Here is a 57,671-nt window from a genome sequence, read left to right as displayed (position 1 = left end):
CAGGTGTTCGTGAGACATTGGCTCTTCACCCAGAGTACTTCGACCCACGTCAGTACTGCGGTAAGGCTCGTGAGTACATGGTTGACCTCTATAGCCACAAGATCAAGGATGTTCTTCATTCTGACAACAAGTTGGCTAACCTCGACTAATCTTCGGGCTTTTACAACAAAAGATATGAGCGGGAATCCGAAAGGGTTCCCGCTTTTTTGTTCTTACTATCTGTTAGACTATTGGACGGTTTTTGTGCAATTGGTAAGTAATAGTAGCGCATTGTGTGCGACAACATTGTTTCTTTTAAACTTTTTAATTAAAAAACTTGGAATCTATTTGTTTTTTTCCTATATTTGCATTTTACAGTGCATCTGACGATGAATTAGGAGAAGCTGTTAGTCAGGCTACTATTTCTAAAGATAAGTCAGATTTCTCTTTGCTCAGCTACACAATGACTGCGGGCTCTGCGGTAAGCGAGGTTTCCAACAGCAATGCTGAGAACAACGAGAAGTTGGTTTGCAAGATTCTTCCTGCTGGACAGTTAATGCTGACACACAAGAATGTAATCTCCGACGAAGGCACAAATGTAAAGTTTGCAACTCAGTTGGTTGGCAATAAGTTAATCATTACCGAAACAGGTGATTACGGAAAGTCTGGTCAGTATGGTTATTATACACTCGTTGCCAAGGTTGGAATAGTTAAGGATGGTGACTACGTGATTGTAGTAAAGCGACATGATCACGTACGTGAGGAGTTCTCTTTGAAGTATGACTCTTCTCGCGCAAATAAAGATAATTAATGCAAATACATATAGTAAGTATTTGATAACACAGAAATATAGTAGTAAATGATAACACTAGTTTATAATACAAATAAGTGTCGCTTCTAACGACCAGTCTAGTTTGCTTTTTATTTTTGCTGCACCGTTTCGATGAGTTGTTCTGGAGTGCAGTCTTTTAATATCACCTTATTCCCTTTATCCAGCAGGTAGATAGTTGGCATAGCCTTGAGCCCGTAAATGGCGCTGATGCGATTATCTGCAACAATTCTTATTACCTGTATGTCGGCCGGGATTTCCTGCTTCTTGAGCCATGCAGACACCTTGTGACAGTTCTCGCATTCCGGGTCATGGAAATATAGGATAATCTTCTTCTCTTTATACTCACTCAGTTTACAGGTTTTACCGTCTTCTTGTGTAAAACTGATGTCTATGGCAGTAGTGCCAGGCAGATTCTTTATGGCTTGCTTCAGCTTGAAGTTGAGTCTTTCCTTTTCTGTTTCGTCAAAGTATGGTGATTTCGTCATGTCTTCCAGGAAGAGACTGTAGATTCTGTCATTGCGCATGGGTGATTCCGGATTTTCATAATAATGCTCAATGAGAGTCTCGAATTTTTCCTTGGATGGTTTCTGTATGAAAGCTTTAGCCGTAAAGGCAGCGATGCCCTTCTGGGCAATCTGCTGGTTAAAGCGTGAAAGAATATCAATGAAGTTGACAAAGCCCTGCTCTGCCATTTCCTTATTGCTGAGTTCCAGTGTATCTGCAAAGTTAAAGTTATCCCAATAATGCTCGCTGAGATAAGCAGCACGCAGTTCTACGCTGCGCAAGGTGTCTGGCAGTGTAGGATAAGGAAAACTGTTTTGTGCCTTGGCAGGAGTCAAGGCGCAGGCTATTACTAGATAGCTCAGGAGGATAAATCTTTTGATCATCTTTTCTTTTGCTTTTATTGCTTTCAATCGGTTGCAAAATTACAAAAAATAAATGAATGTGGCAAGGAAAAAGTAATAAAAAAAGTCCCGGAACCATAGAGGGTGAGATCACCTAGGCAACTACAGTTTCAACGACCAGTCTAGTTTATGTCTCCGCAAAATATTTGTTATAGTAAATGACACTAGTGTCCCGTTAAAACGAGACGATTATTAAATAAGTTGTTAATACTCAAAAGTTTACGGACTTTTTATAGTGTACTCGGTTTGATTTTGTATCTTTGCACGCATATTTAAAATACGTGTGCGATGAACAAAGGCAAAACTATATTTTCTCAGATTATGTCACTTATACCAGAACGTGATTTCAAAACTTGTGTAGACCGTTATAAGGGAAACTACAGAGCAAGAAACTTCTCTTGTAAAGCCCAATTTCCAGTAATGAGCTATGCTCAATTAACAGGTCGTGATAGTCTTCGAGATATAGAAAACTGCCTTACGGCACTCTCCAGCAAACTTTACCATTGTGGTATTAGTTATGCTGTATACCATATCTGAATTATATAGGGAAAGATGGAACGTGGAACTTTACTTTAAATGGATTAAGCAACACCTTCGTGCGACTTGCTGAATAAATCAGAGTCGAACATCACCAGTCAGCGTAGCCATATCCGTGAGAAATTGAATATGGATAGAAAGGACGATTTGCGTCAGGTCCTGGAAGCGAGAATCTCCCAGATAAGGGAGACCTCTCCTAAATCTTAGTCTTCCATTCTCAGGAATGCCTTTGGCAGATATTGTATGATATCGCTGGCAATGAGACTTTCCTTGCCCAGGTCTTTTGCGGCAAGGTCGCCTGCCAGACCGTGTAGATGCATTCCCAATCGGCAGGCATCTGCCTGCTTGTATCCTCGTGCCAGGAGGGCTGTGATGATACCTGTAAGTACATCACCGCTTCCGGCTGTTGCCATGCCACTGTTGCCGGTAGAGCAGAATTCTACTTTTCCGTCCGGATGGCAGAGGGCTGAATAGTGTCCTTTTAATATAATGTACGCCTGAAGTCGTTCAGCCAGTTCGCAGGCTTTTGAGAGTCGTTCGCTGCAATTACTGCTGGCATTGCCTGCCAGGCGGTCCAGTTCTTTTGGATGGGGTGTGAGGATGATGTCCTTTGGAAGTTGCTGCATCCAGGCACGGTGGCTGGAGAGAATGTTCAATGCATCAGCATCTACGACCACCGGACAGCTGGCACGGCGCAGTTGGGCTATCAGGGCGATGGCGGTAGTCTCGTTGGTTCCCAGTCCAGGACCGATGCCCATGGCATGGAAGTTCTCTGTTTCCACCGGCTCGCTGAAGATGGTTTCTTCAGAATCCATCTGAAGTACCGCTTCCGGTACGCTTATCTGCATAATCTCGTAGTTGCGTTTGGGCGTATGTGTAGTCACTTTGCCCACACCGCTTCTCAAGCATGCCTTGGTAGCAAGGACCGATGCACCGCACATGCCATAGCTTCCGGCAATGATGAGTGCATTGCCCATGTTGCCCTTATGCGCAAAATCATTACGGGGATGCATCAGCAGTCTGATGTCCTTTTCCTCAAGGATGCTGTATCTGCAATCTGTATTCTTGATATATTCTGTAGAAAGTCGGATGTCAAGTACTTTCAGATGCCCCAGGTATTGCTGGTTGTCTGCCATCAGCATGCAGAGCTTTTTCTGCTGAAGGGTAAGAGTCTGGTCTGCCCGGATAATGTTGGAGTGGATGTTGTAGGAATTATCTTCGGTCATCAGTCCCGAAGGAATGTCGATACTTACCACCTTGGCAGCACTCTGGTTGATGTATTTTACCATAGCAGCAAAACCTCCAGCCAGCGGTTTGTTCAGTCCGCTGCCAAAGAGACCGTCAATCACAAGCGTACCTGCTTCGAGCTGTGGAGGATCGAAGTTGAGAACGACTTCCGTGAATTTCACTCTTTTTGCTTCCTGGAGCCTTTTCTTGTTGGCTGCACAGTCTGCTGAGAGTTTATTGTGTACGTTGAACAGATATACATTCACCTGATATCCATCCTCGCTGAGCAATCTGGCAACAGCAAGGGCATCGCCACCATTGTTGCCGGGACCGGCAAAGACAACCACGGGTGTACGGTTGGTCCATTCTTCCTCGATGGCACGAGTCAAAGCTTTGGCAGCGCGTTCCATGAGGTTGAGCGATGAGATGGGTTCATGCTCAATGGTGTATTTGTCTAGCTCATGTATCTGAGCACTTGTAAATATCTTCATATCTTACTGTATGTTATGTCCGATTATCTGATTAAATTAATGCAAAAGTACTAAAAAAAGTCGATGAATGGATGAAGTTTCATGTTTTTTTCGTAATTTTGCAGAAAATATTATATCATCAAGACTATGGGCATAGTAAAAATCAAGGATAAGACCTTCAAGACCTCCATTCCAGAGGCTGAGATTCTGAAGAAGGTACAGGTCGTTGCCGACCGTATCAACAAGGATTACGAAGGTAGGAAGCCAGTGTTCCTGGCTGTGTTGAATGGTTCGTTTATCTTCGCTGCCGATCTGATGCGAATGATTACGGTACCGAGCGAGATTTCGTTTGTGAAGTATGCTTCCTACGAGGGCACCAGCTCTACCGGTAGCATGAAGACCCTGATGGGCATCAACCAGAACCTGGAAGGCCGTGATGTCATCATTGTAGAAGACATTGTTGATTCCGGTTTTACCATGGCTCACATGATTGAGGATTTGAAGAAGAAGAATCCTGCCAGCATCGAGATTTGTTCGCTCCTCGTGAAGCCAGGCAACCTGAAGGTTGATCTGGACATTAACTATGCCGTGATGGAAATTCCTAACGATTTCATCGTAGGATATGGATTAGATTATGACCAAGAAGGCAGAAACCTCCGCGATATCTACACGATTGTAGAAGAATAGGGGGTGAAGCATGTGGGAGAAGATTAGTGATTATTGCTTGGATGTCTCCAAGTACTTCTTGACTGCTGTATTTGTTACTTCGATGATGCAGGATCTCAATGATGTTCGTTGGATGTTGTATGTTGTCAGCGGATTAATAGCAATCATATTGTTTATAGCAGGTATTTATATTAGGAAGAATAAAAAAGATAACGATAAAAAGAAGAAATAATGGCAAATTTAAGTTTGATGGCATTTAATTGCCTTTTAGATATTCCTTTTTTGGGTACATACATTATTTTGGCTATGGTAGGAATCCCTGCTATAGTATTCTTGTTATTTGTTATGACTCCCAAAGGAAAGCAATGGTTTAACAGTATAAATTAAGTTTTTGACCCAAAGTATAACAATAAAAATAGGAGGACATAAAATGGATGCATTATTTTTTTTAGGTGTTGTAACAGTTCTCTTTGGAATTGTTTTTGCTGTTCTTTTGTCTCCAAAGGGACAGAAGTGGGTTAATAAATATAGTTAAGTTTCTGACACAACATAAAACAATTTATATATATTAAGGTAAAAATGAAAAATATCGTAATTTTCGGTGCTCCAGGTGCAGGTAAAGGTACACAGAGCGACAAGATGATTGAGAAGTATGGTCTCGGTCACATTTCTACAGGTGACGTACTTCGTAACGAAATCAAGAACGGTACAGAACTTGGTAAGACAGCTAAGGGTTATATCGACAATGGTCAGTTGATTCCAGACGAGTTGATGATTGACATCCTCGCAAGTGTATACGATAGCTTCGGTAAGGATCACGCTGGCGTTATCTTCGATGGTTTCCCACGTACCACTCCACAGGCTGAGGCTCTGAAGAAGATGCTCTCTGAGCGTGGTCATAAGATTGCTGCCATGATTGAGTTGGCAGTTCCTGAGGATGAGCTGATGGCTCGCCTGATTAACCGCGGTAAGGAAAGCGGCCGTTCTGATGATAATGAGGAGACTATCAAGAAGCGTCTCAATGTTTATCATACACAGACTGCTCCGCTCATCGACTGGTATGAGAAGGAAGGCATTCATCACCACATCGAGGGTCTCGGTACAGTAGATGAGATCTTTGCACGCGTTTGCAATGTAATCGACAACTTGTAATCAAGATAAAATAATCTTCCCAGCAAGGCTGCGGGGAAGATTTATTCGTTAAATAAAAGAAGAATCTTTTGTTCAATAAAAGAAGATTTATTCATTCAATTAAAAAGGAAAAATAAATGGCTGAATCCAATTTCGTAGATTATGTAAAGATCAACTGCCGCTCTGGTAAGGGTGGTAAAGGCTCCATGCACCTGCGCCACGTGAAGTACCAACCTAATGGTGGACCTGATGGTGGCGATGGCGGACGTGGAGGAAGCATCTATCTTCGCGGCAACCACAACTACTGGACTTTGCTGCATCTGAAGTATCAGCGCCACTTCTTCGCCGAGCATGGTGGCAATGGAGGACGTGACAAGTGTCATGGTACCGATGGCAAGGACATCTATATTGATGTGCCTTGTGGTACCGTGGTGTATAATGCCGAGACCGGCAAGTTTGTATGCGATGTGGCATACGATGGTCAGGAAGTGCTGCTTCTCAAGGGTGGTCGCGGTGGATTGGGTAATTTTCAGTTCCGTTCTGCCACTAATCAGGCGCCTCGTTATGCACAGCCTGGAGAACCTATGCAGGAGATGACCATCATCATGGAGTTGAAGCTCCTTGCCGATGTGGGTCTGGTAGGTTTCCCTAATGCTGGCAAGTCTACCTTGCTGAGTGCTGTTTCCAGTGCTCGTCCTAAGATTGCCAACTATCCGTTTACTACGCTCGAACCGTCACTGGGTATCGTGGATTATCGCGATCACCAGAGTTTTGTCATGGCCGACATTCCTGGCATCATCGAGGGTGCGAGCGAAGGAAAGGGCTTAGGTTTGCGATTCCTGCGCCATATCGAGCGCAACTCCCTGCTGCTCTTTATGGTGCCGGGCGATACAGATGATATCAAGAAGGAATATGAGGTATTGCTGGGCGAGTTGAAGAATTTCAATCCCGAGATGCTCGATAAGCACCGTGTGCTTGCCATCACCAAGTGTGATCTCCTGGATGATGAGCTCATCGAGATGCTGAAGGATACTCTTCCTACTGACCTTCCTGTGGTCTTCATTTCTTCTGTTACCGGACAGGGTATTCAGGATTTGAAGGATGTACTCTGGAAGGAACTGAACTCAGAGAGCAATAAGCTGCAGGAGATTACTGCCGAGGATACTCTCGTGCATCGTGATAAGGACATGTCCCGCTTCCAGCAGGAACTTGAAGCTGAGGGTGAGGACATCGTTGAATATATTGATGAGGATGAAATCGAGGATGTTGATGACCTCGATGATTTCGAATATGAGTAGATTTAATTGAAGAGTGAAGAACGAAGAGTGAAGAAACAACGTTCGGCGACCGCAGGGAAAGCCAATTCATTTGTTTCGTGAGCGTAAGCCTAATTTAACACTTAACATTAGATGATAAAGGAATATAATATAGCCGCTGGCGTCAAGGCTTTCTCTACTACCCGTAAGGATGGAGTAAGCCAGGGCAACTATGGCGAATTTAATATCAATGAGTTTTGCGGTGACAATGCAGAACATGTGGCTGAAAACCGCAAGCGTCTTGCCACAGAGTTGGGTATTGATACAGCCCATCTCATCATGCCGCATCAGGTACATGGAGTAGAGGTGCGTAATATCGCAGATGAGTTTTTTACCATGCCAGAGAATATCCGTAAGATGGTACTTGAAGGCGTAGATGCTATAATGACCGATCAGGCTGGTGTATGCATTGGCGTTTCTACTGCCGATTGCATCCCGGTGCTTCTTTATGATGAGGAGCATCATGCAGCCGCCGCCATCCATGCCGGATGGAGAGGGACCTTGGCTCGCATCGTTCACAAGACTCTTCAGGAGATGGCTTTTGCCTATAAGACAGATCCCAAGAAGCTGAAGGCGGTGATAGGTCCTGGTATTTCTCTCGACAGTTTTGAGGTGGGAGATGAGGTATATGAGGCTTTTGAGCAGGCTGCCTTTCCGATGGAAGAGATTGCAGAGCAGCGCCCTAATGCTGCCTTCTCTGCAGATCCTGCTGAGCGTGATCGCCTGGCTGCCGAAGGTAATATCGTTCAGCCCCTGAAGTGGCATATCAATCTTCCGCTCTGCAACAAGCAGATTCTTCTGCACTGTGGTGTAGCCGAGGAAAACATTCAGGATTGTGGCATCTGTACCTTCCAGCATAGCGACGAGTATTTCTCTGCTCGCAAGTTGGGCACAGAGAGCGGCAGAATCTATACGGCCATCCTCCTGGAGAAATAAATAAGATTTTTCATGATAACATCCATTTCTATCTTTTCTATGAACGAAGAGGGAGAAGTGGATGTTTTTCAATTTACAGTTAATAGTTTACAGTTAATAGTTTATAATTTATAGTTTATAGTTAATTTAGAGATTTAGAACGATAGAGATAATGAGTAGATTAAGACAGAGATTGGGGCTTGTAGCCGTCTCGGGCATGCTGATGCTATCCCTGAGCAGTTTCATGCCCGCCAAAAATGAGTTTACTGCCGCCGAGCAACAGCAGGTGAGCATCGCAACGCCAGGCCTCTTTGCCCAGAGTCAAGCCTTCAATGTTGACTTTGAGATATTCCGTGCCAAGGAATATTCCTTCCCGCTTCCTGTGGGCAAGGCTAGCCTTACCAATGGCAATAGCGTGATGCGCATCGAAACCTCGAAGGGCGACGCCGTCAAGGCGATGTTTGATGGTTATGTGCGACTCTCGCGCAAAACCGAGTCGATGGGTAATGTCATCGTCATCCGTCACGACAATGGTCTGGAAACCGTATATGCCAACAATGCCGAGAACCTGATGAAGGTGGGACAGCATGTGGATGCCGGACAAACCATCGCCATCGTGGGTACCAAGGAGGGTGAGACCTACTGCGAATTCTCCATCATGGTGAATGGTGCACGCATCAACCCGGAAACCATCATCGAACTGAAGAGTCATAAGCTCCGCCGACAGACCGTGCAGTTCCGCAAGATAGGCAGCCGCATCAACATCACGGTGATAGGCGGCAAGGATTCCTCCGTTTCTAGAAACGATAAGAGTGATAGAAATGATAAGGGGGCAAATAAGAAGTCGGGCAGCCGGTCTGGCGATCATGCCATGACTCTCGACCCTGACGAGGTGAACGATCCGTTTACCATCACTAACACCTTCCTTCTCGATTTGGAGAAGATAGAGGAGAAGGCATGGTCATATCCATTGCCTGATGCCCGTGTCATCAGTCCATACGGAGGTGTCCGCCGTCACTCGGGTGTGGATTTGAAGACCAAGCCTAACGACGAGATTTATGCCGCCTTCGATGGCGAGGTGGTTGCCTCGGGACCTTACTACGGCTATGGCAACTGCATCCGCATCAAGCATGCCTACGGCTTGGAAACGCTCTATAGCCATCAGAGTAAGAACATGGTGAAGAAGGGTGATAAGGTGAAGGCAGGCCAGGTAATCGGTCTTACGGGCCGTACCGGAAGGGCCACCACAGAGCATCTCCATTTCGAGGTGTCTTTCGGCGGCAAGCGCCTGGATCCAGCCATCATCTTCGACCACAGTAACCATAAGCTGAAAGCCGCTACCTTGCATCTTACCAAGGGAAAAGGCGTGAAAAGCGTAAAGAACTGATAAAGACCAAATCAAGGATTGATTTGAAACAGAACAGATAAAAAACTTCGCCCGTGTACTGTTGAAATCTCAACAGCGCACGGGCGAAGTTTTTTATCTGTATGCAGAGAGATAGAGATTATTTCTTCTTCTGCGATTTACGGTTGGCTCTCTGTTGGCGATACTTTGCCTTCTGACGGGCAGAGCCGCTTCCGTGAGCACCCGTAATATACTTCTTTTTCTTGGCTTTGGTCTTCACCTTGTCGTCGTCGTCCTTCTTGGGACCGCCTCCGCCTTTGAAGACCATACCACCCATGATAATATCGTCAATATCACTCATATACTTTGAACTTTGAACTTTGAACTTTATGATAAGTAAAGCCGTTGAATTCTTCACTCTTCACTTAAATTAGTGATGGAAGAGGCGAACGTGAGTGAACGCCATGGCAATGCCGTACTTGTCGCAAGTATCGATAACATTATCGTCACGGATGCTACCGCCTGCTTCTGCTATGTATTCCACACCACTCTTGTGAGCACGTTCGATGTTGTCGCCGAATGGGAAGAAAGCATCGCTACCAACGCTTACACCCTTGTTCTGTGCAATCCAAGCCTTCTTCTCCTCGCGGGTCAATGGCTCAGGCTTCTCTGTGAAGAACTGCTCCCAAACGCCATCCTGCAATACGTCTTCCCACTCATCAGAGATGTAGACATTGATGGTGTTGTCACGGTCTGCACGGCGAATCTTCTCCTTGAAAGGCAGGTTCATCACCTTAGGACACTGGCGCAACCACCACTCGTCTGCCTTGGAACCTGCAAGGCGGGTACAGTGGATACGGCTCTGCTGACCGGCACCGATACCGATAGCCTGACCATCCTTTACGTAGCATACAGAGTTACTCTGAGTATACTTCAGGGTGATGAGCGAGATAATCAGATCGCGCTTAGCCTCAGGAGTGAAAGTCTTGTTCTTGGTAGGAACATCCTCGAAGAGAGCTGGATCATCGAGCTTCACCTCGTTGCGTCCCTGTTCGAAGGTAACACCGAATACCTGCTTGCGCTCGATAGGAGCTGGCACGTAGTCAGGATCAATCTGGATGACGCAGTAGGTACCCTTGCGCTTCTCCTTCAACACCTTGATAGCCTCAGGAGTATAGCCAGGAGCAATAACGCCGTCACTTACCTCACGCTTGATGAGGAGGGCAGTAGCCTCATCGCATACATCGCTCAGGGCAACAAAGTCACCGTAAGAGCACATGCGGTCTGCACCACGAGCACGAACATAAGCGCAAGCCAAAGGAGAAAGTTCGAAATCTACGTCATCGCAGAAGTAAATCTTCTTCAATGTGTCGCTCAGTGGCAAGCCGATGGCAGCACCGGCAGGAGAAACGTGTTTGAAACTAGCGGCAGCAGGCATTCCTGTAGCAGCCTTCAGTTCCTTGACCAATTGCCAAGAATTGAAAGCATCCAGGAAGTTGATGTAGCCTGGTCGGCCGTTGATAACTTCGATAGGCAGTTCCCTTCCGTCATCCATATAGATGCGAGAAGGCTTCTGATTCGGATTGCATCCGTACTTAAGTGCTAATTCTTTCATCTTGTAAGAAATATAATTGAATTCTGCTGCAAAATTACAACTTTTTTGTGGTAAAAACAAAAATAATCAGGAAAACATTACCTTGTTTCGATTTTATTATGTACTTTTGCTCTCTGTTAGAATAAATGAAATTTGAGAAATAGAGAAATTGAGAATTTGGGAAAGGAAAATCACAATGAAGAATGATTTGAAAATTCTCGCCGTAGCTTTAGAGAAGAAGCTCGGCAAGGCACACGTACAGCACGATGAGAAGCATAGTAAGACAAAAGTGCTACACAAGGTGTGGGATATTTTAAAGGGTAAGGAAAAGCCTTCGGCGCAGACACTCAACCGCTTGGCATTACTTGCCGGCTTCCAAAGTTGGGCGGATTTCCAGGGAGCATTGCATGGAACCGATGATGGGTTGACGAACTATAGCACCGGGGAATAAGCAAAACACTTCACTCAGGTTGAAGGGTATTTTTCTTGATGTAAAATTGATATGGAAATATAGAAAGGGCATCCTATCGGAAGATGGGATGCCCTTTTCAAATTCTAATTTTAATAGGTAACTAAGAAAATTACTCAGCGCTCTTAGCGATGGTCTTCTTCTCAGCGATACGAGCCTTCTTACCTGTGAGCTTACGCAAGTAATACAACTTAGCGCGACGTACCTTACCGTGCTTGTTCACCTCGATAGAATCGATAGCTGGTGACTCGATAGGGAAGATACGCTCTACACCTACTGTACCAGACATCTTACGAACTGTGAAACGCTTCTTGTCACCATGACCAGAGATCTTGATAACTACACCACGATAGAGCTGGATACGCTCCTTAGTACCCTCGACGATTTTGTAAGCGACAGTGATAGTGTCACCTGCCTTGAACTCAGGGAACTTCTTGCCGGTTGCAAATGCTTCTTCAGCAACTTTAATCAAATCCATTTTTTGTATAAAATTAAAAATTGTTTGTCGTTCCAACGCAACATGGACGGGTAACACTTCTACCCAGACAACAGCGGTTACGCCGAAAAGCGGGTGCAAAGTTACGACTTTTTCTCTTATCTCGCAAATTTTCAGATACTTTCTTTCGATTTCCTCGCAGTTTTTTTGTTTTCTTTACTACTGTCATTGAATTTTTTCGCAAATTTCGCAGATTTCGCAGATTTATTTTGTAACTTTGCACTCTAAAAGTATTTATTGTATTAAGTATGAAGGAAAAAAATAGTATCAAGATTTTGCTTGCTTCTGCAACCATGCTGCTGATGGCGTTTCCAGCTTTTGCACAGAAATTCAAGGTGGCAAAGGTAGAGAGAACCCGTATATTGGTAGATAAAAAATGGGATGCTCAGCCTGATGCTGAGGCTGCAGGGGTTCTTGCCCCTTATAAGAGCAAGGTGGATAGCATCATGGGCCCTGTGGTGGGTAGCATCGCTCATGATATGACCCGTCATCGCCCTGAGAGCGAGCTCAGCAACCTGCTTTGCGACATCCTGGTTTGGGGCGGTAAGCAGTTTGATGAGCAGCCGGTATTCTCTGTCTATAATATGGGTGGCATCCGGAGCAATCTTGCCAAGGGCAAGATTACTGTGGGTGATGTGAACGACATGGCTCCTTTCGAGAACAAGATCTGTTTCCTCACTCTGACCGGAGACAAGGTGCTCGAACTCTTCCAGCAGATAGCGCATCGTGGCGGTGAAGGCTTGAGCAGCGCTGTGAGAATGGTGATAACTAAGGAAGGTAAGCTGATGAACGTTACCATAAATGGTGAACCTGTTGACCCACAGAAGAGTTATCGTATTGCTACGCTTGATTACCTGGCTGAGGGTAACGACCAACTCGTGGCTTTCAAGAGCGGTACTGACGTATTGGCTCCCATGCAGCGTGAGAACAACGTGAGATATATCATCATGAATTACTTCCGTGAGATGATGGCGCAGGGCAAAGAGGTGGAATCAAAGATTGAAGGCCGCTGCGTGGTGGTGAATGAATAATTGATAATGAATAATTTATAATTGAAAATTCTGATGAAACATACATTATTATATATCGGTCTGGTTTTGGCTTCTTTCGCGATGCAGCCAGCTACTGTACAGGCTAAGGCTAAGAAGGAGGCGAAGGTTGTCAGGCAGCTTGTGGTGCTCCATACCAATGATACCCACTCCTGCGTGATGCCTATCAATCCCAACCTGGCAGATACAGCGACAGCCAATCGTGGCGGTTTCCTCCGTCGTGTGGCTATGATTAAGGAAGAGCGTAAGCAGAATCCTGATCTCCTGCTCTTTGATAGTGGTGACTTCTCACAGGGATCACCTTATTATTCTCTCTTCAAGGGCGATGTAGAGGTTGGCTTGATGAACGAGATGAAGTATGATGCTGCTACCATCGGTAATCATGAGTTCGATTTCGGTATCGACAATATGGTTCGTCTCTTCAAGATGGCGAAGTTCCCAATAGTATGCTCAAATTATGATTTTACGGGTACAGAGCTTGCCGATATCGTCAAGCCATATGCAATCATCAACCGCAAGGGTTTGAAGATTGGCGTCTTCGGTCTTGGTCCGGAACTGGCGGGATTGGTAGCCGAGAAGAACTACGGTTGCATCAAGTATCTCGACCCAATAGAAAAAGCAAGGGAGATGACGGAGATTCTGAAGAACAAGGAGAAGTGTGATGTCATTATCTGCATCTCTCATCTGGGATGGAAGATTGATGGCATTGACGATTCTGAAGTAGCACCAGCTACCCGCAACATCGACCTGATATTGGGTGGTCATAGCCACACCTACTTTAAGCAGCTGGAATACCTGAACAATCTCGATGGCAAACCTGTTCCGGTAGATCAGAATGGCAAGAATGCCATCTGGGTAGGTAAAATGACATTGGATATTGTAAAGAATAAATAAAACTTATACAAAGGAAAAATACAAAAGACTCCTCGAAAAGCTCGGGGAGTCTTTTTGTATTTTTATGATTTATAATGATATCTGTTATTCCTTGTTGGAAGAGGCATAGAGTCCGATGCAGGCACCGATGAAGCCACCGCTCTTTTGGGTGCTCAGGTTGCTGGCATCCACGCCTTTGGCGAGCAGCTGCCAGTCGCCGCCTTCCTCTGCATAATAGAAATCGTAGTATCTATCATGACCTTCAACCTTCAGCTTCAGCTTGCCAGCCTTGATAGGAGCAGAAGCAATGAGGGCATTGTTCTTCTCGGCACGGGTCAGGGTAATCATCAGCTTGCCCTTCTTCATGGTCTTGCCCAGTACGAAGTTGTAATCTTCTTTCTGGATAAGTGACAAACCTGCAATTTCCTTGTCATTGCGAGGAGTAAAGTTGATTTCTGTCTCGGCAGTGAAGGTTCCGTGCTGCTGACGAGCCCAGATGGCTGACATCGGTTCACGCTTGTAGACATTGCCCGGCAGGAGATTGAACTTCAATTTGCCGTTTTCTACCTTGTAACAGTCAACGAAGTCGCGGAGGAACATCCAGCGTGGGTTCAAATCCTTCAGACCTACGCCGTTGTCGGCTGTATCGAAGTTATCCACATAGCTGAAGTTGCCAGAGAACTCATTCTTCTCTGCTGGCTTCAAGCCTGCCTTTTCGCCTACTGTAGAAATTGGGGTGTTCTTGGCGAGAATCTCTGGCCATCCGTTTTTCCATGTTACTGGCAGGAGATAGGTGTCGCGACCTGTGTTGTACATATCTTCCTCGTAAGGACGGCAAGCCAGGAATACAGCCCACCAGTTACCTTTGCCATCTTCTACGATGTCGGCATGACCGGCACTTGATACTGGGTCCTTGCGGTTAGGGTCCAGACCGGTGCGCTGGGTGAGGATAGGGTTGTTAGGGCATTCCTCCCATGGACCCATCGGATTCTTGGCACGCAGGATTACCTCGCTGTGCCATCCGCCTGTACCGCCTTCTGCACACATCAGATAATAGAACTTGCCCTTCTTGAAGAGGTGAGGACCCTCAATCCAGATAGGACGAGCCTCTACATGGGTTCCGCCACGGAGAATCTCCTTGAAGTCTCCCTTGATGCTGTCGCCCTTCACGTCGAATTCGAAGCAGCGGATAGCACGCTGACCCTCATAGTCGGCACCACCAGCTACCGGACCGTTATGCACGATATATCCCTTTCCGTTGTCATCAAAGAAGAAGCTAGGGTCGATGCCGTCAATCTTCTTCAGATAGATAGGCTCGCTCCACCCCTTGGATGGGTCCTTGGATTTGACGAAGAAGTTTCCGGCTCCCACGTTGGTGGTGATCATATAGAACGTCTTGTTCTTCTTGTTATAGCTGATGGCTGGTGCGAAGATACCGGCTGATACTTGCTGACCCTTCAGGGGCACCTGCGATTGGCGGGTGAGCACATGGCCGGCAGGAGTCCAGTTTACCAGGTCCTTGCTGGTTGAGAGAGGCACACCTGGGAAGAAGGTGAAGGATGAGTTCACCAGATAGTAGGTGTCGCCCACGCGGCAGAGGGATGGGTCTGGATAGAATCCTGCCAATACTGGGTTGTAGTACTGATGCGTCTTGTCTATCTCTACATTGAAACGGGCATCATTGCCGGCATACTTGAAGTAGTCGAACTCTGCTGTCTGTGCCTGCGCTCCTGCTGCAAGCATCATCGAAAGCGATAAGATTGCTAATTTCTTCATTATAATAGTTGATTTTAAAGATTATACAAAAAATGCAGCGGAAAACCAGGGAGAGAATCCATACTGGTTTTTCCGCTGCAAAGTTACGGTTTTATTTGCAATCTTTCATTGTGAAATGTAACCAAGAGTTTTTCCTACGTTTCATATGGTCTTGTTTTTGTTACATATTCTTTTTTCTATTGTTTATCATCTTTATTCCTTCATGGCATTCTGCATGTATTCTCTAGGAGAACAGCCGTAGAGGTTCTTGAACATGGTGCTGAAACTTGCGGAATTGGTGAAACCGCAAGCGTACATCACGCCGGTGATGCTCTGCTTGCCATCCTTCAGCAACTTGGCTGCCTGCTGCAGACGGATGTTGCGGATGAAGCTGTGTGGCGTCTGATTGGTCAGCTCCTTCATCTTGCGGTGCAGGTGCACGCGACTGATGCCCACCTTTTGTGCAATCAAGTCCACACTCAGGTCGGAATCGTTGATGTTTTCGTTGATTACCTCCATCACCCTTTGCATCAGGGAATTGTCTGGTGTCTGCATTTCTATCTGCTCTACCTGGTGGTTCTGGCTTTCATTGCCCGTGAACTTGTTGCGCAAAGTGCGGCGCACGGTGAGCAGGTTGATGATGTTGCGGCGCAGGATGTCCATATTGAATGGCTTCAGTATGTAGGCATCGGCACCGGTCTGTAATCCTTCCAGCTGATCTTCTTCACGGCTCTTTGCCGTGAGCAGGATGATAGGCACATCATTGGTGTTGATGTTTGATTTCAGCTTGGCGCAGAGGGTGGTTCCGTCCATTTCCGGCATCATGATGTCGCTGATAATGAGGTCTGGCTTATTCTTCAGAATCTCGTTGAGTGCCACCTTTCCGTTAGGGTAGGTGCGTATCTTGAAGTCGCTGGCGAGCTGGGCCTTCAGGTAATCCTGGATATCCTCCTCGTCTTCCACAATCACGATTTCAGCCTTGTTTCCCCTAGCTGAGGCTGGCAGATTGCCCTCCATATCCGTTGTGCCGGCTGCGCTTTCGGCTTTTTCGGCATTTTCCGTTTCCTTCACCTCCTGTTCCAGCTGTTTCACCTCGGCAAGTTCCAGGTTCTGCTCTTCCTTCACCTCTTCTTCGTCGATGAGTTCTTCGGGTTTCAGATGGTCCTTGCCCAGCGGAATGCGGATGATGAACTCGCTGCCGTGCTCAAACTTGCTCCCCTTCTCGCCCTCGTTGTTGCGGGCTGAGATGGTGCCGTAGTGCAGTTCCACGAGCGAGCGGGTGAGGTCGAGACCGATGCCCGTACCGATGTTGCGGTCGCTAGGGGCGGCAGGAGTCTGGTAGAAGCGCTGGAAGATGGTTTCCAGCTTATCTTTTGGAATACCGATGCCGCTGTCCTTGACGCTGATGTAGGCATGGTAGTCGGTGTGGGTGAGCGAGAGCAGGATGTGGCCTGCCGTAGGGGTGAACTTGAAGGCGTTCGAAAGGATGTTGATAATCACCTTGTCGAAGTTGTTTCGGTCTATCCATACGGGCAGTTCTTCGCTGTCGTGCTGGTATTCGAAGTCGATGTTCTTGGCCAGAGCCTGCTGCCTGAAGAGTTCGTATTCCTCGTTGATGAACGCCACCATGTTGGTCTGGCACATGCGCATCACCATCTGTCCCTTGTCTATCTTTCTCAGGTCCATCATCTGGTTGATGAGGTGGAGGATACGTTCAGAGTTCTTTCGGATTATCTCGTAGATGCCCTGTCGGTGAGGCTCCTTGTCTTCCTTGATGAGCGAGAGCAGCGGCGTGATGATGAGCGTGAGCGGCGTGCGGATTTCATGACTGATGTTCATGAAGAACTTGATCTTCGCCTCGCCCATCTCTTCGGCGTGGATGTGCTGCTGCAGGATGAGCAGGTCTTCCATCTGGTGCTTGCGGTGGCGCAGGTAGAGCATGATGGCTGCTATGAGGAGCAGCAGATAGAAGAGCTTTGCCCAGATGCTGGCATACCAGGCTGGGTGAACGATGATGGTGAACTCCTTCACCGGTGTTTCGTAGCCGTTGCAGATGGCCTTGATGCGGTATTTGTAGCTGCCGGGAGCCATGTGCGAGAAGGCAAGTTCGTTCTGTCCGGCTGGCACGGTGCGCCAGGCATCGCCGTTGATGCTGTAGGCGTATCTTATCTGCTCCACATTATTATAGGTGAAGGTAGAGAGCTGCAGGGAGAAGGTGTTGTCATCGTGCGAGAGATTGAACTCCCGTGCCACTGTTACCCAGCTGTCCGTGATGGTATAGCTGCCCGACTCCATGCCTGGTGTCACTGTCTTGTTGTTGACCACGAAGCCCGAGATAACCACCTTTGCCTGCCATGGATGCTGCTTTACCCGGTCGGCCTGGAACCAGTTGATTCCGCCAGAGCCACCCACCAGAATCACCTTCTTATCCTGGGTGGTGCATATGGAAGCATCGCTGAACTCGTTGCTCTGCAGTCCGCTTTCGTTATAAAACCTGATGATGCTGCCATCCTTGGGGTTCAGCCTGTTGAGTCCGCTGTTGGTACCCAGCCATATTTTGCCCTTGTTGTCTTCTGTGATACTCGCCACACCGTTGTCGGTGAGTCCTTGGGCTGTGGAATAATGTTTAGGCTCTATTCCCTTTCTGAAGTCGAAGCAGAAGGCTCCATCCTCGGTGCCATACCATACGTGGTCTTTGCTATCTACAAACACGCAGTGCGAAAAACGGTTCTTGTTCAGGCAGTTGATGCCCTTGAAGGTGGAAACCCAGCTGTTTCGCTTGCGGTCGAGGCACGCCAGTCCCACAGAGGTGGCTATATACACGTGGTTGCCATCCTTTGATAAGGCCATCTTGACGAGGTAATCGTTGGGCAGGCTGTTGACCTTGAGGTTGTTATCTGCACCATATTTAGCCTTGTAGTTCCTTCGGCTTCCGTCTTTCTGCAGGCAGAAGAGACCTTCGCCCATGGTGGCTATCCAGATGTTGCCCTGTGGGTCTTGCTTGATATCGAAGATGCCCACCGACTTGCTGATGCCCAAATCAACAGGGTGGAAGCTTCCGGCTGCATCCATATAGCCCAGACCGTCGTTATAGGTTCCCACCCAGGTTCTGCCCTGCTGGTCCTTACAGAGGGTGAGCACGGTGCTTTGGTTTAGGAAATGCCCCTCTACGCTGCAGGTTGCTATATTAAATAGGTATAGGCCATCCTTGTCAGTACCCACCCACACCTGGTTGCCCTGGTTGATGCTGAGGCTGGTAACGCAGTTTTCTCCAATCACGTTGCGGTTGCCTAGGCGGAAGCCCATGTAGTTGAAGTCGTTCTTTATGTTGCTCTGCATGAACACGCCTTTCTGCAGCATGCTCACCCAGATGTTGCCCTGATTGTCTTCTATGATGCTGGTTATCTTGCTCTTGGCCAGGTTCACCAGTCGGCTGAAGAGAGGGTTATCCTGCAGGAATCCGGTCTGAGGGTCATATACATAGATGCCCAGTCCGTCGCTGCCGATATAGAGCTTGTTGTTGCGGCTGATATAGATGTTGTCGATGGGCAGGTTTCCGATGCTGCTGATTCGGGTAAAGACGTTGCTTCCTGCCCTGAGCAGATGTACGCCCTGGTTCTTGCTGGCGAGATAGATGTTGCCCAGGGCGTCCTGCTGGATATCCTGTGCGTTCACGCCTTCGGTACCGACAAAGTGGGAGGTGACTCTACCATTTGTTTCTTTGCGATACAGTCTTCCGTCTTCGGTGACAATCCAGAGTCTGCCCAATTTATCTTCCAATAATTTGTTGATGTATTTCAGTTTTTCCACATCACCCTTCATTGCATGGCATACCTGAGCATCCGACTTTTTGAGCAGGATGCCATATCCGGATGTTCCAACGGCAAGATCCTTGTTTCGGAGTCTATAAACCAGGGTTACGTATGTGGTGAGTTCTTTGCCTTTCGAGTCGAACATAGGGATTTTTCGGAATCCACTTCCCGTAAAAGCCAGCAAAGAGTTGTTGGTTCCTAATATAATATATCCCTTGTCATCCTGGGTGATACTATTGATGTAGTTGCTGTTCAGCCCTTGACTATTGGGCAAATCTTTCTTCATGATAGAGATATGGTAACCATCGTAAGCATTCAGTCCGTTACGGGTAGCAATCCAGATAAAACCACTCTTGTCTTGGAACACTTGTGTGGCAAGATTGCTTGATAGTTGATTGTCTGTATTGAACAGTTTACCGCTCTGCCCCAATGACGGGAGGATAGAGAAAACTGATAGAATGAGTATCAGAAGGATACTTTTCACGACTAAGTGGCATTGTGTATTCATTGCTAGTTTAATCATTATTGGTTTATCAAGCGAGCTTATTGCTAGCTTTTTCTGAGTGCAAAAATAGTGTTTTTTTTTGGATTATTCAAGTAAAAACAAGGATTTTTTTACTTTGAGTGAAGAAAATGTTACATGTCGTAAAGTATTTGTTACATCCTGCAAGCGATTAGAAAAGAAATCGTTACTTGTAATAAAGTACATATTATATAATAGCAGTATCTTTGCAACTGAAAAAAAGTTTGTTTTTTTTAATAGGTTAGGTTTAATAGTTAGGTTTATTAATAGTTAGGTTTACTAACGTTTAGATTTAATTTGGTTTATAACATTCAAGATATCATGTTGCTATAGGCTCATGATTAATTGGTTTTCAAAGAATGGTGCGTAGTGATTACGCGCCATTCTATTTTACAAAATATGATAGAATCTAAAAACAACAACTAGATATGAAAAAGAAAATAATACTTGGCTTGGCGATGACCATGGTGTCATTGCTTGGCAATGCGGCTGACAATCTTCCTGCCCTGCATGTAGAAGGAAAGAACCTTGTCGATGCCACAGGTAAGACGGTTGTCTTGCATGGCGTAATGGATACGCCAAACCGATACTTCAACGGTTGGAGATGGCAGCAGTGGAAGGCTGACTATTCTGAAGCCGACATCCAGCCTTGCTTGGAATATTTCTCTAAGCAGTTTGCTGCTATTACCGACAAGGAGCAGGGAGCTTACTGCACCGTGTTCCGTCTGCACATGGATCCTTGCTGGACCAACGATCCATCGAAGAAGGCAGAGAATGAGGCTGACATCTCGGCGTTCAGCATGGCGCGTTATCGCCTATATCTCCAGAAACTTTATATTCCATTGATAAAGGATGCCATCGCTCATGGGCTTTACGTCATCGTTCGTCCACCGGGCGTCTGCCCGGGCGACATCAGCGTTGACGACAAATATAATCGCTATCTGAAGGCTATATGGAAAGCTTTTGCTGCTGATGAGTATATCCAGCAGAACTCTGGATTGATCTCCATCGAACTTGCCAACGAGCCGGTGAGGGTTCATCTGAGTGATGGATCTAATTCGGATAAAGCATTGCATGATTACTTCCAGCCGGTGGTGGATGTGATTCGCGAGCAGGGGTTCAAGGGAATTATCTGGGTTCCGGGTGCAGGTTATCAGAGCCAATATCAGAACTACGCCAAGTATCCTATCACCGACAGTGAGGATAATTTCTCGTATGCCGTACATGTATATTCCGGCTGGTATGGCAACATGACCGACAAGAACTGCAATCACGATACCTTTATCCGCAACTTCAAGAGTCAGGTGCCGATGGTAGAGACGAAGCCTATCATGGTAACGGAGATAGACTGGAGTCCGGAAGATCCTGACAAGGCGAACGAAGGTCACTACAACGAATGGGGCCAGTGGACTCAGCCTAACCTGGGCAGCTGGGCAACGGCATCCACCTCGAAATGGGGATTGGCATGGAAGGCTGTTCACGACCATTTCGGCAATATCGGCATGACCCTTACCCATCCGCAGGAGTACTATGACATCGATGAGTATCTGAAGACCGGCAAGGTGATTCCGGGTTTCCAGAATGCCAAGAAGCACAATCTCTTTGAAGAGTGCTGCGGCTATGCCTGTATGAACTGGTACAAGGAATGGTACATGAAACAAACAGACACGGGAATTGAGCAAAAAGTGAACGATGCTGAGGTTGTCGCCACCTATTATTATAATATAGCTGGTGAAAAAGTGAATAAACCTCAAAAAGGTGTCTATGTAATAAAACAAGTGTTAAAAGCTGGTAAGATTCGTTCTTTTAAAGTTTGTTATTAACGGCAAAGTATCTGTTACAAGAGACAAAGTGCATCTGAAATGAAACAAGTATCTTTGCACCCGTGAATAGACAATCATATAAAATGTGAATGCATAAACTATAAAACATAAATCAAAAATGAATAGAACATGATTGAACAAGTGTTAACAATGAAACGGACAGCAGCCTTATGCTTGGTGGGAGCTTTCTGCAGCCTGAATGCTCAGGCACAGAATATCCAGGTCAAGGGTAATCTTGTTGACGGTACAGGTGAGCCTCTGATAGGTGCCACTGTAAAAGTGAAAGGTAATGCCAGCGTCGGTGCGGTCACCGACTTTGATGGTAACTTCAGTATCAGTGTTCCTTCAGAGAATTCTACCCTGGTATTTACATACGTGGGTATGAAGGCCAAGGAAGTAAAGGTAGGTACGAAGAGAGAGTTCAAACTTACTCTTGAAGACGACAATGCCATCGGCGAAGTTGTAGTTGTTGGTTATGGTCAGCAGAAGAAGGCTTCTGTCGTAGGTTCCATCACCCAGACTACTGGTGAGGTTTTGGAGCGTGCAGCTGGTGTTAGCGACGTTGGTTCAGCCTTGACAGGTAACCTCCCAGGAGTTGTTACAATCCAAGGCAATGGTATGCCTGGTGAGGAGGAACCTCAGATTATCATCCGTGGTTCTAGCTCATGGAACAATTCCGACCCTCTCGTTCTCGTTGACGGTATTGAACGTCCTCTGAGCAGCGTGGACATCTCTTCTGTGGAGAGCATCTCTGTACTGAAGGATGCTTCTGCTACTGCAGTCTATGGTGTGAAGGGAGCCAATGGTGTCATCTTGGTTACCACCAAGCGTGGTCAGGAAGGCAAGGCTAAGATTGACGTTGGTTTCAATGCTACGTTGAAAGCTCCTTCTAAGTTGCCTAATAAGTACGACTCTTATGATGCGTTGATGCTTCGCAACCAAGTGGTAGAGCGTGAACTGGGCATTTATCCTGAAGGTGTTTCATATCTTCGTCCTCAGTCTTTTATAGACAACTATCGAAACCAGACTACGGAGGAGCAGCGTGAACGTTATCCCAATGTGGATTGGCAGGATGCACTTTTCAAAAAGTCTGCTGTGTCCTATAATGCCAACGTGAACGTGAGTGGTGGTACAAAATTCGTTAAGTACTTCGCTTCTGCTGATTTCGTGCATGAGGGTGACCTCTTCCGTGAGTATGACAATGGTCGTAATTACAACTCTGGCTATGGATACAATCGTATCAATGTTCGTAGTAACTTGGACTTTGCCATCACAAGTAGCACTACTTTGAAGGTAAATGTGGCTGGTAGCAATGGCGTAAGAAAAGCTCCTTGGAGTAACATGAGCAATAGTGAGTGGCAGATTGGTCAGCAGTGGGCTGGTGCTTATAGCATCGCCCCAGATGTGTTCTTGCCACAATATTCTGACGGCACATGGGGATTCTATCCAGCTGCTTCCAATGTAAGTAACTCTGCACAGAATCTTGCTATTGGTGGTACAGCACAGGCTACAACCACTCGTATCAATACAGACTTTACCCTTGAGCAGAAATTGGATTTCATAACCAAAGGCTTAAATTTCCGTGGTACTATCTCTTGGGATAATGTTTTTGTTGAGACAGGACGAGGTATCAATGACTTGTATAATGATGCCCAGACTAAGTATATTGATCCTGAAACAGGTCAGGTTACTTATGGCAAAGAACTTGAGGGACAGAATAAGTTTGATTGGCAGCAAGGTGTGAACTGGACAACGGAAGGTGGTTCTGTAGATAATAACCAGACTGTTCGCAACCTCTACTATCAGTTGCAGCTCAACTGGGCTCGCAAGTTTGGACAGCATGATGTATCAGCCATGGGCTTGTTCTCACGTCAGGAGAATGCACGTGGTAGTGTGATGCCAACTTACCGTGAGGACTGGGCATTCCGTGCAACCTATAGCTATGCAGGTCGTTATAACATCGAGTATAATGGTGCCTATAACGGATCAGAAAAGTTCAGCAAGGACAATCGTTTTGCCTTCTTCAATTCAGGTGCTATCGGATGGACTATCACTGAGGAAAACTTCATGAAGTATCTTCGTGACAAGCACATCATCGATATGTTGAAGTTCCGTGCTTCCTATGGTGAGATTGGTGATGACAACATAGGTGACCCATTTGATTCTTCTCGCCGCTGGTTGTATATGAGTCAGTGGGCGTATGGCGGCAAGACTACTATGGATCTTGACCATACAGAGAGCATCTACACATGGTATCGACAGAACACTCTTGGAAATGATAATGTGAAATGGGAAACAGTTAAGAAAACCAACTTCGGTATTGATTATGGTTTCTTGGGAGGCTTGATTACTGGTTCTTTGGATTTCTTCTGTGATCGTCGTAATGACATCTTGATTTTCGGCTCCAACCGTTCTGTTCCTTCTTATTTCGGAACGACAGCACCTACTATTAATAAAGGTAAGGTTCGTACCAGTGGTTACGAGTGGGAATTGAAACTTAATAAGGTGTTTGCTAATGGCTTGCGACTCTGGGGTAATTTCAATATGACCCATGCCAAGAATAAGGTAATTTTGAAGGATGATGCCATCCTTACTCCAAATTATCAAAAGGAGGCAGGATTTGCCATGAATCAGTATCGCTCTTATATAGATAGGGGCTTTATCAATAATATTGATGATTTGATAGGTTCTCCGGCGCACGACTCCAATGACAATCACCGTTTGGTTGGTGACTATTACATTGTTGATTTCAATGGTGATGGTGTAGTTGATAGCAAGGACTCGGCTCCTGTAGGTTATAGTAGTAGTCCGCAGAACACCTATAATGCTACTATTGGTTTCGAATGGAAGGGTTTCTCTGCTTTCGCTCAGTTCTATGGAGTAACTAATGTGACCCGTGACGTAGGATTGGGAAGCTTTGGTAATAAGCTTGATAATGTTTATGATATTGGTACTTGGTGGAATAAGAATCAAACCAATGCAGAATGTGTCCTCCCTCGTTGGGGTGCCACTGCTTCAAGTTACTTCGATGGTACACAGTATATGTATGATGGCTCTTACATTCGTTTGAAGAATGTCGAGATTGCTTATACCTGGACCAAGGGTTGGATTAAGGCATTAGGCGTAAACTACCTCAAGATTTACTTGAATGGTAATAACCTCTGGCTCTGGACTCGTATGCCTGATGACCGTGAGGCAAACCTCGGTGGTGGTGGCTGGTTGGGAGCATACCCTACGGTTCGCCGCTTCAACTTAGGTGTTAAATTCTCATTGTAATTATAAAAAAAATATTCAGATGAAAAATAAGATAAAGACATTATTGTTGACGGGATGCGTCTCGCTGGCTCTCGGTACTTCGCTGAGTTCTTGTCAAGACTACTTGGACAAGGAGCCAGACTCAACAGTTTCTGCAGACGATGCCTTTGCCAATTTCCGTAATTTCCAAGGTTTCGTTGAGGAAATATACAACTGTATCCCTGATAAAGAGAAATGTAACTATTGTCCTTCATGGAACTGGGGTGATGATGAAATCTTCAATCCTGAGGCTGATAATAGAATGACCCATCAGGTTGATTTAGGTAACTTCCGTGCATGGGAAACTACTGGTAACTGGCTAAAGCGTGATGGTTCTTCTACTTCCACAGATAAGTTCGCACACGGTATTTGGAACCATGCGTGGTATTGCATCAGAAAATGTAATCTCGGTTTACAGAATATCGACAAGTTTGTGACTGGAAGTGCTGAAGAGAAAAAACTGATAGAGGGTCAGCTCTATTTCTTCCGTGCATGGTGGCATGAGGAAATGATGGAGTATTTTGGTGGTATGCCTTATGTGGATACTTATCTCGATGCCAATGCTGAGCTGAATTTGCCACGCCTTTCTTATCGGGAATGCGCTGATAAAGCGGCAGCAGATTTCCGCAAGGCTGCCGATTTGTTGCCTATTAATTGGGATAAGACTTCTGCAGGTGCTGCCACACAAGGTAAGAATGATCTTCGCATCAATAAGATCATGGCTCTTGGTTATCTTGGTAAAACCTATCTTTGGGCTGCTAGTCCTTTGATGAAGAATGGTGCGCAGACTGGTGCCAGCAAGAATGGCAAGACTTATGATTATGATCAAGAATATGCTAAGAAGGCAGCTGAGGTTTTTGGTGAACTGCTCTCTCTTGTGGAAGCTGGTCAGACACAATATGCATTGGCAGAGTTTAAGTACTCAGACATCTATAATCATGAGAAATCTGCTGATGCCAATAGCTGTTTTTCTGATATATTCTATACCAAGAAGCAGAACTGGAAAATGCCTGGAACGGTTGAAGCTATCTTCCGTGGTCCATCTGCTGATTTCAATGGCTCTAACTGGAACACCTCTAAGGTCTTTGGCCCTAAGGTACAGAAAGTCGTTGCTCATGATAATGTCATTCACCAACCTACGGCCAACCTTGTAGAGGCTTATGGAATGGCTAACGGAGAACCAATCTATTTGGTTGAGAATGGTCAGTATGTACTTAATCCAAAGTCTGGTTTCGACCCTGCCCATCCTTTCAAAAATCGTGATCCCCGTTTCTACCACGATATCGTCTTTGATGGTTTTAAGTATTTGAACGGATCACCTGGTCAGTATGCAGATTTACAGTATTGCCAATTATATACGGGTGGTAATATGCGCCCAGTAGCAAATGCAAGCCGTACGGGTTATTTCATTCAGAAGTTGGTGCCTCATACTTGTAATGAAGTGGATAAAGATTACGACTGGGGTGCAGCTTTCCACTGCTATTTGCCATATATGCGTCTTGCAGACATATACTTGATGTATGCAGAGGCTTGTGCTGCATTCGGTGGTGCTTCTGGAAAGTCTTCAAACTTTGGTAAGACCGCAGAAGATGCAATTAATACTCTTCGCGACCGTTGTGGTGCTGGTCATGTTGCTGCAGAATTTGTTGCAGACAACCATAAGTTCATGGACGAGGTTCGTCGTGAGCGTGAGGTAGAACTTTCTTTCGAAGGATTCCGTTTTTGTGACTTGCAGCGTTGGTTGCTTCTGACAGAGGCACCATATAATCAAAAATTCTCACAGGAGTTTGATCGTGTGGAAAGTGCTGACTTCTTTAAGAATCATGATCCTAAGGACGCTCAGGTTGCCAATTATCGCAGAGAGTTGATATTGACTCGTAATTTCGGTACCAAGCACTATTGGTTCCCATTGCCAATCAAGGAGACTCAGCTCTATCCAGAGTTTAGACAAAATCCAGGCTGGTAAGGTTTAAAATTATAAATTAGTAATACTAAATGAATAATGATAGTATGAATTCAATATTCAAATCATATAATTATAAGCTTTTTGTAGCAAGTCTTGTGGCTTTGGCTCCTCTTGGTGCCAATGCCAAGACTGCACAGACAAGCGAATCCGACACAGCCAGTGCCGACAAGGAGATGGTTCAGGTGGCTTACCGAAAGGTAGCCAAGGATGACCTCTTGGGCGGTGTGTCTGTAGTCGATGTAGAGAACTTGATGAAGAAGAACTACCATACTTATAGCCTCGACAATATGCAAGGTTATGTAGGTGGTTGGAATGGCAATTCTCTCTGGGGTATGGATGCCGACAACGCTGGTTATCTCGTCTTGGTAGATGGTGTGCCTCGTGAAGCTAACAACGTTCAACCAAGTGAGATTGCACAGATATCTTTCCTCAAGGGTGCGCAGGCTGTGGTGCTCTATGGTAGCAAGGCTGCCAAGGGAGCTGTAGTCATAACCACCAAGCGTGGTCATAATGATGGCTTGAAGGTCGAGGTGCAGGCTAATGCAGGTTTGAATGTAGCAATGTCTTATCCAGAGTATCTTTGCAGTGCAGAGTATATGACTCTCTATAACGAGGCTCGTCGTAATGATGGTCTGTCTGAACTTTATTCTACTGAGGACATCTATAATCATGGAGCAGGTTTGAACCCTTATCGTTATCCTAATCTCGATTTCTATTCTTCTGATTATCTCAGAAAGATGAACAGCCGTTATGAGGCTACTGCAGAAATCAGCGGTGGTGGTAAGCGAGCTCATTTCTATAGCAATATCAACTATTATCGCCAGGGCGATTATATCAAGTTTGGTGAGGCAAAGAATAATAATACCCAGCGCTTCAGCGTTCGTGGTAATGTGGATATAGACATTACTGATGATATTAAGGCTTGGGTCAACTCCAGTGCAACCTTCTATGATTCTCATTCTGCAAAGGGTAATTACTGGGATGCTGCTGCTACTTGGCGTCCTAATTTTCCACAGAATGCAGCTCCTCTTATCTCTACAGATATGATAGCCCCTAATGCTAAGGCTGCTTGGGACTTGATGAGCGTTGCGAAGTTGGTTGATGGCAAATACTTCCTTGCTGGTACTCAGGCAAACTCCTCTAATGTTTTTGCTGATATCTATTCTGCAGGAAGTAGTAAATTTACTAGTCGTCAATTCCAGTTTGATACGGGTGTCAATATCAACTTGCACAAGGTGTTGAAGGGCTTGTCTTTCGAGACTCATTTCGCAGTTGACTATGCCACCTCTTATAATACTTCTTTCGATAATAGCTATGCTGTTTATATCCCAACATGGGCTAACATCGATGGCAAGGATATGATTGTCGCATTGAAGAAGGAAGGTGAGGATAAAAAGTCTGGCAACCAGAACATCAGTGGAAGTACAGATAACCAGACCATGTTTTTCTCTGGTCAGTTAAACTACAACAATACTTTCAACAAGGTTCACAATCTGTCGGCAATGTTGATAGCTTCTGGCTTCCAGCAGTCGAAGTCTGGACAGTATCATAAGAACTCTAGTGCCAATCTTGCATTCGATGCTTCTTACAATTATGCCCAGAAGTATTACGCAGATTTTGGATTAGCTGCCATCCACTCTGCCCAGTTGGCTCCAGGTCATCGTGAGGCTCTCTCACCATCACTTTCTTTGGGTTGGAGACTCAAGAATGAGTCTTTCTTGAAGAATTCCAAGGTGGTAGATGACATGATGATTAGTGTATCAGGTAGTATTATCAATGAGGATATTGATATAGCAAATGGTGACAATCGCTACTATCTCTATCAGAGTATTTGGACTTCTGATTACGGCTATGGATGGTATGATGGATCTGGCGATAAATACACCTATTCAAAAAGAGGTGAGAACAAAGACCTTGATTTTATCAAGCGCAAAGAGTTGTCTCTGAATTTCAAGACATCCTTGTGGCAGAAATTGGTGACATTGGATGCAAGTTTCTTCATCAATTCGATGGAGGGTTATATCATCTCTTCGCCAACATTCTATCCATCTCATTTGAATACTGGTTATCCAGCGGCTTCGTTTATGCCTGTACTTAATTACAACAATAATCGAAGAGTTGGATTTGATTTCGCTGCCAACTTCAATAAGAAGGTAGGTGATGTGGATCTCTCACTTGGTGTGACAGGTACTTACTATACAACCAAGGCTACCAAACGAGATGAGAACAACGTAGAGCAGTATCAGAACAGACAAGGAAAGGCACTTGATGGCATTTGGGGCTACAAGAGCGCAGGTCTCTTCCAAAGCGAGGAGGAAGTCAAAAATTCTCCAGACCAAAGCTATTTTGGTGGAACAGTTAAACCTGGTGACATCAAGTATGTGGATGTAAATGGTGATAATAAAATTGACCAATACGACCAAGTCTTCTTGGGTAAGGGTGGTTGGTACGGTGCACCATTCACGCTTGGTGTCAATCTTACAGCTAAGTGGAAGAACTTTACCTTCTTCGCTCTTGGTACCGGTAACTTCGGTGCTTGGGGAGTCAAGAATAATTCTTATTGGTGGGTAAAGGGCGATAGCAAATATTCTGCTGTAGTTCGTAACCGATGGACAGAGGAAACCAAAGAGACTGCAACCTATCCTCGTTTGACATCTCTTGATGGTAACAACAACTTCCAGACATCAGACTTCTGGATGTACAAGACAGATGCATTCCGCTTGGCTAAGGTCCAGATAACTTACGACTTGCCTAGTACTTTGTTCCAAAAGACATGGCTTAAGGGGTTGTCGGCATACGTAAGCGGAGCTAACTTGCTTACCATTTCAGGAGAGCGCGAAGTTTTAGAGATGAACGTTGGGTCTGCGCCTCAGACACGCTATTATAATATAGGTGTGAAGGCAACATTCTAATCATTTTAAAATGTAGAAAGAAATGAAAGTAAAAAATATATTTATATTAGCAGCAATGTCGCTTACCTTGGCTTCTTGCTCAGATCTCTTCGAGCCTGCAGAGGAAAACAACCGTGGCTTGGATGAGATTTACAATGAGCCAACATACGCTCAGGGACTATTGGGATATGGTTATGCGATGCTTCCTTACAATACCAAGAGTGTTACTGATGTTGCTACAGATGACGCTGTAAGCAATGACTTGACAAATGGCTTTCTCAAGATGGCTACAGGTTCTTGGACTGCTAATAACGATCCTATGTCTAAATGGACAAATGGTCGTGCTTGTATCCAATATCTCAATATCTTCCTTCAGGAGGTAGATAAGGTAAACTGGGCAAAGGACGAGAATGCCCGTAAGATGTATTGTGATAGCCGTAAAGGTGAAGCTTATGCTTTGAGAGCTCTCAACTTGTATTATCTTTTGATGAATCATGGTGGATGGACAGCCGATGGCAAATTGCTTGGCGTTCCTAATTTGACAGAACCAGAGACTTCTACTGATGATTTCAACAAGCCACGTAATACATTCCAAGAGTGCTTGGATCAAATCTATAGCGATTTGGACGAGGCTGCCAAGCTTCTCCCTCTTGATTACAATGATTTGACAGATGATAACGATGTTCCTGCCAAGTATAAGGAAATCGGAGTAAAGACCGCAGGAGACTACAACCGTGTGTTTGGTACCATTATGCGTGGTCGTATCAGCGGTCGTATCGCTGAGGCTATTCGCTCACAGGTATCTTTGCTTGCAGCTAGTCCTGCTTTCTCAGAAGGTACAAACGTGGATTATGCTAAGGCTGCTGACGATGCAGCTACCGTTCTTGACCGTATCAATGGTGTGAATGGTTTGTCTGCTACAGGTAATAATTGGTTTATGCAAACCAGGGAAATCGATGCGCTTGGCTCAGGTGCTTGTCCTGCTGAAATTCTTTGGCGTGGCAGTCGTACCAATGGTTCTGATGACTGGGATCTTGGTCTGAACCAAGAGTCTGATAATTTCCCTCCGTCTCTTTATGGTAAGGGTAGAATCAACCCAACTCAGAATCTGGTCGATGCATTCCCTGCTGTAAATGGTTATCCTATCACCGATGCTCGTTCTGAGTATGATAAGTTGAATCCTTACAGCAATCGAGATCCTCGTCTTGACCTTTATATCATTCATGATGGTAGTACTTATAAGGGAAAGACCATTCATACAGACATTACGACGGCTAATAACAATGATGGTTTGAATAAGATTTCCAATTCTACTCGTACAGGCTATTACATGAAAAAGCTGTTGCGTGAGGATTGTAATCCTGACCCTAATGCAAAGAATGCTCAGTATCATTATCCTGTGTATATTCGCTATACTGAGATATTCCTTGATTACGCTGAGGCTGCCAACGAGGCTTGGGGACCACAGGGTAAGGGATCTCATAACTACTCAGCTTACGATGTAATCAAGGCAATCCGTGAGCGTGCCGGAGTTGGCGAGTTTGGCGAGGATCCATACTTGGATGAGTGCGCTGGTAGCAAAGAGAAAATGCGTGAGTTGATTCGCAACGAGCGTCGTTTGGAACTTTGTTTTGAAAATAAGCGCTTTAGTGACCTTCGCCGTTGGAAAGCTCCTCTAAATGAGGCTGTGCGTGGTGTTGAAATCACTTCAGAGGCTGGTGTCCCATCATACAAAGACATGAAGGTTGAGGATCGCAGCTATAAAGATTACATGTATTACGGTCCTATACCACAGAGCGAAATGTTGAAGTGGAGCAACTTGCAGCAGAATAAGGGCTGGGAAGTAAAAAATAACGACTAATATTTAAAATGATGAAAACAATGAAGATAAGCAAATATTTGTCCATGGCTGCATTGGGAATCTTGGCTTTAGGCTTTAACTCTTGTGAGAATGGCGACCAAGAATTTCCTGATTATGAGGGCGGTACTACTGTATATTATCCTTATCAGTATATCGAACGTTCTGTAGTTTTAGGCAATGATGAGAATCGAGATAATACGGATGATAACAATCATGTATTGTATATCGTATCTACAATGGGTGGAGCATATAATGGAAAAAACATCACATTGAATGTAGATGTTGATAATTCATTGTGTGACAATCTGTATTTTGAGGATGGAGTCACTCCTGTAAAGCCAATGCCTAGCAATTATTATACAATTCCTACCAAGACGGTTGCGTATAATGGGAAATTGCAGGGACGTCTTCAGGTTAAGTTGGAGGATGCTTTTTTTGCTGACCCTGATTGTGCAAAGAATACATATGTAATCCCAGTTCGCATCAAGGAAATGGTGGGAGCCGATTCTATTCTTTCGGGTTCTCCTGCCGTTGCAGGTTCAACTCCTGTTCGTACTGATGCTTCAGCTTGGTCTGTTGTTCCTAAGGATTATATCCTTTATTGCGTTAGGTTTATGAATCCATGGGATGGCTATTATTTCCGTAGAGGAACTGACAAGATTACAGAGAATGGACAAACTAAAGAGGTAAAGCGTGAAGGTGCAACTCTTGAAAAGGATGAAGTGAGTCGAATTACAACCAAGAGTTTGAAGGAATGTAATTTCGAAGTCTCTGTAAATAAAGCTGACGGCTCTAAGGTCACTTGCAACTTGAAACTTACGTTCGATGATAATGGTAATTGTACCGTTACTTCTGATACAGAGGGTATGACTGCTTCTGGTTCAGGAAAGTTTGTTGAAAAGGGAGCTAAGTTGGCTTGGGGTAACAAGGATCGTGACATCCTGACTCTCAATTACAAGGTTGATTTCGGTTCTGGTATTGCATTGGAAACATCCGATCAGTTCGTTGCCGAGACTCGTGGTAACACCAATGGTGTTGTTCAATTCAGTCCTCAGTATATCAAGAAGTAATATTCTTGATAGATAAGTGTCATTCTAATAATTTGATTATTATGAAATTGAAAAATATTAATTTAGGTTTAGGCTTGATGGCTCTCTTGGCTTTGTCTTCTTGTGCTGATGACAAGTTCTCGGAGTACAGAACTGATATGACCAAGAATTTGAAGGATTATCAGTATCTGAATAACTACGAGCCTTTGAAGAAATACATGGAAGATATGAAAGCTGCCGGCAAGTGCAATCCCGACTTTAAGTTGGGCATTGCGCTCGAAGCAGCCGAATTCAACAAGCAGGGACTTGTATATTGCCTTGCTGGTAGCAATTTCAATGAAATGACTGCTGGTAATGCCATGAAAATGGCTTCTTGTGTGAAAAATGATGGCAGTATGGATTTTTCGTTAGTCAAGGAGTTCGTCAAGAATGCGCAAGATGCAGATATGACGATTTATGGTCATACGCTGGCTTGGCATGCTCAGGCAGCCAATAAGTACCTCAAAAATCTTATCAAGGATAAGGAGTTGCCACCTGACCCAAATGGTGGAAACAAGTACTTGGAGATTGCTTGTGGCGAAGCTGGTGTCAATAAATGGGATAAACAGATTAGTTATGTGTTGCCTAAGGCATTGGTTAAGGGACAAAGTTACGTGATGTCCGTTAAGGTAAAGGCTTCGGATGGTGGAACTTTTGCTGCTTGGCCTATTTGGGAAGCAAGTGATAATAAAAACCAATGGGGTGGTAGTAATGATGTTCAGTATATGGCTGATTATGACATCACTAACGATTATTCTACTTTGACTTGGGAGTTTACTGCCAATTTCCCTATTGATAAGCTTCAGTTTGTGTTCGGTAACGTAGGAGGAACCATTTCTTGCGATGACTTTAAGTTGACGAAAGCTGGTTCTGATGAGAATCTTATTGAAAATGGAGACTTTGCAAAAGAGTCGGCTCATGGTTGGACACCGACTGGCTGTACCATCAAGGTGGCTTCTGCAGCCGCATCTGTCGAGGTAGAACAACTAGTTAATGAGCAAACCTATACTGATGGACCTTTCCCATTCTATGCTATGGGATGCGAACCACCTGTTGTGAATGGTGCTATCCATTTTGTTCCAACAGGAGCTTGGTCTCAGTTCTTTGTTATGCCAGGTAGCAACAATACGCTATCTGAGGGTAATTATGTGGTTTATCTTGACTTGTCTGCTTCAAAGGATGCTAGTGGAGTAGAATTGACTATGCAGAATGGTTGGGGTGCCAGTGATCAGGCTATTACTGTAAAAGTACCTGTTTCTGCTGGTCGTCATAACGTAAAACTTCAGATGCCTAATATTGCTGGAGGTAATTATGATATTATCTTGAAACCACAGACTGCAGATGCTACTTTGGATGTACATTCTGTTCAGGTTTGTCAGGTCAAGAATCTCAACTCCATTCCTCTCACCGATGAAGAGAAGAAAAATGTTCTTACCACTGCCATGGGAACTTGGATTGATGGTATGATGGAGGCTACTGATGGTTATGTCACATCTTGGGATGTTGTGAACGAGGCCCTTTCTGGTGCCGATAAAGATGGTGATGGCAAGTACGACTTGCAGTCTGCTAAACGAGGCAACGTTTCAGCTGACGATGCAAAGAACAATTTCTACTGGCAGGATTATCTTGGCGACCTCGACTATGTTCGCTTAGCCGTGGCTGATGCTCGCAAGAGTTTCGCCGACCATAATGGTGACCCTGAGAAATTGAAACTCTTCATCAATGATTATAACCTGGAGAGTGATTGGGACGACAATGGCAAGTTGAGGAGTTTGATTCAGTGGATCAAGGATTGGGAGGCTGATGGTGTTACCAAGATTGATGGTATCGCATCTCAGATGCATATCTCTTGCTATGCTGATCCTAAGACTCAGGAAAATAAGAAAAATCATATCGTCAAGATGTTGGAGTTGATGAAGGAAAGTGGCAAGCTTTGCAAGATTTCTGAACTTGATATGGGTTACGTCGATGCCGCTGGCAATTCTGTAACTTATGATCAGATGACCGAGGAACAACACAAGGAAATGCGTGACCTCTACACCTTCGTTCTCCAGAAGTACTTCGAGATTATTCCTGCTGCTCAGCAGTATGGCATCACTCAGTGGTGTGCTACAGATTCTCCTAAGGATTCAGGTTGGCGCAAGGGTGAGCCTACTGGTCTCTGGGATCTCAACTATCTTCGCAAGCATACCTATGCAGGTTTTGCTGCTGGTCTTGGCGCTCCTGAATATTGGAACGACGCCAAGTAATTACTCTAAAAGACATTAGTTTTAGGTTTTATCATACAAAGATTAACCCAAAAAAGATGTTAGTCGTTAAGGTTGGCTGTGTTGTGATGACACGGTCAACCTTTTTTATATAGTATAAAATGTTGCTTTATTAGGAAATAGATTATTTTATATCCCTTTTCCCTTTTTTCATAAACTATTTGTAACACCACATAAAGTTATAACTGACTTTTTATACTATCTTTGCCAACAGATTAGAGTAACCTCTCAATCTTATAACTGAATTTATTAACTTAATAACAAATTGTGCTTATGAAAAAAGTTATTTACTTTGCTGGCAGCATATCGCCATTGTGGATGATATCGCCAAGACTATCATGACTAACATAACATTCATAGGTATTATGGGTGCTATTCTTTCTAGTGACAAATACTCACATAAATATAAATTTAGTGTAAAACATAAGTTCTATATTAATGTAGGACGATAACAGTTTACGTATGAAAAAGAAAAATATCCAGACCTCCATTTTATCAATGGTCATTGCTGCATGTATGATATCTCATCAGCAAAATGCGCAGGCCGGAGAAAATCAGTCCCTGCAAAATGATTCCGTACCTTATGTAACCATGCCGGACGTATCCCCAAAACTCACCACAGGAGATGGAAATCCCCTGCTGGATTTTATGTTTACAGCGGATCCAACTGCAGTAGAATATAATGGCAGAATTTATGTGTATGCAACAAACGATCAGCAACAATATGATTCAATAGGCGGTTACGGAAAAAACTCCTACGAATACATCAAATCTCTGGTGATGATGTCTTCCGATGACATGACAAACTGGACCTATCACGGAATTATTAAAACAGACAGCATCGCCCCATGGATACAAACATCATGGGCACCGTCGATCGCAAAACGTGAGGAAGCGGACGGCAAGACTCACTTCTACCTCTATTTCTCCAATAGCGGGGGTGGAACCGCAGTGCTGACATCCACATCCCCCATAGGACCGTGGTCAAGCCCGCTGAATCATAGTTTGGTAGACACAAACACTCCCGGCATAGCAGGAGAATGTAAAGCTGCTTTCGATCCGGGTGTAGTCATCGATGACAAAGGAAAAGGTTGGTTGACAGTAGGCGGAGGATGTGCTCGCATTATGCGTTTGGGAAAAGACATGATTAGTGTGGATGGCCCGATAAAGCCCATTCGGGCTCCCCATCATTTCGAAGCTAACGAATTAAACTACATCAACGGCACATACGTTTATACTTATAACATAGATTGGCAAGATTTTAGCGACTGGCCTCTCCCGACAGAGAAACCAACCACCTGTTGCATGAGTTACATGATTAGCAAAACTCCGCTGGTAACCAAAAGTTGGAAATACCAGCACAACTATATGAAAAACCCTGGAGATTATGGATTTGACTACAGCAACAATCATACACATCTACACAAATTCCGCGGGAAATGGTATGTATTCTATCACACAATGAGTTTGCAACATAGTTTCAATACAACAGCTGGTTTTCGTAATGTTTGTGTCGATGAAATACAAGTTGACGAGAATACTGTGAATATCCACATGGGTAATCAGACTCTGAAAGGCGTAAAACAGATACAGCCTATGAATCCGTTCATCATCCAGCAGGCCGAAACCACAGCTGCCACACAAGGCGTCAAGTTCACAAATGGAAAAAGCATCGGGGACATGTATGCCGTTACCGTTCCCAACAAGACTGGCATCATTGCTGTCAGAGGTGTGGAATTCAACAAAGTACCTTCCAGCCTGGAAATTAAGGCATCCGGAAACGGAATCATAGAAGTTCGCCGGGATAGGCCGGACGGAGAAGTCATAGCTTCAATCAAAGTTGGTACCCCGCAAATGAAACTCATAGAATCCCAACTTCAAAAGAATATGACAGGCACAATGGACCTCTGTTTTGTCCTGAAAGGAAACAATATCACATTCGACGAATGGAAGTTCAAATGATACCTTCCTGATGACAAGGAGGGTGCATTGCCCATTATGATGCACTCTCCTTAACTTCCTGTACGTATCCCGCGCTGAGGAGACTTTGCATGGAAGCTGTGCTATCGTTGGATTCTCTTGTTTGTTTTTGCAACACTAAGATAAGTGAATTCTTCGACATGGCAAAATCCTGGGCCGCTCGGCTCTGCCGCTTGACTTGTTCAAGAACTTTTTGCTGCTCAGGTGTTTAAAAAGTTTAATTTATAATAGTGTTGCGTAATTAAGGACTATGGGACATATTATTAAACTACAATGGAAAATCGCTGGAATGCTGGGCATCTTGCTTCTATGTTCAATGCAAACTGCAGCGAAAAAAGTTGCGGATTCCTCCCTGAAACCACGTATTGTCGTACTTACGGATATTGCACCGACAGACCTTGAACCCGATGATATGGAATCAATGGTCCGCCTGCTGGTCCATGCTGACCTTTATGAAATAGAGGGACTGGTTGCGACAGGAGGATGGAACAGCTGCGGGAGATCTTATCCGGACGAATGGATGGAAAACATGCAGAAAGTAATTAATGCCTACGAGGAGGATCTACCGAATCTAATGAAACGAGCCGGACAAAAGGGTTTCCTGCCAGTAGAAAAGGAAGCTGGCAAACAAACGTTGGGTTATTGGCCAAGTGCTGCCTATTTGCGTAGCAGGACTGCATTTGGCAGCAGAGATTTAGGCGTAAGCAAACTTGGAGAGGAGAATCGCTCACAAGGTAACCAAATGATTATCGACCTGGTTGACGAAAAGGACGACCGTCCCTTATGGGTTATGGTTTGGGGCGGTGCAAATACACTGGCTCAAGCGATATGGACTGTCAGGCAGGAACGAAGCGAAACGGAAGTTAGAAAGTTTCTGAATAAGTTGTGTGTTTATACAATTACAGACCAAGATGTATGCGGAGGTCCCCCTGTGGATTATGCCTTCAGTTCTCATCAATGGATCCGCAAGACTTGCGGCAAGGATATCCGCTTTTTCTGGGACGACAGCGCCTGGATCGTGCAGAACGCCATAGGAAGCCAGAATTGGAACGAATACGCAACTCATATACAAAATCACGGGAATCTAGGGAAAATATATCCGAAAAACAAATACGGAGTGGAAGGCGACACTCCTTCTTTCCTACATGTAACCCCAAATGGATTAAACGATCCGACCGTATGTAGCCAGGCAGGTTGGGGTGGCTATTTCCGATGGGGACTGTCACCAGACAGTCTGACAACATGTTACACAAATGCAGATCCGGCAGTCAGATGCATATCGGAGAAATATGAAAAATACTTCTATCCCGCAATATTCGCCAACTTCATGGCACGTATGGATTGGGCTGCATACGGCAAAGGAAACCGTAACCCGATAGTTATCGTAAATGGTGAAAAGGGATTGAACCCGATTATAATTGAACCAGAAACAGAAGAGGAACTCCAATTAAACGCTTCAAAATCTGTGGATCCGGATAAAGATAAACTGACATTCCACTGGTGGATATTGCCGGAAGCGGGTACTTACACCTCAACGGTAAGTATCAGAGAGGCAGACAAAGCTAATGCCTTTCTACGTATCCCCCAGGATGCGGCAGGAAAAGAACTGCATATAATCTGTGAAGTGACAGACAATGGGACTCCGGCACTGACCAGTTACAGAAGGGTCATCATCCGCCCAAAACGATGACAGGTCAGTAAACGAACATATTGCTATTTTAAACCAGATATACAATGAACCCACCACCCCTGACTGTCCCATCCCTCAAAACTTGGCGAGACATTCAACCTTTCTGGGCAGCGATAAACATAACTATAAAGGCAATCTTATCAGAAATAGAAAAAAGATAATTCAGTAATTGATATTTAACATATAACAAATGAGACATTTAATAATTATCGTATTTTTTTTCATGAATCTGTGCCTTCCTATGGGGACACAGGCAAGTAATGGGGGCAATGTAAGCCCCGATCCAAATTTTCAAATTTATCTATGTTTCGGACAGTCAAACATGGAGGGTAATGCCGCCATCGAAGACATCGACCGAACAGGTGTGAATCCAAGATTCATGGCAATGTATGCCGTGGATGATGAAAAGGCTGGATGGAAAAAAGGACAGTGGCATACTGCCGTTCCTCCTCAGGCACGACCAGACACTGGCCTTACTCCTGTAGATTATTTCGGAAGAAAGATGGTGGATAACCTGCCAGACAGCATCAAGGTGGGAACCATCACCGTGGCGGTGGGCGGTGCCAGCATCGACCTCTTCGACAAGCGTACCTGTAAGGCGTACCTGAAGAAGCAGCCCGACTGGATGAAGAACTTCGCTTCCAAGTATGACGGCAATCCATACGCCCGACTCATCGAACTTGCCAAGATTGCCCAGAAGCAGGGCGTTATCAAGGGTATCCTGCTGCATCAGGGTGAAACCAACAATGGCGATGCCAACTGGCCTAACCGTGTGAAGACCGTGTATAACGATATTCTGAAAGAGTTGCACCTGAAGGCAGAAGATGTACCTTTGCTCGTGGGCGAAACCGTTCAGAAAGACCAGGGCGGCAGCTGCTGGCAGCATATCGCCATTGTGGATGACATCGCCAAGACCATCCCTACTGCCCACGTCATCTCTTCCAAGGGATGTCCGCAGCGTGGCGACGGATTGCATTTCATTGCCGAAAGCTATCGCACCATGGGTAAGCGTTATGCCAACATGATGCTCTCGCTGCTCGGTATCATTCCGGATGCCAACTATCCGCGTGTGGACAAAGACCGCCGTGCCTACGTCAAGCTTCACGCACCGGAGGCAAGGCAGGTAATCTTCGACATCTGCGGAAAGAAGTATCCGATGAAGAAGGATCTGGATGGCGACTGGTATGGTGTTTCTGACCCATTGGTAGTAGGCTTCCACTATTATTTCCTGAATGTGGATGGTGTACAGGTAGTAGATCCAGCCAGCGAAACCTATTTCGGCTGCTGCCGAGAGGCGAGTGGTCTGGAGGTTCCTGAGGGAGCCGAAGGCAACTACTATCGTCCTCAGCAGGGAGTAGCTCAGGGTCAGGTTCGTTCGGTATCTTACTATGCTGCATCTCAGGGCAAGTTCCGCAGAGCCATGGTTTATACGCCTGCAGAATATGAAACCAATCTCACCAAGCGCTATCCAGTGCTCTATCTGCAGCACGGAATGGGAGAGGACGAGACGGGCTGGAGCCATCAGGGCTATATGCAGCACATCATGGATAATCTCATTGCCGAAGGCAAGGCTGAGCCTATGATTGTGGTAATGGAGAGCGGTGATGTGAAGCAGCCTTTCGTACCACGTCCTGGCAAGGATGTAGATGAGGAGCGCAAGCTCTATGGTGCTTCTTTCTACGATGTGATTATCAAGGATCTGATTCCGATGGTAGATAAGAAGTTCCGCACCTATACTGATAGAAACCATCGTGCGATGGCTGGTTTGTCATGGGGCGGTTGCCAGACTTTCAACACCGTGTTGCCGAACCTGGATAAGTTCTCAGCCCTGGGAACTTTCAGCGGAGCGCTTTTCGGTGTGGATGTCAAGACCTGCTTCAATGGCGTTTTTGCCGATGCAGCGAAGTTCAACAGTCAGATAAACTATATGTTCATGGGCTGCGGTTCTGAAGAGAACTTCGGCACGGAGAAGATGGCGAAGGATTTGAAGGATCTGGGCATCAAGCTTGATGTCTATGTTTCTCCAGGCACTCATCATGAGTGGCTCACCTGGCGCAGATGTTTCAAGGAATTCGTTCCTCATCTGTTTAAGTAACACGACAAAAAATCAATAAGCTGATATTTTAAGTTGAATCCCGAAGCGGCATGGCTGCTTCGGGATTTTTTAATGTTATATTTATATTATCAAATGTATCATTTGGGATTTTGTTATTTTTCAGAAAGTATTTGTAACATAAAACAAAGCTATGTAACAAAATAAATCTTAATTTTGCAGCGTGCTTCTTTAACAAAGAAAGCTATTTATTTAAAATGTACAATCGTAAACTTATAAAAATAAATAATTTTAATCTATTCTCTTATGAGGAACTTTAAAAAGATTGAAAAGCCGTTAGCGTTGCTATCCTTTCTCTGTTTATTCCCAGCTGGGATGTCGGCTCAGAGTATTGTAAAAGGAGTAGTTACAGATCCAAGTGGTGAACCTATCATTGGTGCTACAGTGAAAGCTGCAGGCAGCAAGCTGGGTGTGATTACTGATTTGGATGGTAAGTTTAGCATTGATGCTGCACCTGATGCAACATTAACGATTACCTATGTGGGTATGGAGCCTAAGACCGTGAAAGCTCAGGCTGGTAAAATGCTTACCATTACCTTGAAGGATGATTCTAAAGTTCTGAATGATGTCGTTGTCATCGGTTATGGCGTTCAGAAGAAGAGCGACCTGACAGGTGCAGTTGCATCTATCAAGAGCGATGATATCAAGGGCTTGTCAGCTACCGATGCCGGTGCTGCCCTCCAGGGTAAGGCTGCCGGTGTACAGATTATTAATTCGGGTGGTCCGGGTGAGGCTGCCGATATCCGTATCCGTGGTTATTCTTCTAATAGTGGTAATATCGGTCCGTTGCTCATTGTCGATGGTCTGAAGGTGGATAACATCCAGTATCTGGATCCATCTATGATTGAAAGCATGGAGGTATTGAAGGATGCCGCTTCTGCTGCCATCTATGGTGCGCAGGCAGGTAATGGTGTCGTTATCATCACAACCAAGACGGGTGCTGCCAATGGCGGTAAGGCACAGATCTCTTATAGCAGCAAGTTCACTATCCAGTCGTTGGGAAAGAAGGCTGAGATTTTTGATGCTCCTGAGTATATCGAGTATCACAAGTATTTGGGCGATATTGATGATGCCTTGCTCCAGAAAAACGGTTATAATGGACAGAATACCAACTGGTATGACGAGGTGTTTGAGAATTCCTTGGCTCACCAGCATAGTCTCACCTTGCAGGCAAGTAACGGTAAGGGACGTTTCCTCGCTAGCTTGAATATCTTGAACAATGATGGTATCGTTAAAGGTAGCAAGGATACTTATAAGCGTTTCACTGGTCAGATCAATGCCGACTATGATATCTATAAGTGGTTGAACGTGACTACTAATACATCTTTCGAAAAGTGGAAGACCAAGGGCGTGACCAAGGGTTATGGTTCATTGCTGAACTCTGTGGTTTCTATCGATCCTTTGACTCCAGCATATATCAGTAATGTGGAGGATTTGGCTCCTGGCATGAAGGCACAGGTAGAAGCCGGTGGCCCAGTTCCAAGAGATCCAAGCCATAACAATGACTACTATGGTACTTCTAAATATGTAGATGATGCTACTGGTAACCCTCTCTATCAGCGCGACCGTCATGACACATGGAATTCTGGTATCAATGTACGTGGAACCGTTGCTGCCAATATCAAGCCATTCAAGGGCTTTACATTTACTTCTCGCTTAGGTTATCGTATCACTCAGAGTAACTATCATAACTACGAGACTCCATATTGGTTATCATCTATGGCACATAGTGAAAACTATACCATTGAAGCGAATACCAATAATGGTTTGTACTATCAGTGGGAGAACTTTGCCAACTATATGAATACATTCGGCAAGCATACAGTGGGTGCGATGGCAGGTATGTCGTTTACCAAGAATCATTGGGATAATAGTTCCATCAGTTCTACAGGAGGTAACATACTCACATCTTATCAGCCAAACTTCCATTACATCAACTACTTGTTGGCTGATGCAACCAAGAATGTAGGTAACGCTCCTTCAGATGCAACAGAGTTATCTTACTTCGGACGTTTGAGCTATAGCTACGACAACCGTTACTTCCTGCAGCTCAACTTCCGTCGTGATGCCTTCGATACATCGAAGCTTTCCAAGAAGGCTCGTTGGGGTAACTTCCCATCTTTCTCTGCGGGATGGTCTATCAGCAACGAGAAGTTCTTCAAGGATCATATCGACCGTGATGCCGTTTCCTTCCTGAAGCTCCGTGCATCATGGGGTCGCAATGGTAACGTCAATATCCTGAGCGGTTATCCATATTCTTCTCCTATTGCACTCAACCAGAGCTTCTATCAGTATAATCCGTCTATCGGTGATGGTAAGCTTACCTATGGTTCCAAGCCAACTGGTCTTGCCAATCCTGACTTGACGTGGGAGACATCTGAGCAGGTGGACTTGGGTCTTGATGCTCGTTTCCTTAACGACCGTCTTACCTTGGGTGTTGACTGGTATCGCAAGACTACCAAAGACCTCTTGATTGAGATTGCTCCTCTTCCAGAAATCGGTGTCAACAAGAGTGTTGTTAATACAGGTAAGGTACTTAACTCTGGTCTTGATTTCGAGTTGGGTTGGAGAGATAACATCAAGGACTTCAAGTATAGTGTGACCGTAAATGGTTCAACTCTGAAGAATGAGGTGAAGGAGGTTTCTAACCTTATAAGCCGTTTGACCGAAATAGGTATTGATGGATTCAATAACCAGCTTAAGCCTACATTCGAGGCTGGCCATCAGGTATGGTATTTCCGTGGTTACAAGTATGCAGGTGTAGCCGAAGATGGTAGCGCTCTCTATTATAATAAGAATGGCGAAACAACTTCAGCTCCAACCGATGAAGATAAGCAGGATTTGGGCTCAGCTATTCCTAAGTTTACTTATGGTATTACTCTTAATGCAGAATATAAGGGCTTTGACCTCACCGTATTTGGAACAGGCGCTGCTGGCAACAAGATTTACAACTTGATGGTTTCTGCAGACCGTCCGTTGATCAACGGTATTGATACCTACTGGAAGGATTCTTGGAGAGCAGACCGTACCAATGCCAAGTATCCTGATATGAAGAAGGTTGCTACAGACTGGAAGTTCTTCAGCTCTGATGCAGCTGTGTTCAGTGGCTCGTATTTCAAGATCAAGCAGATTCAGTTGGGCTATACATTGCCAAAGGCTATCACTAGCGTGGCAGGTATCAGCAATCTTCGTGTATATTGCTCACTGGATGATTTCTTCACCATCACCAAGTATCCTGGTGCTGATCCGGAGACCGCTTCTATCAACAGTGGTGCCTCTCGTGGTTTTGATAATGGTACTTATCCAACTTCCAAGAAGGTGGTATTTGGTATCAATGTAACATTCTAACCTTTAATATTCAAAAACAATGAAGAAAATATTATTTTCAACAATATTGGCTCTTGCTGCCACAGGAACAATGACGCTCATTACGTCTTGTGAGGATCAGCTTGACATTGAGCAGAAGGGTGTAATACCTACCGAGAACTTCTATAAGACCGATGCTGATGCAGAGGCAGCCCTCGTTGCTGCATACGAAGGTTTTATGTGTAATGTGATGGGACGTAACCACGATGGTGGTGGTCCAGGTATTTATACTCCATTGAAACTGATAGTCAATGAGTGTGGAGACGATGTGTTGGCAGCAGGTGCCAACTCTGGTGATAATACGTTTGGTATCATGCTCAATCAGTTCTATTATGATGCTGAGGCTGAGGTGCCAAAGTTTATGTACACAGGTCTCTATCTCTCTGTATATACCTGTAACCTTGTACTCGATCACTTTGCCGATGCTACTACTGCTGTGCAGAAACGTTGTGCCGCAGAGGCTCGTGTGCTTCGTGCTTATGATTATTTCCTGTTGGCTAATCTTTGGGGTACTCCACCATTGGTAACTCATGTTCTGGATGCTTCTGCACAGCCTTTTAATTGTGATAAGGATCCTGAGAATCCTATGACTCACCAACAGTTGATAGAGTGGATTGCGCAGGAATGTGAGAATGCTGCCAACGATTTGGATGAGCGTAAAAGTAAGGATGACAAGGATGGAGCAGTGAAGGTAACCAAGGGCTTTGCATATGCTCTTGCCGGAAAGGCTTATTTGTTTGCCGGTCAGTATGACAAGGCTAAAACTGCCCTTAAAAAGGTTATAGACTCGGGCAAGTATGCTCTTGTTCCTGGTGAGCAATATGCCGACAACTTCCATATCGAGGGTGATGCCAACGAGGAGAAGGTATTTGAAGTCAACTTCGAGTATAATACAGGTAAGACCAATTGGGGTGGTATGATTCAGCGTTCTAGCTGGATGGAGACCAACTATTGGGATTGGCGTGCTGATCACTTTGTTGCTTCTCCTAACAAGGTTTATTGTGGCGGCGTTGATGGCTGGGGTGGCCTTGGTGTGCCTCAGTGGTTTGGTGACGAGTTCTATGCCAATGATGGTGACTCTTATCGCTTGAAGGCTACTTTAAAGCATATTGATGATGCGGTTTATCATATGTCTTACGGCAAGGATGAAATCGATAATATGACTGACGAGCAGAAGAAAACCAGTGACAAGATTGGCATCAATGACCCTCTTCAGGGACTCTACGGCAACTCTACCTGGTTGGCATTCAAGCAGATAATGAGAGCTTCTGATACTGAAGGCATGAAATATGGTGATAACATTCGCTTGAATAATTATCTTGTAATGCGTTACGCTGAGGTTTTGCTCAATTATGCAGAGGCTTGTCTTCAGACAGGCGATCAGGCTGAAGCTAAGAAATATATCAATATGATTCAGAAACGTGCTGGTTCCAAGACAATCAGTGAAACTGTTGATATGGATGTGTTGAAGAAAGAAAAGTCATATGAACTTTGGCTTGAAGGCTGTCGTTGGTTCGATATCATGCGATGGAAGGATGCAAAGGCCATTGATCGTTTGACTAAGGCTGGTACAGTCGTGCCACATTTGTTTGATAAGGTTTTCAGAGCTCCAAAGGCAGACGACCAGAATGTAACTTGGGAGCATGGAACAGAAGCAAACAGCCGTTTCTATACGACCAACACTCCTGAGACTAATTTCAAGGTAGGTTTCAAGGAGGGCAAGCATGAGTTCTTCCCTTATCCACAGACCGTGAAGGATAAGAATCCTAACCTGGAGCAGAATCCTGGTTGGTAATCATGAAGTTGTTTTGTAAATATAACGTTTTTAGAACTATAGATTAGTTTGCCAATTAGGGGGTGTTTTGAAAAGAAGCACCCCCTTTTTTCTTCTTTAAAGGGATTTGCGTATGAAAACATGGATGTGTGCCTTGATGCTGGCGTTATCGACAGGAGCTTCGGCTCAGAACCCGATTATCAGCGGACAGTATTCTGCTGATCCTACGGCTCGCGTATTCAACGGGAAGGTATATCTTTATCCTTCTCATGACATTCCGAGTCCTATCGAGAAACTGAAGGAATGGTTCTGTATGGCAGATTATCACGTTTTCTCTTCTACCAATCTTACTGAGTGGCAGGATCATGGAGTCATCGTTTCGCAGGACAAAGTACCTTGGGTACAAGACGGAAGTTATACGATGTGGGCTCCTGATTGTGTAGAGAAAGACGGGAAATATTACTTCTATTTCCCTGCCGCTCCGAAAGGGGAGGAGAAGGGATTCGGAATAGGTGTGGCTGTTGCCGACCAGCCGGAAGGACCATTTATGCCGATGTGGAAACCCATAGAGGGAGTTCATGGTATAGACCCTTGTGTGTTGATAGATAAAGACGGACAGGCTTATATCTACTGGGCTGGAGCTGGTTTGCACATGGCTAAGCTGAAACCAAACATGACGGAACTTGCCTCGGAACCCAAACTGGTAGAGGGATTGCCTGAAGGATTCAAGGAAGGACCGTTTGCCTTCGAACGTAACGGCAAATATTATTTCACCTTCCCTTGGGTACGTGAAAAGAATGGCACCGAAACGCTGGCTTATGCCATGGCTGACCATCCGATGGGACCTTTCACATTCAAGGGCATCATCATGGATGAGTCGCCTACGAAGTGCTGGACCAATCATCATAGTATCGTGGAATATCAGGGACAGTGGTATCTCTTCTATCATCATAATGATTATTCCCCAAAGTTCGACAAGAACCGCTCGGTACGAATCGACTCTCTGAACTTCAATCCTGACGGAACGATACAGAAGGTGATACCTACGCTAAGAGGTGTGGGATTGACGAACGCTCGCTCGCGCATTCAGATAGACCGCTATTCTGCGCAGCAAGGCAAGGGTATTGGTATTGATTATCTGGATAAAAACAACTGTTTTGCCGGATGGAAGACTCTCTTCTCTAAATCGAATACTGCTCTTATATATAATAAGGTGGATTTCGGTAATGAGAAGGTGGAAGAAATCACTGTTCGTGCCAAGTCGCCAAAGGGCGGTGTGCTCGTAGTCAGAGCCGATGGCAAGAAGGGAAATATCATCGCTAAAGTGAAGATTCCGAAGTCGGCAGGCTGGAAGAATATCCGTACCCAGGTGCTTCATGCTCCTCTAGGCGTCCATGCTCTACACGTATCCTTGCAGAGTGGTGCCGATGTAGAGGTTGACTGGCTGGGCTTTGATGCGTTGCCTTGGGAAAAGGGTGCTTTCGAAACTCATCAGTATCGCAATCTCTTTGCCGAGATGGGCTATAAGCAGACTGATATTGACAGGAAGGTGAACGAAGTATTCAATGATGTATTCTATGGTAAGAATAAGGTTTATTTCGAAGTAGGCGATTCCATGGGATATGTCAGCGATATAAAGAACAATGATGTGAGAACCGAAGGCATGTCGTATGGAATGATGGCTGCCGTGCAGTTTGATAAGAAGGACATCTTCGACCGCCTCTGGCGATGGAGCAAGAGATACATGCAGCATCAGGAAGGACCTTATAAGGGCTATTTCGCATGGAGCTGCAAGACTGATGGAACGAGAAATGCGCAGGGAGCCGCATCTGATGGTGAACTCTATTTCGTAACTTCGCTCATCTTTGCATCCAACCGATGGGGCAATGATACGGGCATCAACTATCTGAAGGAAGCGCAGAATATTCTGGATTGCAGCATGCAGAAGGCGGGAATGGACCGCACAGCTCCGCTCATCAATCTTGAACATCAGCTCATCACCTTTACGCCCGATCATTGGGGCGGGAAGTTTACCGATCCTTCTTACCATCTCCCTGCCTTTTACGAGGTTTGGGCAAAATGGGCTAACGACGGACGTTCTCAGTTCTGGAAGGAATGTGCAGAGAAAAGCCGTGAGTTCTTGCATAAGTGCATCAATGAGAAGACGGGCTTGAACCCGGACTATTGCAACTATGATGGCAGTCTGATGAAGACGGGGCAGTTGCTGGGTGATGCATTCCGCTACGATTCATGGCGAGTGCCAATGAACATAGCGCTCGATTATTCCTGGGCTTGTAAGGATAAGGAGTGGCAGCAGAAATATGCCAATACGCTGCAGAACTTCCTGTATAGTCAGGGGATTGATTCTTTCCTGGACCAGTATAATGTAGATGGAACGATGGTAGAAGATATTCTGCCGGCAGGTACGGCTCCTAAGGCGCTCCGCCATTCTATCGGTTTTGTTGCCACTGCGGCTGCGGCTTCATTGGTCAGCAATCATGTGAAGGGCAGGGAATTCGTCAGTCATTTCTGGAATGCCAAGCATGAGCCAGATAAAGAAGGCTTCTTCGATGGCTACTACGACGGACTGTTGCGTCTCTTCGCTTTCATGCATCTGAGTGGCCGTTATCAGATTATCGAACCTCAAAAATAAAAAGAATAGTCTATGAACAACTTTTTCAATAAAATAGTAAGATTGTTTTGTTTATGTGTTTTCCTTTTTGGGCATTCCTCTGCGGATGCCCAAAATAAGGAATTACCTGTAGACATTAATCCTTATTTCGGACCTGTCGGCAAGCAGCCTGTCGTGCCCAATGCGGCTGGCTTTATACAGAGATGGTTGCTTCTGGAGCCAATCTCGATGCCAGTCAAAAGCAATGTCGTTTTTACTGATTCTTATCTGAAGGAGATATTCCATACGCAGTATTTCCCTAAACAGATGGAAACAGTTCCTAAGGATGGAGCCGTCGTGAAGGTGGGCAAGGAAAAACTGAAATGGCATGCGCTGGACAGTAAACTGTTTAATGTGAAACTCTTCCGTTTCGCTACTTCGTTCGAAAAACCCAAGTATGGTGTCTTGTTCTGGGCGGTTACCATTATCGATTGCCCTGAGGAGATGAAAGACGTCCGCTTGGCTGTTGGCTCGAATGGTGCTTCCATGTGGTGGCTCAATGGTGAGGAGGCGGTGATGCTGGAAGGCGACCGAAGGATGGTTCGCGATGATGTGGTTTCTAAGAAGCTTACCTTGAAGAAAGGTAGAAATATCCTTCGTGGTGCAGTCATCAATGGCCCTGGCATGAGCGACTTCTGTGTCCGATTCATCGACGGACAGGGCAAGCCTGTCAGAAACCTGTCTATTCACGTGAAGTAGTGCAATCAATAAAGAAAGTTATGAAACAGAACAATATATTTTTCAGATATTTTAGCCCGGTTGCTGTTCAGCAGAAACTTTATGCCGCTGCTTTGGTTGCCTTGTTGTCTTCTTCTGCTTACGAGGCAGAAGCCCAGGTTGGCGAACCTTTCATTCATGATCCTTCTACCATTGCCCAGTGTGATGGAAAGTATTATACCTTTGGAACGGGTGAAGGTGGAATCTGGTCGGAGGATGGCTGGACCTGGCAGGGTGGTGCTGTTCGTCCCGGAAGAGGAGCGGCTCCTGATGTGTTGAAGATTGGCGACCGTTATCTTGTAGCCTACAGTGCTACGGGTGGTGGATTGGGAGGCAGTCATCGTGGTGATGTCCTGACGATGTGGAACAAAACGCTCGATCCGAAATCGCCTGATTTCAAATATACTGAACCGGTGGTGGTAGCTTCTTCATTGGATGATGAAGATTGTGATGCCATTGATGCGGGCTTGTTGCTCGACCCTACTACCGGCAGACTCTGGCTCAGCTATGGTACCTATTTCGGATTTATCCGTCTGGTAGAACTTGATCCGAAGACAGGTAAGCGGATGGAAGGCAACGAACCCGTCAATATCGCCATCGACTGTGAAGCTACTGATTTGATTTACCGCAACGGCTGGTATTATCTTCTCGGCACTCATGGCACCTGTTGCGATGGTCCTAATTCTACCTACAATATCGTGGTGGGACGTTCGCGAAAGATAACCGGTCCATACGTGGATAATGTGGGCAGAGAGATGTTGCAGGGCGGTGGAAAGATGGTGATTGCTGCCAATAATCTGAAGACGGGTCCCGGTCACTTCGGGCGCTATATCGAGGAAGAAGGTGTGGATAAGATGTCGTTCCACTATGAGTCTGATTTCAGACAGGGAGGACGAAGCGTGTTGGCCATCCGTCCTTTGTTGTGGAAGAACGACTGGCCTGTGGCTGGTGATGAATTTCATGCCGGAACCTACGAGATAGAATCGGAACGAAGAGGCTATGCCCTGGAGATTGCCGTAGATTTCGTGAGAATGCAACGTGATATCGAACCTTTCTGGATAAAGCCAACCAAACCTTTGAAGAACATCGAACCTCAAACCTTGAAGGAGGTAGAAGCAGGATGGCCTAAGGGCGAGGTGAAGGTAAGAATGAACGATTACATGTTCCGTCCTCATCAGAAGTGGAGTATCATGCCTGCCGGAAAGGGTGGTTATCTGGGTGGCCCTTATTATAAGATCTGCATAGAAGGTACTACCCGTTATCTTACCGCAACCGCTCAGCATGATGTCATTGCCAAACCTGAGTTTACTGGTGAAGATGCCCAGCTTTGGCGCATCGAACAGCTCACCGATGGCACCTATCGCATTATGCCGAAGGCTATACCAGGCACAGAAGAGAAACTGGCATTGGTTTCATTAGGCGACTGTACCCCAGGCTTGGCTCCTTTTGATTTCAACAGCGACAATTCTAAATGGAATTTCAGACAACAATAAATTCATGATGATTTGATAAGTTACTGAACTTTCGCATATCAGGAAGTTAAAGGAGTTAAGGAAGTTAAGGAGTTAAGACGTATGTCTTTCAGTTTAAAAACTATGCTAAAAAAGACTATTGTCTTAACTCCTCAGCGACCGTAGGGAGCGATAACACCTTTAACTCCTGAACTTCAAAACTGGAATAAGTTATTTTAATGGTCTTAGAAACCTGTATTATTTACTTCTTAAATACAGTTCTGTGTGGTTGTCGGCAGCTGCCGGCAATCTTGCTGTCATATATCCGCAAGGTTGCTGCCATATGCCAGCAACCTTGCTGGCAATTGCCAACTATTAAATAAATCTAATTCTTATGATCAATAGATACAGCTTCTGTGATTATTTCATATATTTGCAGAAGATAATAAAACAAAGCAACTATGGACTTAAAGTATGATGTTTATACTATTACCAATGCTGAGGGTAGTGGTGAGGAACGTAAATACGTTCGATTGAAGCAGTATGAGGCGATGACGGCTCACGAACTGGAAGCTACCATCCAGCAAAGATGTTCACTCACCAAGGGTGATGTGGCTGCAGTGTTGTCTGAACTTCATGACATTGTCGTGTCTGAATTTTCTATGGGACGCAGGGTTTATATTCCCGAACTGGGATATTTCTCGCTTGCTGTAAACCTGGAAATGCCTGCGGATAAGCCAAATAAGAAGATTACGGGAAAGGAAGTACGTTTGCGGGGAATCAATTTCCGTCCGGAGGCTGGGCTGTTGAGGGAAATAGATAGAAATATCCATTTCGTCCGTTCCCAGTATTCCAGTCGTTCAACTATTTTTACAGAAGAGAAGCTTTGGGCAAAATTGCAGGAATATTTCCAGAAGAACCGTTATCTCACCATCAAACTCATGAGGATACTGTTTGGACTGTCTCGCCATATGGCACAAAAGTGGATAAATCACTTCATAGCCAAAGGCTTGTTGGTAAAGGATGGTACTCCCCGTTCACCGATTTATTTCTTGAATAATAAAACGGAATAGTTGAGAATATGAAGGGAAATAAACCATATGTCATCAAACGGTTATTTCTATGTGTTCAATACCCGACTGGGCCTTTCTGATAACTGTATTCTACAGATGATGCAGTCTTTTGCAGTCGAAATGCTATCTTAAGTATTTGGAACAGTACAAATCATAAACCCTCTAATAAAATCAACAAAAGTATGCTAAAGAATTTATCTCTCATTGCCCTTTTGGGCTTCGCTGTAGTTGGCGTTCCAAGTGAACTCAGCGCCAAGAGCGTAAAGGTGGCAGGCACCCAGAAAGGTACGGCTGCCAAGTCTGTCACCCGTCAGGTGGCTCAGCAGAATGTAACCATCGAATTCTATTCTCCATCCATCGTCCGCATCTTGAAATCTGATGCTGGACTTGGTGCTCCCGTTCAGAAGAAAAGCTATTCTGTCATCTTGAAACCTCAGCAGATGAAGGACGTTCAAATACAGGAAAACGGAGATATTGTAAAAATAAACTCTGGTTTTATTTCCGTCGAACTGAACCAGCAGACTGGCGAAATCCGCTTTCTTTCGAAGGATGGAAAGTTGCTGCTTACCGACACGAAGACCCGTCTGGAAACCCGCAAGGATGAAGCCAACAAGGGCAAGTACCGCATAGAGCAGGACTTCCGTCTTGCCGACGACGAGGCAATCTATGGTCTGGGACAGTTGCGTGATGTTTACATGAATCAGCGTGGTCGCCAGAATATTGAACTCTGGAATCATAACACTTACATCGCCATCCCTTATTTCACCAGCGAGAAGGGCTATGGTCTTTACTGGGACAATGCTGGAAAAACCTATTTCAATGATATCGTAGCATCCAAGAACAATAGCAACCAGCCATCATGCACTTCCTTTACCAGCGAAGTGGGAACCTGCGCCGACTACTATTTCATGTACAAGGATGGTACGCAGGATGGAGTCATCGCCAGCATCCGTGCACTGACCGGACAGGCTACGATGTTCCCGAAATGGGCGATGGGCTTCTGGCAATGCCGTGAACGCTATAAGACCAGTGATGAACTGGCTGGCGTATTGGATAAGTATCGCGAACTGAAGATTCCTACTGATGCCATCGTGCAGGACTGGCAGTATTGGGGATGCGACTCCAACTGGAATGCGATGAAGTTCCAGAACCTATATTATATAAATAAGGTGGGCGACCCAGCCTATGCCAAGTATCTTCCTACCGATATGAAGCAGATGAAGGCACAGGGAGAACCCCGCCTGAAGAGTCCGGAAGAGATGGTGAAGTATGTTCACAAGAATGATGCTCACCTGATGATTTCCATCTGGGCTAGTTTCGGTCCGTGGACAGAGCAGTATCGTGAACTGAAGAAGATGAATGCCCTCCTTCCTTTCGATACCTGGCCAAGAAACAGTGGCGTGATGCCATACGATGTCTTCAATCCGAAGGCTCGCAACCTCTACTGGAAGTATCTTACCCACCTCTACCAGATGGGCTTCGATGCCTGGTGGACCGATTCTACGGAGCCAGACCATTTTGAGAAGCCGGGTGACGAGAACTATCAGACCTACGATGGTTCATGGTTGGGAGTGAAGAACACCTTCCCATTGTTGCACAACAAGAGCATCTACGAGCACCAGAGAGCGATGAAGGGCAACACAAAGCGTTCGCTCCAGATGACCCGAAGCGGCAGTCTCGGTATTCAGCATTATGGCACCATCTGCTGGAGCGGTGATGTGGTGGCTTCCTGGAACGAGATGAAGAATCAGATTCCATCGGGCTTGAACTTCTCGCTCTGCGGTATCCCATTCTGGAACACCGACCTGGGTGGTTTCTTCTACTGGGAGTTTGAGCAGAATCCAAAGAACCCTGCCATTCAGGAACTGCAGACCCGCTGGATGCAGTGGGGAACCTTCATGCCATTGATGCGTAACCACTGTTCTTCACCGATGGTAAGCGAACTGTATGAATTCGGAAAGCAGGGCGACTGGGCTTATGATGCTATGATTAAGGCCATCAAGCTGCGCTATCGCCTTTTGCCTTATATCTACAGTACGGCTGGCGACTGTGTACAGAATAGCGGAAGCATGATGCGTGCCCTGGTAATGGATTATGCGGCAGACAAGAAGGCTTCCCGTCTGAACGATGAGTATCTCTTTGGCCGCAACATCCTGGTGAAACCGGTAACCGATCCTTTATACACCTGGAAGGATAAGGAGAAGAAGGGTCATACCATCTATCCTGATGTAAGGAAGGCAGCTGCGCCTGTGAATGTTTACTTGCCAAAGGGTAATAAATGGTATGATTTCTGGAGCAATGCCCAGTATGAGGGCGGTCAGGATATCCAGCGCCTTTGTCCTATCGACATCATGCCTGTATTCATCAAGGCAGGTACCATCCTGCCATTCGGTCCTGAAGTGCAGTATAGTTCAGAGAAGCCTTGGGATGAGCTGGAAATCCGTGTCTATCCTGGTGCAGACGGTTCGTTTACACTCTATGAGGACGAGGGTGACAACTACAACTATGAGAAGGGTAAATTCTCTGAAATCAAGTTTGTTTGGAATGAAGCAGACAGAACCCTGAACATCGCACCACGCAAGGGCAGCTATAAGGGAATGCTCCAGCATCGCAGATTCCACATCGTGATGGTGGGCGCTGATAGCGGCGCAGGCGACCAGCCTATGCAGGCAAGCAAGAGTGTGGAATATGACGGAAAGGCTGTAAAGGTACAGATGAAATTTACATAATTGAAAGTATTTGATACTTGTGATAAAATAGTATTCTGCTTTTTTGTTTACCTTTGCAGTGCAAATAACAATTTAATATACTAATAGCTTAATAGTAATTACAATGAACAAGAAAGTTATATATGCAGCTTTGATGTTTGTGGTAACTATGTCCTCCGGCAATGCCTCAGCGCAGCAGTTGCCTTATCAGAATCCAGCCCTCTCGGCTCATGAAAGAGCGGTAGATTTATGTGGTCGTCTCACTTTGGAAGAGAAAGCTTCTCTGATGCTGGATGATTCGCCGGCTATCCCGCGATTGGGAATCAAGAGATTCCAGTGGTGGAGCGAGGCGCTGCATGGTGTGGCGAACATGGGAGATGTAACCGTCTTTCCGGAACCTATCGGAATGGCAGCTTCGTTTAACGACAGAATGGTGTATAGAGTATTTGATGCAACTTCTGATGAGATGCGTGCCAAATGGAATGAACTGCAGCAGAAGGGAGGAGATGTAACCCGTTTCCATGCCCTCTCGGTCTGGACTCCAAACGTGAATATCTTCCGTGATCCTCGCTGGGGACGTGGACAGGAAACCTATGGTGAGGATCCTTATCTTACCAGTAGGATGGGATGTGCCGTGGTGCGCGGATTGCAGGGACCTGAAGATACGAAATACCGCAAACTCTGGGCTTGTGCCAAGCACTATGCGGTTCATAGCGGACCGGAATGGGCTCGCCATACAGACAATATTACCGATGTCACGCCGCGTGACCTTTGGGAAACTTATATGCCTGCCTTCAAATCGCTGGTGCAGGATGCCAAGGTGCGCGAGGTGATGTGTGCCTATCAGCGTTGGGATGATGAACCATGCTGCGGCAACACCCGTCTTTTGCAGCAGATTCTCAGGGATGAATGGGGATTCAAGTACCTGGTAGTTTCCGACTGTGGCGCTGTTACTGATTTCTGGGAGAATCATAAGGTTTCGAGCAATGCCAGAAATGCAGCAGCTAAGGGCGTGCTGGCTGGCACGGATGTGGAGTGTGGATATAATTATGTATATAAGTCGGTGCCTGAGGCAGTGAAGTATGGTGCCTTGACAGAAGAAGAAGTTGACAAGCATGTGATACGTCTGCTCGAAGGTCGTTTCGATTTGGGCGAGATGGATGACAACAAGATCGTATCATGGTCGAAGATTCCAGTATCTGTGCTTTGCAGCAAGGCGCATCGCCAGCTCTCGCTCGATATGGCTCTGCAGACCATGACGCTGCTCCAAAACAAGAATGAGGTTTTGCCTCTCAATAAAAAAGTAAAGAAGATTGCTTTCATCGGACCGAATGTGGATAACGAACCGATGATGTGGGGAAACTATAATGGTACTCCACGACAGACAATTACCATCCTGGATGGTATCAGGAGTCGTTTGAAGAAAAACCAGGTTGTCACCTTTAATGGATGCGACTTGGTGAACGACCAAGTTTTGAATTCTTACTTCGACCAGTGTAGCATGGATGGCAAGATGGGCTTTAAGGGCACTTTCTGGAACAATCGCAAGATGGAAGGCAAGCCTGTTGTCATCACCCAGGAAAAGAATCCTGTGCAGGTAACGACCTATGGTCAGCACTCCTTCGCTCCTAATGTGAAGCTGGTGGGCTTTTCTGCAAAATATGAAACCGTGTTCCGTCCTAAGCAGACAGACAAGGTGTTGCTCGACGTGGCTGGTTGCGGTCACTACGAGGTTTATCTGAATGGTGAGAAGAAGGCAGAGCATTCTATCTGGCGCACTACCGAGAGTCGTATCGAGTTCCAAGCCGAGAAGGGCAAGGAGTATAAGATAGAGATCCGCTATCACGAAATGCCAACCTATAATGCGGACATGAAGTTCAATATCGGTCATGAGAATCCTATCGACTATCAGGCTTCGCTCAAGCAGTTGAAGGATTGCGAGACTGTAGTCTTCGTAGGTGGCATCTCTCCACAGTTGGAAGGTGAGGAAATGCCTATCGAGATTTCTGGCTTCAAGGGTGGTGACCGCACCAACATCGAATTGCCTAAGGTTCAGCGCAATTTCCTGAAGGCTTTGAAGGAGGCTGGCAAAAAGGTTGTCTTTGTCAACTGTTCGGGTTCTGCCATTGCCTTGACTCCAGAGACAGAGAGTTGCGATGCCATCCTCCAGGCCTGGTATCCTGGTCAGGAAGGTGGTGAGGCTGTGGCTCGTGTACTCTTCGGAGAGTATAATCCTGCTGGCAAGTTGCCTATTACGTTCTATAAGAATTCAGAGCAGTTGCCTGATTTCAAGGACTACAGTATGAAGGGCAGAACCTATCGTTATATGAACGATGCGCTCTTCCCATTCGGATATGGTTTAAGCTACACTTCTTTCCGTATAGGTGATGCTACACTTTCCAACTCTATCTTAAAGAAGGGTGAAAAGATTACGCTGAAGGTACCTGTAAGCAATGTAGGAAAGAAGGATGGAACCGAGATTGTGCAGGTGTATGTGAAGGATCCTGCTGATACCGAAGGACCATTGAAGAGCTTGAAGGCTTTCGAGAGAGTGGAAGTGAAGGCAGGAAAGACTGCTGAGGCTGTCATCACCCTGGACAGCAGAAACTTCGAACTCTTCGATGCTGCCACCAATACCGTCCGTGCCAAGGCAGGTAACTATGAGGTATATTATGGCAATAGCTCGGCAGATAAGGACTTGAAGAAGATAATGGTAAATTATGAATATTAGTTAAAATACAGACTTGGAAGGCAGACTTGAAAGTATTGTAAATTGAAAGAACTTTAAGTATCATGTTGTTTCTTTGTGCCTTGGCCATTTCAGTCAAGGCACAAAGCAGTACATCATTTTGATGGAAATATCGAAACAAATGGATATCTCAATAGTTCGTTAATAATTCAATAATGTGCTAAGCAGCTATACGCTGTAAGCCCGAGAGATCTTTGAAAATCTTGCTAATTAAAGTTCGGTTCGGGGTGTACCCACTTGCTTTAAAAATTCGTTTCACCAGATAAATGTTGGTCATCAGTGACTTGAATGAAGA

Annotated in this window: 38 protein-coding genes and 1 pseudogene (1 of these 39 running past the window's edge); 32 read left to right on the top strand and 7 right to left on the bottom strand. The window is 45.3% G+C overall.

Translation table 11 applies throughout. The features are described 5' to 3' along the window. Together ACTQ16_RS06680 and ACTQ16_RS06675 are read left to right on the top strand one after the other, a co-directional pair. A protein-coding gene (locus ACTQ16_RS06680; protein ID WP_040553598.1) for a class II fructose-bisphosphate aldolase crosses the window boundary here: on the top strand, positions 1-149 show its final stretch. It extends 865 nt beyond the left edge of the window; only the last 149 of its 1,014 coding nucleotides appear in the window; the start codon falls outside the window, past its left edge; the stop codon is at positions 147-149. Positions 150-442: 293 nt separating this feature from the next. Continuing rightward, positions 443-790 (top strand): hypothetical protein, encoded by a 348-nt coding sequence (locus ACTQ16_RS06675; protein WP_441936725.1) that lies wholly within the window; start codon positions 443-445, stop codon positions 788-790. 110 nt (positions 791-900) lie between these two features. Here ACTQ16_RS06675 and ACTQ16_RS06670 read toward each other — a convergent pair whose 3' ends face one another. After that, positions 901-1,698, bottom strand: coding sequence for a DUF5106 domain-containing protein (locus ACTQ16_RS06670; RefSeq protein WP_295348134.1), 798 nt, complete (start codon positions 1,696-1,698; stop codon positions 901-903). 306 nt (positions 1,699-2,004) lie between these two features. Between ACTQ16_RS06670 and ACTQ16_RS06665 the strand changes: the two genes are divergently transcribed. Together ACTQ16_RS06665 and ACTQ16_RS06660 are read left to right on the top strand one after the other, a co-directional pair. Continuing rightward, entirely contained in the window at positions 2,005-2,253 is a 249-nt protein-coding gene (locus tag ACTQ16_RS06665; protein ID WP_441936723.1) for a DUF4372 domain-containing protein, read from the top strand. After that, a pseudogene (locus ACTQ16_RS06660) lies at positions 2,210-2,314 on the top strand (transposase); the annotation flags it as partial. The gene ACTQ16_RS06665 and the pseudogene ACTQ16_RS06660, both read left to right, overlap by 44 nt. A gap of 142 nt (positions 2,315-2,456) precedes the next feature. On the opposite strand, the gene ACTQ16_RS06655 reads toward ACTQ16_RS06660, so the two are convergent. Beyond that, a complete protein-coding gene (locus tag ACTQ16_RS06655) occupies positions 2,457-3,971 on the bottom strand; it encodes an NAD(P)H-hydrate dehydratase (protein ID WP_217761242.1) in 1,515 nt (504 codons plus the stop codon). 126 nt (positions 3,972-4,097) lie between these two features. Here ACTQ16_RS06655 and hpt point away from each other — a divergent pair, with 126 nt between their 5' ends. From hpt to ACTQ16_RS06620, 7 genes are all read left to right on the top strand, one after another. Continuing rightward, positions 4,098-4,637, top strand: coding sequence for a hypoxanthine phosphoribosyltransferase (gene hpt, locus ACTQ16_RS06650; protein WP_217761246.1), 540 nt, complete (start codon positions 4,098-4,100; stop codon positions 4,635-4,637). Positions 4,638-4,647: 10 nt separating this feature from the next. Continuing rightward, a complete protein-coding gene (locus ACTQ16_RS06645) occupies positions 4,648-4,848 on the top strand; it encodes a DUF6722 family protein (RefSeq protein ID WP_441936721.1) in 201 nt (66 codons plus the stop codon). Then, entirely contained in the window at positions 4,848-5,003 is a 156-nt protein-coding gene (locus ACTQ16_RS06640) for a hypothetical protein (protein ID WP_153109065.1), read from the top strand. Before ACTQ16_RS06645 ends, ACTQ16_RS06640 begins: the two co-directional genes overlap by 1 nt. 192 nt (positions 5,004-5,195) lie before the next feature. Continuing rightward, positions 5,196-5,768 carry an adenylate kinase gene (locus ACTQ16_RS06635; RefSeq protein ID WP_022122168.1) on the top strand — a complete coding sequence of 191 codons (573 nt, stop codon included), beginning with the start codon at positions 5,196-5,198 and terminating at the stop codon, positions 5,766-5,768. Between the two features lie 116 nt (positions 5,769-5,884). Further along, positions 5,885-7,045, top strand: a complete 1,161-nt coding sequence (gene obgE, locus ACTQ16_RS06630) for a GTPase ObgE (protein ID WP_217761247.1) — start codon at positions 5,885-5,887, stop codon at positions 7,043-7,045. Between the two features lie 111 nt (positions 7,046-7,156). Next, a complete protein-coding gene (gene pgeF, locus ACTQ16_RS06625; protein ID WP_218416647.1) occupies positions 7,157-7,999 on the top strand; it encodes a peptidoglycan editing factor PgeF in 843 nt (280 codons plus the stop codon). A gap of 151 nt (positions 8,000-8,150) precedes the next feature. Then, on the top strand, positions 8,151-9,365 hold the full coding sequence (locus ACTQ16_RS06620) for a peptidoglycan DD-metalloendopeptidase family protein (RefSeq protein WP_441936719.1): 1,215 nt from the start codon (positions 8,151-8,153) through the stop codon (positions 9,363-9,365). 118 nt (positions 9,366-9,483) lie between these two features. On the opposite strand, the gene ACTQ16_RS06615 is transcribed toward ACTQ16_RS06620, so the two are convergent. Together ACTQ16_RS06615 and ACTQ16_RS06610 are read right to left on the bottom strand one after the other, a co-directional pair. Then, positions 9,484-9,684 (bottom strand): hypothetical protein, encoded by a 201-nt coding sequence (locus ACTQ16_RS06615; RefSeq protein WP_006848784.1) that lies wholly within the window; start codon positions 9,682-9,684, stop codon positions 9,484-9,486. A gap of 69 nt (positions 9,685-9,753) precedes the next feature. Continuing rightward, on the bottom strand, positions 9,754-10,938 hold the full coding sequence (locus ACTQ16_RS06610; RefSeq protein WP_295348121.1) for a phosphoribosylaminoimidazolecarboxamide formyltransferase: 1,185 nt from the start codon (positions 10,936-10,938) through the stop codon (positions 9,754-9,756). A gap of 148 nt (positions 10,939-11,086) precedes the next feature. Here ACTQ16_RS06610 and ACTQ16_RS06605 point away from each other — a divergent pair, with 148 nt between their 5' ends. Then, complete coding sequence (locus tag ACTQ16_RS06605) at positions 11,087-11,368, top strand: hypothetical protein (protein WP_295348118.1); 282 nt, start codon at positions 11,087-11,089, stop codon at positions 11,366-11,368. 130 nt (positions 11,369-11,498) lie between these two features. Here ACTQ16_RS06605 and rplS read toward each other — a convergent pair whose 3' ends face one another. Then, positions 11,499-11,864 (bottom strand): 50S ribosomal protein L19, encoded by a 366-nt coding sequence (gene rplS, locus ACTQ16_RS06600; RefSeq protein ID WP_117663883.1) that lies wholly within the window; start codon positions 11,862-11,864, stop codon positions 11,499-11,501. 266 nt (positions 11,865-12,130) lie between these two features. Here rplS and ACTQ16_RS06595 point away from each other — a divergent pair, with 266 nt between their 5' ends. Both ACTQ16_RS06595 and ACTQ16_RS06590 read left to right on the top strand, forming a co-directional pair. Further along, positions 12,131-12,913 carry a 5'-nucleotidase C-terminal domain-containing protein gene (locus ACTQ16_RS06595; protein ID WP_441936717.1) on the top strand — a complete coding sequence of 261 codons (783 nt, stop codon included), beginning with the start codon at positions 12,131-12,133 and terminating at the stop codon, positions 12,911-12,913. A gap of 33 nt (positions 12,914-12,946) precedes the next feature. Next, positions 12,947-13,825 (top strand): bifunctional metallophosphatase/5'-nucleotidase, encoded by an 879-nt coding sequence (locus ACTQ16_RS06590; protein ID WP_441936716.1) that lies wholly within the window; start codon positions 12,947-12,949, stop codon positions 13,823-13,825. 84 nt (positions 13,826-13,909) lie between these two features. On the opposite strand, the gene ACTQ16_RS06585 is transcribed toward ACTQ16_RS06590, so the two are convergent. After that, positions 13,910-15,580 carry a glycoside hydrolase family 43 protein gene (locus ACTQ16_RS06585; protein WP_441936714.1) on the bottom strand — a complete coding sequence of 557 codons (1,671 nt, stop codon included), beginning with the start codon at positions 15,578-15,580 and terminating at the stop codon, positions 13,910-13,912. Between the two features lie 192 nt (positions 15,581-15,772). Continuing rightward, complete coding sequence (locus tag ACTQ16_RS06580) at positions 15,773-19,894, bottom strand: hybrid sensor histidine kinase/response regulator transcription factor (RefSeq protein WP_441936712.1); 4,122 nt, start codon at positions 19,892-19,894, stop codon at positions 15,773-15,775. 428 nt (positions 19,895-20,322) lie between these two features. On the opposite strand from ACTQ16_RS06580, the gene ACTQ16_RS06575 reads away from it, so the two are divergent. The 18 genes from ACTQ16_RS06575 (at position 20,323) to xyl3A (ending at position 57,358) form a co-directional block, all read left to right on the top strand. After that, entirely contained in the window at positions 20,323-21,717 is a 1,395-nt protein-coding gene (locus ACTQ16_RS06575) for a cellulase family glycosylhydrolase (protein ID WP_441936710.1), read from the top strand. A gap of 129 nt (positions 21,718-21,846) precedes the next feature. Next, positions 21,847-24,993 carry a SusC/RagA family TonB-linked outer membrane protein gene (locus ACTQ16_RS06570; protein WP_295348110.1) on the top strand — a complete coding sequence of 1,049 codons (3,147 nt, stop codon included), beginning with the start codon at positions 21,847-21,849 and terminating at the stop codon, positions 24,991-24,993. 19 nt (positions 24,994-25,012) lie between these two features. After that, positions 25,013-26,977: a RagB/SusD family nutrient uptake outer membrane protein gene (locus ACTQ16_RS06565; RefSeq protein WP_441936707.1), complete on the top strand. Its 1,965-nt coding sequence runs from the start codon at positions 25,013-25,015 to the stop codon at positions 26,975-26,977. A 44-nt stretch (positions 26,978-27,021) separates the two neighbouring features. Beyond that, positions 27,022-29,889, top strand: coding sequence for a SusC/RagA family TonB-linked outer membrane protein (locus ACTQ16_RS06560; RefSeq protein ID WP_441932871.1), 2,868 nt, complete (start codon positions 27,022-27,024; stop codon positions 29,887-29,889). A gap of 22 nt (positions 29,890-29,911) precedes the next feature. Next, positions 29,912-31,729 (top strand): RagB/SusD family nutrient uptake outer membrane protein, encoded by a 1,818-nt coding sequence (locus ACTQ16_RS06555; protein WP_441932872.1) that lies wholly within the window; start codon positions 29,912-29,914, stop codon positions 31,727-31,729. Between the two features lie 20 nt (positions 31,730-31,749). Further along, entirely contained in the window at positions 31,750-32,799 is a 1,050-nt protein-coding gene (locus tag ACTQ16_RS06550; protein WP_441932873.1) for a DUF5627 domain-containing protein, read from the top strand. A gap of 41 nt (positions 32,800-32,840) precedes the next feature. Continuing rightward, positions 32,841-35,066, top strand: coding sequence for an endo-1,4-beta-xylanase (locus ACTQ16_RS06545; RefSeq protein WP_441936705.1), 2,226 nt, complete (start codon positions 32,841-32,843; stop codon positions 35,064-35,066). A gap of 480 nt (positions 35,067-35,546) precedes the next feature. After that, positions 35,547-37,046 carry a glycoside hydrolase family 43 protein gene (locus tag ACTQ16_RS06540; RefSeq protein ID WP_441936704.1) on the top strand — a complete coding sequence of 500 codons (1,500 nt, stop codon included), beginning with the start codon at positions 35,547-35,549 and terminating at the stop codon, positions 37,044-37,046. Positions 37,047-37,314: 268 nt separating this feature from the next. After that, positions 37,315-38,754: a DUF1593 domain-containing protein gene (locus ACTQ16_RS06535; RefSeq protein WP_441936703.1), complete on the top strand. Its 1,440-nt coding sequence runs from the start codon at positions 37,315-37,317 to the stop codon at positions 38,752-38,754. Between the two features lie 223 nt (positions 38,755-38,977). Further along, the gene (locus ACTQ16_RS06530) at positions 38,978-40,849 is read left to right on the top strand and encodes a sialate O-acetylesterase (RefSeq protein ID WP_441936747.1); all 1,872 of its coding nucleotides are present in this window, start codon (positions 38,978-38,980) and stop codon (positions 40,847-40,849) included. 264 nt (positions 40,850-41,113) lie between these two features. Then, complete coding sequence (locus ACTQ16_RS06525; RefSeq protein ID WP_441936702.1) at positions 41,114-44,215, top strand: SusC/RagA family TonB-linked outer membrane protein; 3,102 nt, start codon at positions 41,114-41,116, stop codon at positions 44,213-44,215. Positions 44,216-44,234: 19 nt separating this feature from the next. Then, complete coding sequence (locus ACTQ16_RS06520) at positions 44,235-46,028, top strand: RagB/SusD family nutrient uptake outer membrane protein (protein ID WP_441936700.1); 1,794 nt, start codon at positions 44,235-44,237, stop codon at positions 46,026-46,028. 112 nt (positions 46,029-46,140) lie between these two features. Beyond that, complete coding sequence (locus ACTQ16_RS06515) at positions 46,141-48,660, top strand: glycosyl hydrolase family 8 (protein ID WP_441936698.1); 2,520 nt, start codon at positions 46,141-46,143, stop codon at positions 48,658-48,660. 12 nt (positions 48,661-48,672) lie between these two features. Beyond that, positions 48,673-49,377, top strand: a complete 705-nt coding sequence (locus ACTQ16_RS06510; protein WP_441936696.1) for an acetylxylan esterase — start codon at positions 48,673-48,675, stop codon at positions 49,375-49,377. Positions 49,378-49,397: 20 nt separating this feature from the next. After that, positions 49,398-50,888: a family 43 glycosylhydrolase gene (locus tag ACTQ16_RS06505; protein ID WP_441936694.1), complete on the top strand. Its 1,491-nt coding sequence runs from the start codon at positions 49,398-49,400 to the stop codon at positions 50,886-50,888. Between the two features lie 419 nt (positions 50,889-51,307). Beyond that, positions 51,308-51,919, top strand: a complete 612-nt coding sequence (locus ACTQ16_RS06500; RefSeq protein WP_441936692.1) for an HU family DNA-binding protein — start codon at positions 51,308-51,310, stop codon at positions 51,917-51,919. A 182-nt stretch (positions 51,920-52,101) separates the two neighbouring features. After that, on the top strand, positions 52,102-54,648 hold the full coding sequence (locus ACTQ16_RS06495) for a TIM-barrel domain-containing protein (RefSeq protein ID WP_441936690.1): 2,547 nt from the start codon (positions 52,102-52,104) through the stop codon (positions 54,646-54,648). 103 nt (positions 54,649-54,751) lie between these two features. Continuing rightward, the gene (gene xyl3A / locus ACTQ16_RS06490) at positions 54,752-57,358 is read left to right on the top strand and encodes a xylan 1,4-beta-xylosidase (protein ID WP_441936688.1); all 2,607 of its coding nucleotides are present in this window, start codon (positions 54,752-54,754) and stop codon (positions 57,356-57,358) included. The last annotated feature ends 313 nt before the right edge of the window (positions 57,359-57,671 follow it).

Origin of the sequence: Prevotella sp. LCP21S3_D2 (assembly GCF_052118345.1) — a bacterium.
Lineage (GTDB): Bacteria > Bacteroidota > Bacteroidia > Bacteroidales > Bacteroidaceae > Prevotella.
Note: the sequence above shows the minus strand (reverse complement) of the source record. Positions and strands in the feature narration are given on the sequence as shown.

Bases quoted from the DNA above. Each gene is read 5' to 3' on its own strand.
- xyl3A (WP_441936688.1), top strand. From the start codon at position 54,752: ATGAACAAGAAAGTTATATATGCAGCTTTGATGTTTGTGGTAACTATG.
- ACTQ16_RS06575 (WP_441936710.1), top strand. From the start codon at position 20,323: ATGAAAAAGAAAATAATACTTGGCTTGGCGATGACCATGGTGTCATTG.
- ACTQ16_RS06505 (WP_441936694.1), top strand. From the start codon at position 49,398: ATGAAACAGAACAATATATTTTTCAGATATTTTAGCCCGGTTGCTGTT.
- ACTQ16_RS06655 (WP_217761242.1), bottom strand. From the start codon at position 3,971: ATGAAGATATTTACAAGTGCTCAGATACATGAGCTAGACAAATACACC.
- hpt (WP_217761246.1), top strand. From the start codon at position 4,098: ATGGGCATAGTAAAAATCAAGGATAAGACCTTCAAGACCTCCATTCCA.
- ACTQ16_RS06555 (WP_441932872.1), top strand. From the start codon at position 29,912: ATGAAAGTAAAAAATATATTTATATTAGCAGCAATGTCGCTTACCTTG.
- ACTQ16_RS06590 (WP_441936716.1), top strand. From the start codon at position 12,947: ATGAAACATACATTATTATATATCGGTCTGGTTTTGGCTTCTTTCGCG.
- ACTQ16_RS06545 (WP_441936705.1), top strand. From the start codon at position 32,841: ATGAAATTGAAAAATATTAATTTAGGTTTAGGCTTGATGGCTCTCTTG.
- ACTQ16_RS06620 (WP_441936719.1), top strand. From the start codon at position 8,151: ATGAGTAGATTAAGACAGAGATTGGGGCTTGTAGCCGTCTCGGGCATG.
- ACTQ16_RS06495 (WP_441936690.1), top strand. From the start codon at position 52,102: ATGCTAAAGAATTTATCTCTCATTGCCCTTTTGGGCTTCGCTGTAGTT.
- ACTQ16_RS06580 (WP_441936712.1), bottom strand. From the start codon at position 19,894: ATGATTAAACTAGCAATGAATACACAATGCCACTTAGTCGTGAAAAGT.
- ACTQ16_RS06565 (WP_441936707.1), top strand. From the start codon at position 25,013: ATGAAAAATAAGATAAAGACATTATTGTTGACGGGATGCGTCTCGCTG.
- ACTQ16_RS06645 (WP_441936721.1), top strand. From the start codon at position 4,648: ATGTGGGAGAAGATTAGTGATTATTGCTTGGATGTCTCCAAGTACTTC.
- ACTQ16_RS06540 (WP_441936704.1), top strand. From the start codon at position 35,547: ATGAAAAAGAAAAATATCCAGACCTCCATTTTATCAATGGTCATTGCT.
- ACTQ16_RS06515 (WP_441936698.1), top strand. From the start codon at position 46,141: ATGAAAACATGGATGTGTGCCTTGATGCTGGCGTTATCGACAGGAGCT.
- ACTQ16_RS06510 (WP_441936696.1), top strand. From the start codon at position 48,673: ATGAACAACTTTTTCAATAAAATAGTAAGATTGTTTTGTTTATGTGTT.
- ACTQ16_RS06520 (WP_441936700.1), top strand. From the start codon at position 44,235: ATGAAGAAAATATTATTTTCAACAATATTGGCTCTTGCTGCCACAGGA.
- ACTQ16_RS06500 (WP_441936692.1), top strand. From the start codon at position 51,308: ATGGACTTAAAGTATGATGTTTATACTATTACCAATGCTGAGGGTAGT.
- ACTQ16_RS06665 (WP_441936723.1), top strand. From the start codon at position 2,005: ATGAACAAAGGCAAAACTATATTTTCTCAGATTATGTCACTTATACCA.
- ACTQ16_RS06640 (WP_153109065.1), top strand. From the start codon at position 4,848: ATGGCAAATTTAAGTTTGATGGCATTTAATTGCCTTTTAGATATTCCT.
- ACTQ16_RS06635 (WP_022122168.1), top strand. From the start codon at position 5,196: ATGAAAAATATCGTAATTTTCGGTGCTCCAGGTGCAGGTAAAGGTACA.
- ACTQ16_RS06595 (WP_441936717.1), top strand. From the start codon at position 12,131: ATGAAGGAAAAAAATAGTATCAAGATTTTGCTTGCTTCTGCAACCATG.
- ACTQ16_RS06670 (WP_295348134.1), bottom strand. From the start codon at position 1,698: ATGATCAAAAGATTTATCCTCCTGAGCTATCTAGTAATAGCCTGCGCC.
- ACTQ16_RS06585 (WP_441936714.1), bottom strand. From the start codon at position 15,580: ATGAAGAAATTAGCAATCTTATCGCTTTCGATGATGCTTGCAGCAGGA.
- ACTQ16_RS06675 (WP_441936725.1), top strand. From the start codon at position 443: ATGACTGCGGGCTCTGCGGTAAGCGAGGTTTCCAACAGCAATGCTGAG.
- ACTQ16_RS06615 (WP_006848784.1), bottom strand. From the start codon at position 9,684: ATGAGTGATATTGACGATATTATCATGGGTGGTATGGTCTTCAAAGGC.
- ACTQ16_RS06560 (WP_441932871.1), top strand. From the start codon at position 27,022: ATGAATTCAATATTCAAATCATATAATTATAAGCTTTTTGTAGCAAGT.
- rplS (WP_117663883.1), bottom strand. From the start codon at position 11,864: ATGGATTTGATTAAAGTTGCTGAAGAAGCATTTGCAACCGGCAAGAAG.
- pgeF (WP_218416647.1), top strand. From the start codon at position 7,157: ATGATAAAGGAATATAATATAGCCGCTGGCGTCAAGGCTTTCTCTACT.
- ACTQ16_RS06535 (WP_441936703.1), top strand. From the start codon at position 37,315: ATGGGACATATTATTAAACTACAATGGAAAATCGCTGGAATGCTGGGC.
- ACTQ16_RS06525 (WP_441936702.1), top strand. From the start codon at position 41,114: ATGAGGAACTTTAAAAAGATTGAAAAGCCGTTAGCGTTGCTATCCTTT.
- ACTQ16_RS06570 (WP_295348110.1), top strand. From the start codon at position 21,847: ATGATTGAACAAGTGTTAACAATGAAACGGACAGCAGCCTTATGCTTG.
- obgE (WP_217761247.1), top strand. From the start codon at position 5,885: ATGGCTGAATCCAATTTCGTAGATTATGTAAAGATCAACTGCCGCTCT.
- ACTQ16_RS06530 (WP_441936747.1), top strand. From the start codon at position 38,978: ATGAATCTGTGCCTTCCTATGGGGACACAGGCAAGTAATGGGGGCAAT.
- ACTQ16_RS06610 (WP_295348121.1), bottom strand. From the start codon at position 10,938: ATGAAAGAATTAGCACTTAAGTACGGATGCAATCCGAATCAGAAGCCT.
- ACTQ16_RS06550 (WP_441932873.1), top strand. From the start codon at position 31,750: ATGAAGATAAGCAAATATTTGTCCATGGCTGCATTGGGAATCTTGGCT.